Origin of the sequence: Variovorax xiamenensis, assembly GCF_050916385.1 — a bacterium.
GTDB lineage: Bacteria > Pseudomonadota > Gammaproteobacteria > Burkholderiales > Burkholderiaceae_C > Variovorax.
Map to the genome: position 1 here is coordinate 4560911 of NZ_CP139038.1, position 57671 is coordinate 4618581.

The window sequence follows — 57671 nt, forward strand, 5'->3', positions numbered from 1 at the left end:
TGCCCTGTGTGGCCGTGACCGCGATGCTGGTCGCACTGGTCTGGCTGGTCGACAGGTCGACGCTCGCGCCTTGCAGCGTGGCATTGCCCGCCGCGAGGTTGGTGCCGTTGGCGACCAGGGCGCCGGTGGAGGTCACACGCAAGTCGCCCACACTGCCGAGCTTGCCGTCGCCCTGGACGCCAGCCCCGAGCACACCGGACATACCGCTCTGCACGCTGCCGGCTGTGATTGTGGTGTTGCGGCCCGCCGTGACACTGCCGTCGTTGGTCAGTGTCCCACCAACCATGATGTTGGCATCGTTACCACCGCGCATGCTTGCGCTATTGGAAAGCGATCCAGCCTGCACGCTCAGGTCCGTGGTCGCATTGATGCTGCCTCCGCCGCCGTTGGCCAGAGCGTTGGTCACGCTAAGCTGCACGCCAGCCTGCGCGGACTGGATGCTGCCGCTGGTGTTTTCCAGCGAGTTGGCCTTCAACGTCAGTGCCTGGTTGGAGACGAGCGCGCCACTATTGTTGATGGTGGCACCAGCCACGTTTGCAGTCAGTGCACCCGTGGCCGAGATTGTGCCGCGAGTGTTTTCGACCTTCCCACCAACCGTGAGGTTGGCATCGGAGGTGCTTGTCAGCGTGCCGTCGGTGTTGATCAGGTCACCACTGGTGGCGATGTTCAGACTGCCCGCGTTGAGCTTGCCGCCCGTGTTGTCGAAGGAGCCGACGTTCGCGCCGAAGCTCTGGCTGACATTGAGCGTACCGCCCGCATTGCTGAAACTCGGACCTGCGACGGCCATCGTCGCGACATTGAGCGAGCCACCTGCATTGTTGATCTGCGACGTGTTGAGCGTGATGGGACCACCCGCGTAGATATTGCCGCCGTCGTTGAATACGGTACCACCGGCGGTGATGACGCCTGGCGCTGGTGGCGTGTACGTTGTCGGAGTAGACGTGCCGCCGGTGCTTGTGCTGGTGCCACCAGCGTCCGTTGTCGATGGCGTGGCCGAGCCTCCACCGCCGCTTGGTGTCGGGGTCCCAGGAGTTGCCGCGCCGCCGCTGCTTGCACCGGCACTCACAGGCTCAGCACCGATCACCCCACCGTTGGTATTGCTCAAGACCGGCGAGGCAATCGTCAGACCGGTCGTGCTGGTCTGACGGATCGTGCCTCCACGGTTCGAGATATCGCCAGGCGTGGTCAGTTCGACGCGCTGCCCTTCCAGCGTGCCGATGTTCTCGAGGCGGCCTGCCGCCGTAACGACAAGCCCCCCAGCACCGGCGCCGATGCTGCCCGCGTTACGCACGCCCAGGCCCGCTTCGCTCCCGACCAAAACGATCTTGTTTGCGTACATGCCACCCAATGCAGCGACATCGAGCGCAAAGGTCGGAGCAGCGCCCGTACCCGTCGTGGGCGTGATCTGGCCATGGTCAGCACTGATCTGATTCGCACCAGTCACCACCTTGAGCTCGCTGGCCCAGATGCTCGCATTGGCCTGCACGGCGCGCGCGAGGATGGCGGCGTAGTCGGTCTTGCTGGCATCGAGGCCCGCGCCGTCGATGGTGACGGTGCCGCCACGAACAAGGAAACTGTCGAGGCCGCCGACGGCGTTGAACTGCGGCGTCCCGGTGGTGAGCGTGGCACGGCTGGCATTGATGAAGCCACCGCCATCCACGCTGATGCCCGCCGGGTTCGCAATGATTACTTCAGCGCGCTGGCCACCCACTTCGATGTAGCCACGAAGCTGGCTGGGCGTTCCGCCGTTGACCTCATTGAGGATGATGCGTGCCGGACCCGATGCCAGGAACGGGTTGCCCTGAACGAACCCACCAAGCTGGGTCTGCACGTTCACCCGGCTGTTGTTCAGGATGGCGCCGTTCGCACCGACGTTGAACTGGTTGTAGACGTTGCGCGAGACACCTGCTGCGGAAGGCGTCTGGATGTTGACCAGCGGCACGCCATTGGGCGCCATCAGCACAGTCGGGCGGAGATTGCCGGGGACGTTGGGAGCGCCGACGATTTGCGCCTGCGCCGACATTGCCATCAACGCGCCTGCGATGGCGACGGAGACACCAGCGCTGGTCGCCTTGCTGGCGCCCTTGCCAGTGCTGGCGGCCGTTTCCTGGACCACCATGCGCATCCCTCTGGCCGCGTTGAAGACCACGCGGTGCAAGTGCCGGTTCATTGTTCTGACGCTCCCTGGTAATTGTCATTTCGCAGCCACATCTGTGACGAAATGAAAGCTGCAGGGGCGCGATTATGAAAGAGCGGCGCTTGCTTTCAAGGAATTAATACATGCTTTTCAACGACAGAAACCAATCAATTCTGGCGAGTTAATTCTTATTGTTTAATTTCTTGTTGACCGGGTTTTCCACGTCAACAATTGTCAAAAATTTGCGCAAAACCGGGCGGGCTTCGCCCTTGAGAAAAAGGACGAAGCCACCGCGCTTCCTGCCACTGATCAATGCGCCGGAACCAGAAAATCCTGGCTGATCCGCACCCCCAGCTCATTCACGCGATCAAGGAATTGCGTGAGATACGCATGCAGCCCCGTCGCCAGAATTTCGTCGACACGCGCATATTGCAGATCAGCCAGCAGCTTTCCGGCGCGGCGCTGGGTTTCGGCGCTCTGCTCGTTCTGCACCTTCGCGAGGTTGTTGACCACCTCGACCAGACTGGCGTGCAGCGAGCGCGGCATGTCGGCGCGAAGAATGAGCAGCTCCGCCACGCGCTCGGGCTTGATCACATCGCGGTAAACCTTGCGATAGACCTCGAAGGCCGAGACGCTGCGCAGGATGGCGCTCCAGTGATAGAAGTCGTATTCCTGATCTTCCTCGGTAGCGGCGCCGAAGAACTCGCTGTTGAGGGCGTGGAACTTCACGTCCACCAGTCGCGCGGTGTTGTCGGCGCGCTCCAGGAAGGTGCCGAGGCGCGAGAAGTAGAAGGCCTCGTCCTGCAGCATGGTGCCCAGCGTGACGCCGCGCGACAGGTGCGAGCGGAACTTGACCCACTCGAAGAACTGGCCGGGGTCGCGCTCGAAGTCGCCCGAGCGCAGCATGCGGTTGACCTCGAGCCAGGTGGTGTTCTGCGTTTCCCAGGCTTCGGTGGTGAGCGCGCCGCGCACGGCGCGCGCGTTCTCGCGGGCGGCCTTGAGGCAGGAGACGATCGACGAGGCGTTGCTCTCGTCCTTGACCATGAACTCCATCACCTCCTTGGGCGCGATCTGGTCGTACTTCTGGTTGTACCAGGGCAGCAGCTCGCTGATCGAGAGCACGCCCTGCCAGCCGTACTTGGCCACTTCGGCGGACTGCGGCAGCAGCGAGGTCTGGTAGTTGACGTCCAGCATGCGCGCCGTGTTCTCGGCACGCTCGGTGTAGCGGGACATCCAGTAGAGATGGTCGGCGGTACGTGACAGCATCTTCGTTGTCCTCCTACGATTGGCTTTGCGACTGCGCAGGCGCCGCCTTGGGCTTGGGGCTGCGGTCGGCTTCGAGAATCCAGGTGTCCTTGGTGCCGCCGCCCTGCGACGAATTGACCACCAGCGAGCCTTCCTTCAGCGCCACGCGCGTGAGGCCGCCGGGCACCATCTGCACCTCGCTACCCGAGAGCACGAAGGGGCGCAGGTCGATGTGGCGCGGCGCGATGCCGGCGTCGACGAAGGTGGGCGAGGTCGACAGGCTCAGCGTGGGCTGGGCGATGTAGCCGTCGGGCTTGGCGATCACGGCCTTCTTGAAGTCCTCGATCTCGGCCTGCGTGGCGGCCGGGCCGATCAGCATGCCGTAGCCGCCGGCGCCGTGCACTTCCTTGACGACCAGATCCTTCATGTTGTCGAGCGTGTATTGCAGCTCGTCCTTGTTGCGGCACATGTAGGTGGGCACGTTCTTCAGGATCGGCTTCTCGCCGAGGTAGAACTCCACCATCTTCGGCACGTAGGGGTAGATCGACTTGTCGTCTGCCACGCCGGTGCCCACCGCATTGCAGATGACGACGTTGCCGTCGCGGTAGGCACGCATGAGGCCCGAGCAGCCCAGCGTCGACGTCGGCCGGAACACCTCGGGGTCGAGGAAGTCGTCGTCCACGCGGCGGTAGATGACGTCCACGCGCTTCGGCCCGCGCGTGGTGCGCATGTAGACGAAGTTGTCCTTGACGAACAGGTCCTGCCCTTCGACCAGCTCCACACCCATCTGCTGGGCGAGGAAGGCGTGCTCGAAGTAGGCGCTGTTGTACATGCCGGGCGTGAGCACCACCACCGTGGGCTCGGCCGTGGCAGGCGGCGCGCTGGCGCGCAGGGTCTCCAGCAGCAGGTCGGGATAGTGCGCGACCGGCGCGACGCGGTTCTGGTTGAAGAGCTCCGGGAAGAGCCGCATCATCATCTTGCGGTTCTCGAGCATGTAGCTCACGCCGCTGGGCACGCGCAGGTTGTCCTCGAGCACGTAGTACTCGCCGTTGCCCTCGGCATCGGGGGCGCGCACGATGTCGATGCCCGAGATGTTCGAGTAGACGTTGTGCGGCACGTTCACGCCCATCATCTCGGGGCGGAACTGGGCGTTGTTCAGGATCTGCTCGGCCGGGATGATGCCGGCCTTGATGATTTCCTGGTCATGGTAGACATCGTGAAGAAAGCGGTTGAGCGCCGTCACACGCTGCACCAGCCCTTTTTCCATGCTGTCCCACTCGTGGGCGGGAATGATGCGAGGCAGCAGGTCGAACGGTATGAGCCGCTCGGTACCGGAACCGTCCTCGTCCTTGGCGCCGTACACCGCGAAGGTGATGCCGACCCGGCGGAAGATCATTTCCGCCTCTTCGCGCCGCGAACGCATCACCTCACCGGGTTGCTTCGCGAGCCATTGGTCGTAGCGCTTGTAATGCTGTCGAATCGCAGCTCCCGAGTAGGGCAGCTGCTCATACATCTCGTCAAATTTGTGCATGGAACGACCAATCTCCTTGAGTTCATAGCTTAGCAAGTTCAGGGCCAGTAGAACCCCTGATGCCAAGGCCGGAGACGGGTCGGATGATCTTTCCGCGCTCAGGTCGCGGGGCCCTCCCCGGTGGTTTCCGGCTTCTTGCGGGGCGAGAGAAATTCCTTGATGCGCTCTCCGCTCTCGTCGCTGTAGAGACTGGCCAGGAAGGAGTCGCGCTCGGCCTCCAGCTGCTCGCGCCGGCTGCGTCCCCGCGCCGCGTACACGAGCTGCTTGATGCGCGCCTGCACCTCGAACGGACCGCGCGCGAGTTGCTGCGCCCAGGCGAGCGCGGCGGCGCCGGCTTCCCCGTGCGGAACCACCTTGTTGACCACGCCCAGCTCATGCAGCCGCTTCGCGGTGCAGGGCGTGCCGTCGAGCAGCATCTCGAGCGCAGCCTGCGGCGGCAGCGAGCGCGCCAGCGAATCGGTGCCGCCACCGTCGGGCGACAGGCCGACGTTGATGTACGACATCGCGAACTTCGCGTCCTCGGCGGCCACGATCAGGTCGCAGGCCAGGCACAGCGAGAAGCCGCCGCCCATCGCCGCGCCCTCGACCGCGGCAATGACGGGCTGGGGCGCTTCCTCGATCGCCATGAGCCACTCGTGCAGCGCGTCAATGTGGCCATGCTGCTCGGTGGCCGGCAGCTTGCGTTGCCGGGCCAGTCGCCGCAGGTCGCCGCCGCCGCTGAAGTGGTCGCCCTCCCCGCGCAGCACGATGGCACGCACCGTGCGAAAGCCCGAGGTAGTGCGTATCGCCTTGGCGGCCGTCCGGTAGACCGAGGGATTGATGGCGTTGCGCGCCTCGGGGTTGCTCAGCGTCAGGACCAGCACCGGGCCGTCTCGGTGCATATCGAGCCGCGCGCCCGACGCAGGCGCGGCGCTCACGCTGGTGATGGCCGGAACCGCCGTGGTCATGAAACGCACCTCGAAATCATGCCCGGCCGCGAGCGCGGATGGTCGTACATATTGCCCCCTTGTCGTCGAGTTGTAGCTAAACGATACAACGCGGAAGCCTCCTGCGCAGATTCAATTCGATGAGTACTTTCAAGCTACTTTTGACAACTAATTCACATTTCAGGAATCCGGCGGCCCGCCCAAGGATGGGCGGTGCTGCCAGTACCGGGCGCGGCGCTCGCGCTCGCAGGCCACGTCGGCCGGACGCAGGCTGCTCCAGTGCGCGGCGCCGCAGCGGGTGTTCTCGATCAGTGCCACGCCGCGCTCGCGGTAGCGCGTCGCCACCTCCTGCGCCGGATGGCCGAAGCGGTTGCGGTATCCCGCCTGCACGAGGGCGATGCGAGGCTGCACCGCATCGAGGAACGCCGCGCCCGACGAAGTCTTGCTCCCATGATGCGGCGCCAGCAGCACATCGGCGCGCAGCAACTGCGGCGTGCGCATGACGAGCGCCGTCTCCTGCAGCCGCTCGATGTCGCCTGCCAGCAGCGCCGCCGCGCGCCCGTTGTCGATGCGCAGCACGCACGACACGGCGTTGGGTTTGCTGAAACTGCGGTAGTCGCTCTCGAAGGGATGCAGCACCTCGAAGCGCACGCCGTCCCAGCTCCACGACTGCCCCGCCTCGCAGCGCCTTGCCGCGCGCATCGCCTGCAGCGGGTGCGCGGCCTCGATGGAGCTCAGCAGCGCAGCTTCGGGCTGCATCGCGAGCACCGCCGGCGCGCCGCCGGTGTGATCGGTGTCGCGATGGCTCACCACCAGCGTGTCCAGCTGCTCGCCGTACGCCCGCAGCAGCGGCACGAGCACGCGGTGGCCCGCATCGCTTTCGAGGCTGTAGCGCGGGCCGGCGTCGTAGAGCAGGCTGTGCGTGGCGGTACGCACGAGCACCGCGTTGCCCTGGCCGATGTCAGCGGCGAGCAGTTCGAACTCGCCGGCCGGAGGCCGGGGCGCCTGCCACAGCAGCACGGGCAGGAGCAGCGGAACGCCGAGACCGCGCATCGGCCAAGGCAGCCGCATGACCAGCAACGCGCCGCCGCCCACGCCGCAGGCGGCGAGCCACCAGGGCGGCGCGGCCATCGACAGCGTGGCATGCGGCAGCCCGGCCAGCCACTGCAGCAACAGCCCCAGCGCCTGCACGGCCATGGCCGCCAGGTCCCACGACGGCGGCACGACCATGCCGAACATGGCCAGCGGCGTGATCACGAGCGTGACCCAGGGTATGGCCACCGCATTGGCCAGCAGGCCGATCAGCGACACCTGCTGGAACAGCAGCAGGCTCAGCGGCGTGATCGCCAGCGTGATGGTCCATTGCTCGCGGAAGAAGCGCAGCAGGCGAAAGGCCGCGCCGCCCTGCTGCTCGCCCGGCGCCGCGGCGTCGCTCGCGAAGAGCACGCCCACCGCCACGAAGCTCAGCCAGAAGCCCGCCTGCATCGGGGCCCACGGATCGAGCGCCACCACCACGGCCGCCGTCAGCAGCCACACGTTCGGCCAGGGCCAGCGCCGTCCGGAGAGGCGCAGCAAAGCGACCGTCGCCAGCATCCAGACCGTGCGCTGCGAAGGCACGCCCCAGCCGCTGAAAAGCGCATAGAGCGTGGCCAGCAGCACGCCGCCGACCAGCGCCGCCTGCTGCGCGGGCAGCCACAGCATCAACCGCGTGCTTCGTCTCCAGAGCAGGCCAACGACATGCGCGGCGAGCCACGCGAACATCGTGACGTGCAGGCCCGAGATCGACATCAGGTGCGCCACGCCCGTGGCACGGAACACGTCCCAGCCTGCCCGGTCGATGGCGTTCTGGTCGCCGGTGACCAGGGCGGCGATCACGCCCGCCTGCGCGCGATCGGGCACGCGCTCGAAGACGGCATCGCGCACCGATTCACGGGCGCGCTCGATGGGGTGCCGCCAGGTGGTGCCGAGCAGCACGGGCGCAGTGTCGCGCGCGCCGGTTCGCACATGGCCGCTGGCCTGCAGGCCCTGTTCCCACATCCAGAGTTCGCTGTCGAAACCGTGGGGGTTGCGGCTGCCATGTGGCGCCTTGAGACGCACCGCAAGGCTCCAACGCTCGCCCGCATGCGGGGACGCGCCGGCAACGACGGCCGGCGGCGTGCGGCTCCAGAGGCTGGAGCCCTCCGCATACCAGCCGAGCGCGATGCGATCGGGTACGGCGGGCCGGCCCGGCAGGTCCGGGTCGGTCCATTGCGCGGATTCGACATCCAGGGTGAAGCGCGTGCCGGCCTCGTTGCGCTGGGGCATCTCCGACACGACGCCCGTGACGCGCAGGTCGAGCCCTTCGAGCGCCGGATCGAGCGCGCCTTTCGCATAGACCACCGCGCGCCATCCCGCGAGCCCCGCGCCGGCCATCGCTGCGCACACCAGGGCGATCAGCAGGAGCGTCCTGCCGGGCATGCGCCGCCACCACATGCCGGCCATGCCGATGCCCAGCAAGCCGGCATAGGCCCACGCCGGCCAGAGCATCGGCTGCTGCAGTTGCAGGGCGGCGCCCAGCAGCGAACCACCCAATGCGGCGAACGCTCCGGCGCCGCCCACGGCCCGCTCGGACGCACGAAACCGCGTCATCGGACAACTCCCGAATCCATGATGCAAACCCTCCCCAAACTCGCGCTCAGTGGCGCGTTAATTGCTAAGCATCTCGGCTAGTATGCGTCTCACCAGAGACATCTTCTCGATGCAATCTGCCAGCACTGCACACAAAAACGCATGTCAATTCACGCCGCGCTCCACCACGTCACCCACTACAAGTACGACCGCCTGGTGCAGCTGGGCCCGCAGGTCGTGCGCCTGCGGCCCGCGCCGCATTGCCGCAGCAACGTCATCTCCTACTCGCTGCGGGTCGAGCCAGCCGAACACTTCGTCAACTGGATGCAGGACCCGTTCGCCAACTACCAGGCGCGGCTCGTGTTTCCCGAGAAGACGCGCGAGTTCAAGGTCACGGTCGACCTCGTGGTCGAGATGGCGGTCTACAACCCCTTCGACTTCTTCCTCGAGCCCCAGGCGGAGAACTTCCCGTTCAAGTACAAGCCCTCGCAGGCCGAGGAGCTCGCCCCCTACCTCGTGGCCGACCCGGTCACGCCGCTGCTGCAGGCCTACCTCGACAAGATCGACCACAAGGAGCAGCGCACCATCGACTTCCTGGTCGGCATCAACCAGCAGGTCCAGAAGGACGTCAACTACCTGATCCGCATGGAGCCCGGCGTGCAGACGCCGGAAGAAACGCTGGCCAACGGCAGCGGCTCCTGCCGCGACTCGGGCTGGCTGCTGGTGCAGTTGCTGCGCCACTGCGGGCTGGCCGCGCGCTTCGTCTCGGGCTACCTGATCCAGCTCACGCCCGACGTGAAAGCGCTCGACGGCCCAAGCGGCACCACGGTCGACTTCACCGACCTGCACGCCTGGTGCGAGGTGTTCCTGCCCGGCGCCGGATGGATCGGCCTCGACGCCACCTCGGGCCTGCTGGCAGGCGAGGGCCACATCCCGCTGGCCTGCACGCCGACGCCTTCGAGCGCCGCGCCCATCGAGGGCGGTGTCGACGAATCCGAGGTCGAGTTCGGCCACGACATGAAGGTCACGCGCATCTACGAGTCGCCGCGCGTGACCAAGCCCTACACCGAAGACCAGTGGGCCGAGGTGCTGGCGCTGGGCGAAGCGGTCGATGCGCGCCTGAAGGCCGGCGACGTGCGCCTGACCATGGGCGGCGAGCCCACCTACGTGGCCACCACCGACCGCGACGCGCCCGAGTGGAACACCGACGCGCTCGGCCCCACCAAGCGCGGCTACGCCACCGAACTCGTGCACAAGCTGCGCGCCGAATACGGCAAGGGCGGCTTTCTGCACTTCGGCCAGGGCAAGTGGTATCCGGGCGAGCAGCTGCCGCGCTGGGCGCTGTCGATCTTCTGGCGCGCCGACGGCCAGCCGCTGTGGCACGACCCCGACCTGTTCGCCGACGAGCGCTTTCCCACGCACTACACGAGCGAGGACGCGCGCCGCTTCACGAACCTGCTCGCGCACAAGCTGGGCCTCACCGAGCGCTACATCCAGCCGGGCTACGAGGACATCTACTACTACCTCTGGCGCGAACGCCGCCTGCCGGTCAACGTCGATCCCTTCGACTCGAAGCTCGACGACGAGCTCGAGCGCGTGCGCCTGCGCCGCGTGTTCACGCAGAAGCTCGACGCGGTGATCGGCTACATGCTGCCCATCGAGCCCGGCAACGCGACCGGAGACGCTCCCGCGCTCTCGGGCCCGGCCTGGAAGACCGGCCCCTGGTTCCTGCGCGACGACCGGCTCTACCTGATCCCGGGCGACTCGCCCATGGGCTACCGCCTGCCGCTCGACTCGCAGCCGTGGGCCAGCAAGGGTGACTACCCCTACATGATCGAGCGCGACCCGAACGCGCCGCGCGGCGCGCTGCCGAGCGGAGCCGACTATCGCGCGCGCTACGCCGTTGGCACGGGCGGCGCGAGCAGCACGGGTGAAGCGGGCGGCGCAGGGGCCGACCTCGGTTCCGTGCCCTATGCCTTCGGCACGCCGCCGGTCGTGCCCTCCTCGCTGCGCATGCAGACGCCGGGCGCCGCGAGCGACGGCGAAGGCGACGGCGCGGACGACAACGACTCCACCGGCTCCACCACCACCCGCCAGCCCCTGCGCGGCGAATCGGCCCACTGGATCACCCGCACCGCGCTGTGCGTCGAAGTGCGCGACCCGCGCCGCGCCAACGGCCCCGCAGCCGAGAAGAAGGGCAACGCCTCGGGCGTGCTCTACGTCTTCATGCCGCCGCTGGCCCGCCTGGAGGACTATCTCGACCTCGTCGCGGCCGTGGAAGCCACCGCGCGCGACCTGGGCGTGCGCATCGTGATGGAAGGCTATCCGCCGCCGCGCGACCCGCGCCTGAAGCTGCTGCAGGTCACGCCCGACCCGGGCGTGATCGAGGTCAACATCCATCCCGCGCACAACTGGAAGGAACTGGTCGACCACACCGAGTTCCTCTACAACGCCGCGTTCGAAACCCGCCTGTCGGCCGAGAAGTTCATGACCGACGGACGCCACACCGGCACCGGCGGCGGCAACCACTTCGTGATGGGCGGCGCCACGCCCGCCGACAGCCCCTTCCTGCGCCGGCCCGAGCTGCTGGCCAGCCTGCTGCTGTACTGGCACAACCATCCGTCGCTGAGCTACCTGTTCTCGGGCATGTTCATCGGCCCCACGAGCCAGGCGCCGCGCGTGGACGAGGCACGCAACGACCAGGTCTACGAACTGGAAATCGCGCTCAAGGAAATCGCGAAGAACCGCGAGATCTACGGCCAGAACATGCCCGCATGGCTGGTCGACCGCACGCTGCGCAACATCCTGATCGACGTCACGGGCAACACGCACCGCAGCGAGTTCTGCATCGACAAGCTCTACTCGCCCGACTCCAGTACCGGCCGCCTCGGCCTGCTGGAGCTGCGCGCCTTCGAGATGCCGCCGCATGCGCGCATGAGCATCGCGCAGCAGTTGCTCATCCGCGCGCTGGTGGCCCGCTTCTGGGACGAGCCCTACAAGGCGCCCGTCACCCGCTGGGGCACCGAGCTGCACGACCGCTTCCTGCTGCCGACCTTCGTGAAGATGGACTTCGACGACGTCATCAGCGAGATGCGCCAGGCCGGCTTCGCTTTCGACCCCGACTGGTTCGCGCCGCACTTCGAGTTCCGCTTCCCGCTGGTGGGCCAGGTGCAGGCGATGGGCGTGGAGCTCTCGCTGCGCAACGCCCTCGAGCCCTGGCACGTGATGGGCGAGGAAGGCGCGATCGGCGGCACGGTGCGCTATGTCGATTCGTCGCTGGAGCGCATCGAGGTGCGCGTGACCGGCCTGAACGAAAGCCGCCACGTCGTCACCGTCAACGGCAAGGTGCTGCCGCTGCAGCCCACCGGCGTGGCCGGCGAGTTCGTGGCGGGCGTGCGCTACAAGGCCTGGAACCCGCCTTCGTCGCTGCACCCGAGCATCAAGGCCCACGCGCCGCTGACCTTCGACCTCGTCGACACCTGGATGAAGCGTTCGCTGGGCGGCTGCCAGTACTTCGTGGCCCACCCGGGCGGGCGCAACTACGACACCTTCCCGGTCAACGCCTACGAGGCCGAGAGCCGCCGCCATTCGCGCTTCACCCGCACCGGCCACACGCCCGGGCTGCTGCGCACGCCTCCCGCGACCATCGAGCTGCCGGGCAGCCGCGAATTCCCGTTCACGCTCGATCTGCGGCGCTGACGGGACATTCAGCACACTGCCCGAACGGACCACCCGTGACGGCAGTGTGACAATCCACCCCCTGTGGAACCTTTGAACGAATCCCTGTTCGACGCCCAGGCACTGGAGTTTCCGGCGGCCCTGGCGTCGGCGCTCGCCCCGCCCGCCCTGCCCGGCCACTACGACGAACTGCGCGGACAGGCCACCCCGGTGGCGCCCGTCCGGCCAGCGCCCGGGCCCACTGCGGCCTCCGCTCCAGTCGCCCCGCAGCTCTACGATGCCGCGGCCGACCGGCCGGTGGCAGCCGGCCAATCGCAGTCCCAGCTCCAGTCCCCGTCCCAGTCGCAATCCCAGGCACAGACGCAGGCCCCAGCCGGCGAGCAGCCTCCCCTCACCCCCGCTTGGAACGCCTTCTTCGAACAGCTCGGCCCGGGCGGCTTCAACGACCTGCCCCGGCGCGCGGCCAGCCTGGAACGGCAGATCCGCGACAACGGCGTCACCTACAACGTGTATGCCGACGCCAACGGCCCGCAGCGGCCGTGGTCGCTCGACCTGTTCCCGCTGATCGTCTCGCCCGAGAGCTGGAGCCAGATCGAGGCCGGCGTGCTGCAGCGCGTGCGCGTGCTCGACCGGGTAATGGCCGACGCCTACGGCCCGCAGCAGCTGCTGGCCGAAGGGCTCATTCCCCCGGCGCTGGTGCGCGGCCACCCCGGCTACCTGCGCGCGCTGCACGGCGTGAAGCCGCCGGGCGACACCTGGCTGCACATTGCCGCCTTCGACCTGGCGCGCGGCCCCGACGGCAACTGGTGGGTGGTCTCGCAGCGCACCCAGGCGCCCTCGGGCCTGGGCTACCTGCTGGAGAACCGCCTCGCCATCACGCGGCAGTTTCCGCAGGCCTTCGAGGCGCTGCACGTGCAGCGCCTGGCCGCCACCTACAGCGCCATGATGGAAGGCCTGCAGCGCATGTGCCCGGCCGGCGTGCCGCCGCACATCGCGCTGCTCACGCCGGGCCCGTACAACGAGACCTACTTCGAGCACGCCTACCTCGCGCGCTACCTGGGCGTCACGCTGGTCGAGGGCAGCGACCTCACGGTGCGCGACCAGCGGCTCTACCTGAAGACGCTGCAGGGCCTGCGACCGGTGCACGGCCTCATCAAGCGGCTGGACGACCAGTTCCTCGACCCGCTGGAGCTGCGCCCCGATTCCACGCTCGGCGTGCCGGGCCTGCTGCAGGCGATCCGCGCGGGCAACGTGCTGGTGGCCAACATGCCGGGCTCGGCGTTTCTCGAATCGCCCGCGCTGCTGGGCTTCCTGCCGGGGCTGGCGCGCCGGCTGATCGACGAGAAGCTGATGCTGCCCGCCCTGCCCACCTGGTGGTGCGGCGAGCGCGCCGCGCTCGAATCGGTGCTGCCGCAGCTGGGCGACTGCGCCATCAAGCCCACCTACCCCGGCTTCGACGGCCGCGCGAGCTTCGATGCGGTGCTCGGCAGCCAGCTCGGCCGGCGCGAGCTCGACGAATGGGCCGGCCGCATCGTGCGCGAGGGCGACGTCCATACCGTGCAGGGCTACATGCCGCTGTCGCAGATGCCCACCTGGGCCAACGACATGGGCCCAGGCCACATCGCGCCGCGCGCAGTGATGCTGCGCGTCTTCGCGGTGAGCGACGGCGCGCAGTCGTGGCGCGTGCTGCCCGGCGGGCTGGCGCGGCTCACCGAGCCCGACGCGCAGTTCGCCTCGATGCAGCGCGGCGGCAGCAGCGCCGACGTGTGGGTGCAGACGCACGGCGAGGTCGACCGCACCACGCTGCTGCAGCCGCACAGCACGCCGGCCTCGCTCGCGCGGCACCGCGCGCCGGTCACCAGCCGCGCGGCGGAGAACATGTTCTGGCTCGGCCGCTACACCGAACGCGCCGAGAACGCGGTGCGCCTCGCGCGGCTCACGCTGAGCCTGCTGGGCAGCGAAGACCAGTCCTCGCGCCCGCTGCTCGAATGGCTGCACCGCATGGCGCTGCGCAATGCGCTGGTGCCCGCCGGCGTGCCGAGCGCGCCGCAGTCGCGCCGCGTGTTCGAGCGCGCGCTCATCGCCGAGCTGGGCGACGTGGCGCGCGGCGGCAGCGTGGGCTTCAGCCTGCGCTGCATCCGTCAGGCCGCGGCCGCGGTGCGCGAGCGCCTCTCGCAGGACAACTGGAACCAGATCGTGCGCACCGAGGCCGACTTCCTGCGCCGCGCCGCCGAGCAGGCCGACGAAGGCAGCTTCGCCGCCAGCGCCGCGCTGCGCGCCCTCGAATCCGCCAGCACCGCGCTCGCCGCCATGACAGGCGCGCAGACCGACCGCATGACGCGTGACGACGCCTGGCGGCTCTTGTCCATCGGCCGCCACATCGAGCGGCTTGGCTTCCTCGCGAACGCGCTGGAGGCCGGCTTCGACAACGGCGCGGTTCACGAGGTGAGCGGCTTCGAGGCCATGGTGGCGCTCTTCGACAGCACCATCACCTTCCACGCCCGCTACCAGCAGCGCCGCGACGTCGCCACCATGGTCGACCTGCTGGTGCTCGACGCCGAGAACCCGCGCTCGCTGGCATGGGTCACGCAGACCCTGCGCGGGCGCATCGCGCGGCTGGCCGGCAGCGCGCCGGGCAAGCTGACCGCGCTGTCGTACGAGTTGCCCGATCCGGCCAGCTGGACGCTCGAACACCTTTGCGCCGCAGGGCCGGACGCCGACTATCCGGAGCTCATGAAGCTGCTCGCCGGCTGCGAGACGGCGGCCTACCATGTGTCCGACGCCATCGGCACGCGCTACTTCACGCTGACTTCCGAGTCGCTGCGCTCGGTCGGCGCCTGAATCCGTTTCCCGTACAACACAACAAGCAGTTCAAGACAGTTCCAAGGAGGCACCCATGTCAGGCATCACCATCAACCGCCGCTTCGCACTCACCGCCGCAAGCCTCTTCGCGGCCCTCGCCATCGCCGGCTGCGGCAAGCAGGAGTCCGCATCCGCGCCCGCTGCCGGCGCGCCGCCGGCACCAGCCGCCGCCCGCGTGCTCGTGGTCGGCACCGACGCCGCCTACACGCCCTTCGAGTCGCAGAACGACAGGGGCGAGATCGTGGGCTTCGACATCGAGGTGGTGAAGGCGGTCGCGCAGAAGGCCGGCTTCGAGGTGAAGTTCGTCAACACGCCGTGGGAAGGCATCTTCAACTCGCTCGACCAGGGCGACCGCGACCTGCTGGTGTCGGCCATCACCATCACCGACGAGCGCCGCCAGACGATGGACTTCTCGCAGTCCTACTTCGACGCGCGCCAGCTCATCGCCGTGCGCAACGACGCGCCCATCACCAAGTTCGAGGACATCAAGACCCTGAAGGTCGGCGTGCAGAACGGCACCACCGGCGACGAGGTCGTGGGCAAGCTGCTGGGCAAGTCGAGCACCGCCATCAAGCGCTTCGAGTCGACGCCACTGGCGCTCAAGGAACTGGAAGCCGGCGGCGTGCAGGCCGTGGTGGCCGACAACGGCGTGGTGGTGCACTACCTCGCCAACAACACCGCCGGCGGCTTCAAGACGGTGAGCGACACCGGCTTTCCGGTCGAGAAGTACGGCATTGCCGTGAAGAAGGGCAACGCCGAACTGCTCGCCAAGATCAACCAGGGGCTGGAGGCGATCCGCGCCGATGGCACCTACGCCAAGATCTACGCCTCGTACTTCGGCTCCGAGTCGAAGTAGGCCGACGACGCAAGCCATCCAACGGGCACCGGCCATGCTGCTCCACGTCACACACGAAACCCGCTACGAGTACTCGCCGCCGGTCGAGACGGCGCAGCACCTCGCGCACCTGAAGCCGCTGGCCACCGGCTCGCAGAAGCTCGTGAGCCACAAGCTCGCCATCGAGCCGGCACCTGCGCAGCGCGGCGAGCAGGCCGACCTGTACGGCAACACCCGCGCGTTCTTCGCGCTCGAAGCCACGCACGACAAGCTGGTGGTCACGGCCGAGAGCGTGGTCGAGACCTCCGTGCCGGTGCTGTCGCCCGCGGTGGCGCGCGACCTGCCGTGGGAGGCCGTGCGCGAGCGCTTCCGCTTCCGCAAGGACGCCACCTTCGACGCGGCATCGGAGTTCGTCTTTCCCTCGCCCTACGTGCCGCGCCACGACGACTTCGTGGCCTACGCGCGCGCCAGCTTCGTCCCCGGGCGTCCGACCTTCGACGTGGCGATGGACCTCACCGAGCGCATGTACGAGGACTTCGCCTACGACGCCGACAGCACCGAGATCAACACCCCCGCCGTCGAGGCCCTCGCGCAGCGCAAGGGCGTGTGCCAGGACTTCGCCCACATCATGATCGCGTGCTTCCGCACCATGGGCCTGCCCGCGCGCTACGTGAGCGGCTACCTGCTCACGCAGCCGCCGCCCGGCCAGCCCCGGCTGGTGGGCGCCGACGCCTCGCACGCCTGGGTGTCGGTGTACCTGCCCGGCGAGGACGACGGCACCGGGGGCAGCCCCGGCGACTGGGTCGACTTCGACCCCACCAACGGCCGCCAGCCCGGCGAGGACTACGTCACGCTGGCCATCGGCCGCGACTACTCCGACGTCTCGCCGATGCGCGGCGTACTGCATGGCGGCGCAAGGCACACGCTGAGCGTCGGCGTGACCGTGCAGCCAGTGGGGGAAGTGATCGAGGGCCTGCCGCAAACACGGACACAATCGCCTTCCCAAGACAAGGAGTCTCCATGAGCGTTTACGACAAACTTTCCAGCCTCGGCATCACCCTTCCGCCCGTCGCCGCCCCCGCCGCCGCGTACGTGCCCTTCGTGCAGACCGGCAACCTCGTGTTTCTCTCGGGCCACATCGCGAAGAAGGACGGCAAGGTCTGGACCGGCCAGCTCGGCGCCAACATCAGCACCGAAGAAGGCAAGCAGGCCGCGCGCGCCATCGCCATCGACCTGCTCGGCACGCTGCATGCGGCCGTGGGCGACCTGAACAAGGTCAAGCGCATCGTCAAGGTGATGAGCCTGGTCAACTCCGTCGGCACCTTCACCGAGCAGCACCTGGTGACCAACGGCGCGAGCGAGTTCTTCGCCGAAGTCTTCGGCCCCGAAAAGGGCGCGCATGCACGCAGCGCCTTCGGCGTGGCACAGATTCCGCTGGGCGCCTGCGTGGAGATCGAGCTGATCGCCGAAGTCGGCTGACCTGCCTTCCGGGCCTTCCGGTATCCGCCTCCCGATGAAAGCCTGACGGCCTCGGCCGTCAGGCTTTTTTCATCCGCCCGGAATGGGAGCGAACACGGTACTCCTTCGGCTTCACACCGCCGCCGCCACGGCCTCCAGCTGCGTCAGCCGGCGAGCCATGCGGCCGACGAAGTTCTGCGTCACATGCGGCAGCACGCGCTGCGAGGGCACCACGATGCCGACCTGGAGCTGGTCGAGCGCGGGCAGCTCGAAGGGCCGCCAGATCAGTTCGCCGCGCTTCAGGTCCTCGATGAAGGCGATCTTCGAGAAGCACGAGATGCCCTTGCCGGCCTTGATGAGCCGCTTGAGCATGGGCGTCGAGTTGCAGGTGGCGGCCGGTTCCATGTCGTCCCAGAAGGAGGCGAACTCGGGCGACAGCGCGGCGCTGATCACCGGATGCGAGCTGGAGCGCAGGAACGGATAGCGCGCGCACTCCTTCAGCGACACGCTCGCGTGGTTGGCCAGCGGATGGCCCGGCGGCATCACCAGGCCGATGGGCAGCCTGGCCAGCGCCACCGCCGCCACGCCGCCGGGCAGCCGGCTCACGAAGGTCATGCCCACGTCGACCTGGCCCGACATCACCATCTGCGGCACGTCCATCGGCTGCACCGCGGTGATGGTGTACGTGACGGCGGGGAACACCTGCAGGAAGTCCTCCACCGCCGAGGGCAGCAGCTCCTCGAAGAAGGAATCCATCGCCGCCACCTTCACGTGGCCGGTGCGCTCGCCCTTGAGCGCATCGAGCTCGGTGCGCATCACCTGGTACTGGTGCAGCGTCTCCTGCGCATGCTTGAGCAGGCGCTCGCCGGCCGCGTTAAGGCGCAGGCCGTTGGGCATGCGGTCGAACAGCTCCACGCCCAGTTCGTCCTCCAGCTTGTGGATCTGCCGGTTGACCGCGCTCGCCGCCACGAAGAGCCGCTCCGAGGCCTTGCGCACCGAGCCGCAGCTCGCCACCTCGATGAAGTATTTGAGAATGCTGGCGTGCATCAGCCGGCCCTCCCGCGAGCCGCCCGCTCACCGGGGCAGCGCTGCAACGGCCGGGTGGTCGCAGGCCACGCGCCTGGCATCGGCGCCGCCGGGCGAGCCCAGCCCGCTGACGTCCGCCGCGAAGAACTCGCGGTTGATGGCCGTGAAATGTGCCATTTCGGGCGGCAGCCGAAGGTCTTCGTAGATGGCCTGCGTGGGGCAGGCGGACACGCAAACGCCGCAGTCGATGCATTCATCCGGGTGAATGTACAGAGTGCGCTCGCCTTCGTAGATGCAATCGACCGGACAGCACTTGACGCAGGCGCCGTCCTTGATGTCGATGCAGGCGCCGGTGATGACGTGAGGCATGGCACGTACCTTCGCTTGCGCGGCCGGCCTAGCGGCCCAGCCACTGCGGCTTGCGCTTCTGCTGGAAGGCCAGCACGCCCTCGTCGGCGTCCTGCGACTGCAGCGCGGCCACGAGCGCCGGCAGCCGCATGCGGTGCGCCTCGGCCGGCGCGAGCGTGCCGGTGCGGCGCACCACCTGCTTGATGGCCTTGAGCGACAGCGGCGCGCAGGCCAGCATCTGCTGCACCCAGCGGCCGACGGCCGTGTCGAGTTCGGCGCGCGGCACCACCTCGTTGACCAGTCCCATCTCCAGCGCGCGCTGCGCCTTCACGCGCTGGCCGGTGAGCATCATGCCCATGGCCTGGCGATACGGAATCTGGCGTTGCAGCAGCAGCATGCCGCCGTCCAGCGGCAGCCGGCCGACCAATGGCTCGGGCAGGCCGAAGCTGGCTTCCTCGCAGGCCACGACGATGTCGCAGCCCAGCACCATCTCGAAGCCGCCGCCCAGCGCCAGGCCGTTGACACGCGCGATCACCGGCACGTCGAGCGTCTCGCGCAACGCGATGCCGCCGAAGCCGCCGGGTCGCGCGGCGGCCCAGTACTCCACGCCCTTGAGGTTGGAGGTGTTCTTCAGGTCGGCGCCGGCACAGAAGGCGCGCTCGCCCGCGCCGGTGAGCACCACCGCGCGGATGTCGTCGCGTGCCTCGATCTCGGTCCAGATGCGCTGCAGCTCGGCCTCCGTCGGCAGGTCGACCGCGTTGAGCACTTCGGGCCGGTCGATGGTGACCGTGGCGACGTGGTCGGCGACTTCGAAGAGCACGCTCATTGAATGACCTCCACGCTGCGCGTTCCGGTGCGAGCTTGCTTGGGGCGGCCCGGCGCGGCGCTCATGCGTCGGCCTCCTCGATCAGCGCGCGGGCTTCGGCCAGCACTTCGGCCGTGTGCTGCCCCAGCCTGGGCGGCTCGCGTCGCAGGGCAGCCTTGGCGGCCGACATCTGTATGGGGCTGGCGATGAACTTCAGCGGGCGGCCCGAGGGCGTGCCGCCTTCCAGGATCATCCCGTTGTGCAGCGTCTGCGGATCGACCAGCGCCTCGCGCATGTCGCGCACCGGAGCGGAGAGCAGGTCCTGCTCCTCCAGCTTCGCAAGCCAGTGCTCGCGCGTGTTGCTCGCAAAGCGCTCGTGGAAGATCGCGTGCAGCGCAGCCTTGTTGGCGAACTGCGCCTTCAGCGTGGCATAGCGCGCGTCGAGCGACAGGTCATCGATGCCCAGCGCGGCGCAGATGTCGCGCAGCGGATTGGCCTTGAACGCGCCCACCAGCACCAGCGGTCCGGTCTGCGTGTCGAACACGCCCGACAGCGGCATGGCGGCCCAGTTCACCTCGGAGTCTTCCATCATCACCATGGCCGCCTCCTGCATCTGCATGGCCAGCATGGAGTTGTAGAGCGACACCGCGATCTTCTGTCCCTCGCCCGTGCGCTCGCGCTGCAGCAGCGCCAGCAGGATGCCCTGCACCATGTGCATGCCGGCGGTGTAGTCGGCCAGCGCCGTGGGGTAGATCGACACCGGCACCGACGCATCGGCACGGCGCGCCATCACGCCGGTGAGCGCTTGGGCAAGCACGTCCTGGCCGCCCTTGTGGGCGTACGGGCCGGTCTCCCCGAAGCCTGTGCCCACGGCGTAGATGATGCGCGGATTGAGCCGTTTGCAATCTTCATAGCCCAGCCCCAGCCGCTCCATCACACCGGCGCGGAAGTTGTTGGTGACCACGTCGGCGCCGGCGATCAGCGCCTTCACCAGTTCCATCTGCGCCTCGTCGCGCAGGTCGATCTCCACGCTGCGCTTGTTGCGGTTGAGACTGCAGAAGATCGGGTTGTCTTCGCCCGCCACCGGCGCGAAAGTCGAGCGGCTCAGGTCGCCCGCGCCCTTGCGCTCGATCTTGATCACGTCGGCGCCGTGGTCGGCCAGCATCTGCGTGCAGACCGGGCCCATCATGACCTGCGTGAAGTCGATCACGCGGATGCCGTCGAGCGGCAATGCACTGGTGCCGGCGGTCATGCGGCCTCCTTCTCGAACGAACGGGCGATGGCCGGCACGTCGGCGTTCGGCCCCTTCTGGTCGCCGGGGTCGGCGCCCTGGGCACGCAGCGTCTTCTGCAGCTTCGCGATGTCGACCTCGCGCACCGAGATGCCCGCGTTCAACGCCAGCGCCGCGGCCGTACCCGTGGCCTCGCCCATCGCCATGCAGGGCGGGATCTCGCGCGAGATCTTCTGCGCGGCCGAGGTGGCCGAGTAGTGGCGCCCGGCCACCAGCAGGTTCTCGACGCTGCGCGGCAGCAGCGTGCGATACGGGTAGTAGTAATCGCGGCCGCGCGCCACGCTGTCCTCGAAGCGGGTGCGCTGGGCCACGTCTTCCTTGGTCATCACGTAGGCGCCCTCGAGCAGGCGGGTCTGGCGGATGCCGGTCTGCGGCGCCATGTCGATCAGCGTGCACTTCGCAAAGCCCGGCAGCCTGGCTCGCACGAAGTCGATCACCCTGTGGATGGTGGCGCGACCCTGCACTTCGGCGCGCGTCAGGTCGCTCACCTTCAGGCCGTCCAGCCCCGGCATGTGCGGGCAGTTGCACCACACCACGCCCGGCAGCGGCGTCTTGAGCCACCACGCTTCCCACGCACCGCCGAGCATGTGCTTGATCTCGCGGTCCAGTGCCTGCCAGGCATCGGGCTCCTCGCGCTCGAAGCGCTCGGCTTCTTCCGTGTCCACACCTCCCAGGCGGAACACGGTCGTCACGATGTAGCTGCCGCTGATGTGCGGCGCCCCGGCCGAGGCGGCGACGTCGAGGTCGCCGGTGGTGTCGATCACCACCTTGCCCAGGATGGCCTCGCGCCCGCCCTTGGTCTCGCAGACCACGCCCCTGACCTTGCCGTCTTCCACCAGCGTGCGGGAGAACCACGAGTGCAGCCGCAGCTCGATGCCGGCCTGCAGCACCATCTCGAGCGACGTGCGCTTCCATGCGTCGGGGTCGAAGGCGGCGGCGAAGCAGATGGGATGCGGCTTCTCCTTGCTGTGGAAGTCGTAGGTGCCCCAGCGCTTCCAGCGCCGCACCGATTCGGGCAGCGTGCCCCATTCGTGCTGGCGCGGGTACTCGGCCAGGCCCAGCGCCGACATGCGCTCGATCATCTCCAGGCAGATGCCGCGCACCGAAATTTCCTGCTGGTGGCTGTCCCACATGTCGTCCAGCACCAGCACCATGCCACCCGAGGCGAGGCCGCCCAGGTGGTTGTAGCGCTCCAGCAGCGTCACGCTCGCGCCGTTGCGCGCGGCGGCCAGCGCCGCGGCCTGCCCGGCGGGGCCACCGCCGACCACCACCACGTCCGATTCGGCCGCCACGCGCACGTCGTGCGCGGACTCCTGCATCCAGTCGCCAATACGGCTCATAGAACTCTCCTGTTGAAATGTTTGGATGTGTCTGAAATTGCCGGTTGAATCCGTCGTTCAGCCGGTCATTGCGTGCTTTCGGGCTGCCAGCGGATCACCAGCTTTTCCGCCAGCGCGACCAGCAGGAAGAACAGCCCCGAGAGCGTCGCGCTCATCATGATCGCGGCGTAGAGCAGCGGCGAGTCGAAGTTGAAGGTGGCCTGCAGGATCATTGCGCCGATGCCCACCGTCGCGCCCACCCACTCGCCCACCACCGCGCCGATCACGCACATCGACGCCGCGATGCGCAGGGCCGAGAACAGGTAGGGCAAGGCGTTCAGCAAACGCAGGCGGAAGAAGATCTCCGTCTTGCTGGCCGACAGCACCCGCATCAGCTCCATCGCCTGCGGGTTCACCGACTCCAGCCCGCGCACCATGTTCACCAGCGTGGGAAAGAAGCACACCAGCGCGGCAATCGTGATCTTGGGCTCCACGCCGTTGCCCATGATGAGCACCAGCACGGGCGCCTTCGCCACCAGCGGCACTGCGTTGAACATCAGCACCACCGGAAAGAAGATGTCCTGCAGCGTCTTGTTGTGCACGAAGATCGTCGCGACGACGATGGCCGCGAGGTTGCCCAGCACGAAGCCGCCGGCCGCCTCGAAGGCCGTGGGCAGCAGGTTGTCGAGCAGCACGTCGCGCTTGGCGTAGAGCGTCTCCAGCACGGCTGCCGGCGTGGGCGCGATGAAAGGCTTGACGCCGAACGCGACGATCACCAGCCACCACAGGGCAATGAGCCCGACGATGCCCAGCGCCGGCAGGATGCGGCGGCGCCAGATGCGCTTCTGCCGCGCGGCGGCCCAGGCGAGGTATTCGGGGTCGGCCGAGGACGGCGCGCCGATTGCGCCCGGTGCGCCCGGCACTGCCGCGTCGATGGAACGGGTATTCATGGCTTCGGCCTCAGCAGGTTTCCAGCACGCGCCGCAGGTGGCTCGTGAGTCGGATGAACTCGGGTGTCTCGCGCATCTCGAGCGTGCGCTCGGGCGGCAGCTCCACCGGAACGATCTCGCGCACGCGCCCCGGGTTGGCGGCCAGCATCAGCACGCGCTGGCCGAGGAAGGCCGCCTCGTGGATGCTGTGGGTGACGAAAAGAATGGTCACGCCGGTCTCGCGCCACACGCGCAGGATTTCCTCGTTGAGCCGGTCGCGCGTGATCTCGTCGAGCGCGCCGAAGGGCTCGTCCATCAGCAGGATCCTGGGATCGCTCGCCAGCGCGCGCGCAATCGACACGCGCTGGCGCTGGCCGCCCGACATCTCGTGCGGAAAGGCGTTGATGCGGTCCTTCAGCCCCACGAGCTCGAGCAGCTCGCGCGGCGAACGGCGGCCCTTGCGCCCTGCCCCGCCGCCCACCTGCAGCGGCAGCTCCACGTTCTGCAGCGCGGTGCGCCAGGGCAGCAGCGCCGCGTCCTGGAACACGAAGCCGATGTCGCGGTTCTTGCGCGCGGCCTGGGGCGTGGACGACAGCACCTCGATGCTGCCGCGGCTGGGCGGCAGCAGGTCGGCCACCACGCGCAGGAAGGTCGACTTGCCGCAGCCCGAGGGCCCCAGCAGCGTGAGGAACTCGCCCTGCGCCACCTCGAGGTCGAGGCTCTTGATGGCGGTGACGTCGCGGCGCTCGGTGAAGAAGCGCACGCCGATGTCGCGGCAGGCGATGGCCGGGGGAGCGGACAGAACGGCGGCCATCGCGCGTCAGCCCTTCATGGCGCGCGCGGCGGCGGTGGCCTTCAGCGCGTCGAGCGAGATCACGTCCTCCACCTTCGGCGTGCGGGCGGTGAACTGGCCCAACTCGGCGTAGGTGGCGATCTGCTCCTGCCACACGGTCGGGTCCATCGCGCCCCAGCCCTGGGTCTGCGCCGCTCCGCCGAAGGCGTACTCGAGCATCGCATCGACCGCCACGCGCTCGTCCTCGCGCTTGAGATTCGGGTACTCCTTGACCAGCATGTCGACCGCCTGGTCGCGGTTGGCGCGCACGTGGTGCCAGCCCTTGGCGGTGGCACGCAGGAAGGCCTCGATGACCTTGGGCTGCGTCTCCAGCGTCTTCGTCGATGCGTAGTACGGCAACGCGTAGAGGCGCACGCCCGCGTCCCACTGCGTGAGCGTGGCGATGTCGGGGCCCAGCACCTTGATGGCGGTGGTGTTGGTGAGCCAGCCTGTCACCACGTCGACCTGCCCGGTGAGCAGCGGCGTCATGTCGGCGCCGATGGAGACCACCTTCACGTCCTTCTCGGCGATCTTGTTCTTCGCGAGCAACGCGCGAAGCAGGATGGCCGCGGTCGACGGAATGCCCACGCGCTTGCCGACGAGGTCGGCCGGCTTGCGCACCGGATTCTTCGCGAGCGAGAAGTAGGTGTAGGGATGCTTCTGCGCGCCGACGGCGAAGCACTTGATCGGCAGGCCCTGCGACACCGCCAGCATGATCGACGGGCTGGACGACACCTGCCCCACTTCGTAGCGGCCCGAGGCGATGATGGCCACGCCGTCGATGTTCGGTCCGCCCGGCTGGATCGCGAAGTCGATGCCCTCCTGTTCGTAGAAGCCCATGCGCTTGGCGACCACCTCGCCGATCTGGTTGCCGCCGACGATCCAGCCCAGCTGCATGTTGATGCGTGCCTTGCCCTGCGCGAAGGCATCGACCGAGAGCAGGCCACCGGCGGAGAGTCCGCCGGCGATGAGGGATGTCTTGAGCAGGTGTCGGCGACCGGGATCGCGGAGATGGGCCATGGCGGATTCCTTTTCTTCGATGCGATGAGGTGAAGGCATTCGGCTGTGCTTGTGTGCCGGCCCGCGATGCGCCAAGGCATCCGAAGGGCTGGCGAGGCGAATGCTAGGAGCGGGGTGCGAGCGCACCAAGCACCGTTTTTCGCAACGGGCGAACTAAAAAATAGTTCTCCTCGCGCGCTCCCAATGACATCGCGGTGCATGCGCCGTTGCGGCGCGCACCATCTTCGGGAAAACGATAGGAAAGGAGAGGAAGCCTCAGGCGTCCTGTCGGTTGCCAGCGGCGTGCGCGGCGGCGCGCCTGCGCTGCACCATGATGGCCGGCCTCGCTCGCCGCACGCCCGGCGCCCTCGGATGCCGCGCCGCGACAACGGGCCTGGTCTTCTGCGCCGCCTGCTGGCGATGCGCCTCGAAGCGCGCTTCCTTCTGCTTCAGGTAGTGCATGAGCACGTGCGAGACCATGTTCAGCCCGAAGGTGCCGAACGCGGCCGGAAAGATGTACAGCGCTATCGACAGCTCCGAGGAGAAGACGATGTCATCGGCCAGCGAAGGCGTGGCCTGCGCTTCGAGCGACAGCGCGCGCAGCACGAAGATGTCCACGCCCGCCAGCACGATCAGCAGCAGGCCGAAGGCGAGCACGGTCTTCTTCGAGAACTCGCGCCGCACGAACAGCGTGATGAAGATCGCCGCCGGAAAGATCAGCGAGCACAGCACCAGCAGCCAGAAACGCACCTGCGTGAAGACCGTGACATCCGACGGAATATGCATGGGACGGATTGAGCCACGAAGCCCGTCCGGCAATTTGTCCGGCAAGTGAAGCGCCGGTAAAAGCGCCTCTCAAAAGGTGAAGGCGGCACCCCGAGGGCTGTTGAAGCCCGTCCGCACGAATGCCGCAGCGACTTGGACACGGATGATGCAACGCTCGGCCTTGACGAACGCTGTGGGCGTGCTAAGCCCCTCCGACGTTCGACGGCGCGGCCACGCGAACAGCGCTCGCGGCAATTCGTCGAAGCAGGTCGAACGGGGCGACGGGCTTGTAGCAGATCGCAGCCCCTCGCAAGGACGCGACCGCATACGAATTCAGCGGCTCCCCGGTCAGGATGAGCGTGGGCACGTCGCTCCAGTGCGCACGCATCAGTTCGATCGCATCGAGCGCGGTTTTTCCGTCGGGCAGGCGATAGTCGCTCAGCAGGACGTCGGGCGACCGCTCGGTGAAGGGCAACTGTTGCCGCATCTCTTCGATCGACCCCCACGCTTCGTACAAGACCCCGTGCATATCGAAGACCGCCGCGAGCGACGCCCTGACCAGTTCATCGTCCTCGAGCAGCACGACGTACTTTCCGCGGGCCGCTTCGACGCTGCCGGCCTTGAAGTCGTCGAGTGGAATGGCATCGAAGACCGGTGCGATCGCGGACGCCGGAATCTCCAGCGTGAAGGTGCTTCCCACACCGACCTCGGACTGGATGGAAAGCTGGTGGCGCTCGAGCAGGCCCAGCATGGCCGAGACGATCGACAGCCCCAGCCCCACGCCCCTGTCGGTCTCCGAATGCCGGTTGTTCAACTGGAAGAAGGGCTTGAAGATGATGTCGCTGCGCAGCGCTTCTTCGGATATTCCAAGGCCGTTGTCCTGGATGGCCAGGCACACGAGCTGGCCATGCACCGTGAGCAGAAGGCGCACGTGGCTGCGGCGTCCACTTTCCGCGGACCGGTACTTGATGCCGTTGCCGATCAGATTCAGAAGCATACGCTGGAGGAAGTGGCGGTCGCTTCTCACGAACACCGGCTTCCCGACGGGCGGGTCGAACTCGACGGAGGTGCCGCTCGTGTGGGCGATGTCCCTGGTCTGCTCGACCGTCTCCCTGATAAGCGACACCAGGTCGAAGTCGGACAGTTGCGCCCTCGCAAGGCCCGACTCCAGCCGCGAGAGATCCAGGATGGCAGTCAGCTGGGAGCGCATGTTGTCGGCTGCGCGGGTCGCCATCCGGACCAGGCTCTGGGCGTTGGCCGGGCGACCCGCCTGAATGGCTTCACCAATGGGATCGAGTGCGTTCCCGATCACTTGCAGCGGCTGACGCAAGTCGTGGACGGCATCGGCCAGGAATCGGGACTTTTTCTGGTTCCGGCGCTCGGCATCGGTAAGCAGTCGGTCCGTGGCTTTCAGCTGGAACTCGGTTCGCTCCTGCGCCACGCGCATGGAGGTCGCCAGTGTTGCGTTGGTCCGCGCGAGATCGGTCGCGATGGCGCGTTGGCGGCGCTCTTCGAGCAGCCTATGGGCCAACGCCAGCGAGAACAGGAGAACAGAAAAGGCCGAGCCCACCTGGGGCGCTACCTCGAAGTTGATGGAAGTCTCGAAGTACGCCGTGACTCCCAGTACGTCCAGCACATGCAGGGCTGCGCCGATCAGGACGCCGGAGAAGGTCACGAGAAAGACGCGGGCATGGGCATGGCCGACCCGGGCCGGGCCGATGGCCAGGCCGAAGCAGACCAGGGTGCTCACGAACTGGACCAGAAGCGCCACGCGCACGGCCTGGGGAAACGGCAGCCAGCTCGCTCCCACCGCAAAGACCGCCGCCAGCAGCACGGGCGCCGCGTGCCATCGCTGCGGCACCGCGGTTGCTGGATTGCTTGTGAACTGGATGCTGAAGGACGTGAGCAGCCCGGCCGCGAGAAGGAGAAACACGACCCGGGACCAGTCGTTCCATACCGTCGCCTGGGGCCAGAGGTACTGGAACGCGATGCCGTTGTAGCTCAGGATGAATCCCGAGGTCATCAGGATCCAGCCGATGTAGTAGAGATAGATGCGCTCGCGAACGATCAGGAAGATGATGAGGTGATAGAAGAAGACTCCTCCCATCAGCCCGATGTAGATGCCGTTGACCAGCAGCGACAGGCGTTCCGCGTTCTCGAATTGCTGCGGTTGCCACACTCTCAAGGGAAAGCGCATCGCGCCTTCGGTCTGCACCCTCGCGAGAATCTCGACCTTGTCGCCGGGCTGCGCGGCAACAGGCACGACAAAGCTCGATGCGTTGTGGGGGCGTTGCCCGAAGGCTTGCCTGTCCCCGAGGCTCCATCGGGCCCAGGAGCCAGCGCCATTGACCCTGACATACAGATCGAGGCGATCGAGCAAGGGGTAGCCCACCTCGATCAGCAAGGTTCCCGATCCGTCGGAGCCCTGGGTGAAGGGATCGCTCCTGAACCAGTGGGGAGCCGTTGCAAAGCCGTAGCTGGCGGATGACCATGGCGTGCGCTTCCAGACACTTGCGGGAAGCGCCGTGACGTCGGACAACGACATCGGCGCACCGTCTTCGACCAGATAGTCCCCTTGCAGCATCCCGTGCCCGTCGACGGCCGCCCCCCGCGACAGCTCCGGGGTCGCCCGATCGCCCTGCGCCGATGCGGCACCGCAGGCAAGCACCAGCGCGGAGCAGAACAGAGACCGAAGGAAGCCCGCAATCGCCGCGATCACGGTCTCTCCGAACCCGGTGCGGCAATCCGTATCCGGCGGCGAGACACTTCGATCAGCAGTTCCGTGCGCCGGGCCACGCCGAAGAAACGCAGCAGCTCCGACACATAGCTTTTCCGAACGGTGCCCTCGCCGATGCCCATGCGGTTGGCGATGGCCTTGTTGGGCAGGCCCTGACACAGGTAGTAGAGAACCTCGCACTGCCTCGGCGCCAGCCCCAGGGAGGCGGCGGTGCAGTCATGGGCGCCTGCAACGGTGTCGTTCCTGGAAACGCGCTCGAGGATCGACTCGGGGAGATAGACCCCGTTGTTGAGGACCGTCTCGATGGCGGCAGAGAAGACGCCGCCATCTCCCGTGGCTTTGGTGATGTAGCCCGACGCACCTTGCGAAATGCAGGCGAGGACCATCGCACGATCATCGTCCCCCGACAGCATGATGGCGTGGCAGCGCATTTCGCGTTCTCGCACGAAACGCAGGACGTCCAGACCGGAAGCCTCTGATCCGAGATGAATGTCGATGAAAACGAACTGGAACGACGTGGCCGCCAGCCGCGCCATCGCTCCCTGACAGGAGGATTCCTCGTGCACCCGGTAATGCGGCGCCGCCTTCTGCAGGAGGGAGCGCATGCCGGCACTCACGAGCGCCTGATCTTCGACGATCAGCACGTCGGCCGTTGCCTCCCCGTCGAAGTTCCCGTTTTCCATCGTCCTCGACACCATCGCAGTTGCCACCTGAGCCACCGATTCAATGCCTGCCCGACCACGTACGGCATGCCTGTCGCGACGAACGCGCGAACCGCGGGACTCTAGCAGGGCTTCCGCAGGGGTAGATGACAGTTGCCGGGGCATCCGAAGGTGAATCCCTCACCGGGTATGACATATGTCAGGTGCACTGCGGAGTTGCACCGCCGATAGATGAAAGGCGATGGACACGGGCGCGTCACCACGCAGAGCGCCGACCCCGCTTCAAAACCTGGAATCAACCGTCATGACGTCTCTCGGAAATCTCAGAATCTCCACCAAGCTGGCGCTCGCGTTTCTCAGCATCGTGCTGCTGATGATCGCGATGGCCGTCTTCTCGATTCATCGCCTCAACCACCTGAACGGTCAGACCAACTTCATGGTGACCGCGCGCATGGCAAGCGTTCGCGACGCAGGCCAGATGAGCGAGGCCGCCAATCGGGTGCGCCTGCTCGAGTACCGCCTGGCCACGACTCCGGCAAGCGAAGTCGCGGATGTCCAGCGGGCCATCGCGGAGGCTCTCAGGACGTACGACGCCGTCGACAAGGCCTATCCCGCTTCGATCGGCGACCCGACCGAGCAATCCATCTACGACCGGGCGAAGGCGCGGCATCCGGCATGGGCTGCAGCACATGCCAAGGTCGAAAAGCTGGTTCAGGAAGACCGTCGCACCGACGCCGTGAACCTGTTGAACGGCGAAGCGCGTGAGGCCTTCGTGGCATTGAAGGAGCCGCTGGCCCAACTGGTCAAACACAACGAGGACCGCGCCCAGGTGGAGGCCGAGGAAAGCAACGCGACGTTCTCCACCGGATCGATGCTGATCGCCTCGGGCACCGGCCTTGCCTTCCTGCTGGCCGTGCTGCTGTCCTGGGGCGTCTCCCGGGGAATCGTGGCTCCGCTGAAGGACGCCGTTCGCCTGGCAGAGGCCGTCGCGGCCGGAGACCTCACCCAGCGCCTGAACTCCGACAGCAAGGACGAGGTGGGCGACTTGCTCAGGGCGCTCGCGGCGATGCGCGACAACCTCGTCCAGACATTGACCGGCATGCGGGAGAGCAGCGATTCCGTTGCCACGGCGAGCGCCCAGATCGCCTCGGGCAATTCCGATCTTTCCAGCCGCACGGAACAGACGGCCGGCAGCCTGCAGCGGACCGCGGCATCGATGGAGGAACTCACTTCCACCGTCAAGACGGCATCCGAAGCCGCCTCGCAGGCGAATCAACTGGCGTTGAGCGCATCGAAGATCGCGGTACATGGCGGCGAGGTCATCTCGGAAGTGGTCGAGACCATGCGCGACATCCACGGGAGTTCGCAGAAGATCGCAGCCATCATCGGCACCATCGACGGCATCGCGTTTCAAACCAACATCCTGGCACTGAACGCCGCCGTGGAGGCCGCCAGGGCGGGTGAGCAGGGTCGCGGGTTTGCCGTGGTGGCGAGCGAGGTTCGCAATCTCGCGCAACGCAGCGCGGTCGCGGCGAAGGAAATCAAGACTCTCATCGAAGCATCGGTCGACAAGGTGGGCTCGGGCTCCCAGCTGGTCAACGATGCAGGCGCCACCATGGGCAAGATCGTCGAGAGCGTTCAACGCGTCTCCAGCACCGTCGGCGAAATCAGCGCCGGAGCGATCGAACAGGCGGCCGGCATCGAGCAGATCAATTCGGTGGTGGCACAGCTGGAGCGGATGACCCAGGAGAATTCCGCGCTCGTCGAAGAATCGGCGGCCGCCGCGGAAAGCCTCAAGGGCCAGGCAGACCGGCTCTCGTCGCTCGTCGAGTTCTTTCAGCTGGGGACCGCATCCTTGCAGCCGAGGCACGCCAGCGCCCAGCCCTCTTTCACTGACGAACCGGACTCACCGACGCCCGTTCGGGCGCCGCGCATATCCACCAGCGTATCGGCCATGCGGGCCATGCCCGCGATCACCACCCGGAAGGAGAGCCGACGCGCACTCGGCGGGGACTGGACCACCTTCTGAACGGCTGACTTCCCTCCCGGAAGCCGCCTGCGCGACGTGACGCCGCACGTGGCGAGCAGGCTCTCCTGCCAGGGCGGCAGCGCCATTTCGGCCGCCCGCCATGACATCTGTCAGGTGTCATTCGTCCAGCGCCCTGCCGAAAAGGTGATGGGAGACGTCAAGGGACCAGGTTGCCTTCAAGAAGCACACCTCTGACGTTGCCTCGATTCTTGATCACCAACTTCGGAGAGGGAAATGAAAAAATCAATTCGCAACATTCGACGCGACACGCCGCTGGCCACAGCAATGACGGCCCTGGGAATTGCCTCCATGTTCATGCCGAGTGCACAGGCGCAATACACGAACGGAGCAGGAACGGCTGCAGGAAACAGCATCGCGATCGGCGCAAGCTCCGACCCTTCGCGCCAGGCATCCGCTGCTGGCGAGGGCTCGATCGCAATCGGCAGCGGTGCCCGCACGGTCGGTGATGGGTCCGTTGCAATCGGGCTGACCGCGTCAGCCAACGGTGGACCACCGGATGTCAATTCCATTGCCATCGGCACGAGATCCGAGAGCTTTGGCCAGAGTCTTGCCATCGGCACGAATGCGGTTGCAGATCAGAGAGGCTACGCCGCCGCGGACGGCGCCATCGCCATCGGTACGAATGCCCGGACGGGCGCCGGCACGACTAGCGGCCTCGCTGTCGGCAACGGCGCGAGGATCATGAGCAATGCGGTAGCCGGCACGGCCATCGGAGTCGGCGCAACAGTTTCGTCAGACCGTGCATTGGCAATGGGAACGGGCGCGCAGGCGTCAGCCGCCGACGCGATCTCTCTCGGCGCGGGCAGCAGCGTCACGCAGGCAGGCGGCGTGGCGTTGGGCTCGGGGTCCGTCGCCTCCAGGGCGACGGGGGTTGCAGGCTACGTTCCTCCTGGGGCCAGCCAGTCGCAGCGCGTTGCCATCGGCGCCAGCACCGGCACACTGGCGGCGATTTCCGTGGGTGACCCGGCCAACGGCCAGTTCCGCCAGATCACGGGCCTGGCGGCCGGCTCGGCCGACAGCGACGCGGTCAATGTGTCGCAGCTTCGCGGCGTGCAAGGTTTGATGGTGAAGTACGACACCAACGCCGACGGCAGCGCCAACTACAACAGCGTGACGCTGGGCGGTGGCAATGCATCGGGAACGGTTGCGGTGCACAACGTGGCCCCCGGTGTGGCGGGCACCGACGCAGTGAACGTGAACCAGCTGAACCTTGGCATTGCCGGCGCCAACGCCTACACCGATGCAAGGCTCAACGGGTTGCAGCACTCCATCGATGGCGTGGCCAGGAAAGCCTACGCCGGCGTGGCGGCAGCCCTGGCGCTGGAAAGCGCTCCCCATATTCCTGGCAAGACGACCTATGCCGCCGGCACCGGCTACTACCGGAGTCAAGGCGCCGTCGGCGTCGCCTTGCGACGTACATCCGACAGCGGCCGCTGGAGTGTGACGGGTGGCGTCGCGGCAAGTGCTGGCGGGATCGCAGCACGCGTGGGCATTTCCGGGGTGTGGGATTGAGCGCCCTGTGACCTGACCATGGGCCGTGGCGTGCAGCGAGTTTCAATAGCCTCTAGGCGGCCTTCCCGCGCGTGCTCGTGAGCGTCGGCATCTCCGTCGCGCTCGAATTCACGTTCACGCTGCGGTCGAAGCGCAGGTACGGCCCAGAGAAACGGCACACCGCGGTGTCGCGGAAGGCCGACTCCACGAAGGTCCAGGTCATGACGAAGGTGCGCGCGTCGAGCCATTCGCCGCTGGCCACCACGCGCATCACCTCGGGCTGGTACTCGTGATGCAGCTTGTTGCCGGTGATGGTGGTGTCGCCCTCCACCGGCTTGCGCAGGCCGACCTGCACCTTGTGCGTGCCGCGCTCGTCCTCCATGGTGAAGGTGCAGGTCTCGCCGGAAGCAGCGAAGTCGAGCTGCATCGACTTGATCTTCTCGGGGTTGTCCGCGAAGTCGTAGCGCCGGCCGGAGACGTTCGCGGCAACCGGCGAGCTCGTCGGCTTCACCGGCGGCAGCAGATGCAGCGTGCGCGTGCGGGCCCTGAGCGCGGCGTTGTCCTTCTCGCTGGCGGGCAGGCCCGAGGCCGGGCCGAAGGCCGCCGGGAAGTGCTTGTAGAGCATGCCCGCGTTGAAGCCCGCCCTGGGCGGCAGCGCCGAGTTGAGCGCGAGCACCGCGTTGTGCTCGGGGAACACCACCGAGTACTGGCCGAAGAGGCCGTCCGCGTTGTAGGCGCCGTTCGGGCCCAGCCACCACTGGTAGCCGTAGCGGTCCTTGGTGTGCGGCGCGTGCACCGAGTCGACCCACTCCTTCGTGAGGATCTGCTTGCCGTTCCACATGCCGTTCTGCGCGTGCAGGATGCCGAGCTTGAGCGAATCGACCGTCTTCCAGCTCAGGCCGTTGGCGCCGGGCGAGATGCCCTCGGGGCCCACGTCCCACTCGTAGCCGGTGATGCCCAGCGGCTCGAAGAAGCGCGGCTTGAGGTAGTCCGCCACCGGCTGCCCGGTGGTCCTGGTGACGATGGCCGAGAGCATGTAGGTCGCGGCGCTGGTGTAGACGAACTTGCTGCCCGGCGCGTGCACCACCGGGATCTTGAAGAACTCGGCGATCCAGCTCGTGCGGATCGGCCGCCACACCGAGCCCGACACCATCGACTCATGGCCGGTGCGCATGGTCAGCAGGTCGCGCACCGTCATGGCCGCGAGGTTGGCGCTGACCGTCGCCGGCAGGTGCTCGGGAAAGAAGGACACGACCTTGTCGTCGGGCTTGAAGCGCCCCTCGGCAATGGCCATGCCGACCGCGCAGACGGTGACGCTCTTCGTCAGCGAGTGCGTCATGTGCCTGCGCTCGGGCTTGTACGGGTCCCACCAGCCCTCGGCCACCACATGGCCGTTGCGCCACAGCATGAAGCCGTGCAGCTCGAACGCGCTGCGCTCGGCGTCGTCGAGAAAGGCCAGGATCGATGCGGGCGAGATGCCCTGCGCCTCGGGGCGGCTGCGCGCCAGGCCATCGGCGAAGGCGGGGCTTGCAGCGCCGGTCGCGGCCCAGCCGAGGCCGGGAATGGATGCCATGGCGGTGCCGCCGAGCGACAGGCGCAGCATGCCGCGCCGGGAGATGGAAGGAACTGCGTTGGATGTGAACTGCTGCATGGAACAGAGTTTCGCGCGCCCAACTGTCATCGGCCTTTCGGGAATGGCAGGGGAAACCCGCGTACCGTCCATTGGGGGTTATAAAGCCGCACGCCCGGCAGAGACCGGGACCCGGGACAACACAAAGGACGACACATCATGGAGTTCGACTACGTGATCGTGGGTGGCGGCTCCGGCGGCGCCACGCTGGCCGGAAGGCTCAGCGAAGACCCCGCCGTGCAGGTCTGCCTGGTGGAAGCGGGCGGCGACGGACGGGGCATCCTGGTGCGGGCGCCGGCCGGCGCGGCGGCCATGATCTCGGGGCGCCCGCGCATCAACAACTACGCCTACCAGACCGTGCCGCAGCCCGGCCTCAACGGGCGCCGCGGCTACCAGCCGCGCGGGCGCTGCCTGGGCGGTTCCAGCGCCATCAACGCCATGCTCTACGTGCGCGGCCATCCCGACGACTACGACGACTGGGAGCGCGCCGGCTGCGTCGGCTGGTCCTTCGACGACGTGCTGCCCTTCTTCAGGCGCGCCGAAGGCAACCAGCGCGGCGAAAGCGCGATGCATGGCGCGAGCGGCCCGCTGCAGGTGGCCGACCAGCAATCGCCTCGCGAGATCAGCGACGCCTTCGTGCGCGCCGCGATGGAATGCGGCATTCCTCGCAACGACGACTTCAATGACGGCGTGCGGCAGGAAGGCGCCGGGCTCTACCAGGTCACGCAGTTCCACGGTGGCGCGAAGAACGGCGAGCGCTGCTCGGCGGCGGCCGCCTATCTGCACCCCGTGATGAACGCGCGCCCCAACCTCGCGGTGATGACCGGCGTGCAGGCGCAGCGCGTGCTGCTCGACGAGCGCCGCGCCACCGGCGTCGAGATACGCCGCGACGGCGAGACCGACACCCTCTTCGCGCGCCGCGAAGTGGTGCTGTGCGGCGGCGCCTTCAACTCGCCGCAGCTGCTGATGCTCTCGGGCATCGGCGATCCGGAAGAGCTGGCGCGCCACGGCATCGCCGTGCGCCATGCGCTGCCAGGCGTGGGCCGCAACCTGCAGGACCACGTCGACTTCATCCTTTCGTTCCGCACGAAGGAGAAAGGCCTGCCCGGCCTGGGCCCCGCGGGCCTGCTGAACTTCGCGAAGGCGATTCCCGAATGGCGGCGCAGCGGCAAGGGGCTGGTCGCCACGCCCTATGCCGAGGCCGGCGCCTTCTTCAAGACATCTCCCGAGTTGAACAAGCCCGACCTGCAGCTGCACTTCGTGATCGCGCTGGTCGAAGACCACGCACGCAAGCTGCACGGCGGCTTCGGCTTCTCATGCCACGCCTGCGTGCTGCGCCCCAAGGGCCGTGGCGACGTGCGGCTGAGCGACGCAAACCCGGCGTCGGCGCCGCGCATCGATCCGAAGTTCCTCTCGGACGAGGACGACGTGGCGCGGCTGCTCGCCGGTGTGAAGAAGATGCGCGAGATCCTGCGCGCGCCTGCACTGCAGAAGTACCGGCAGGCCGAGCTCTACACGGCCGGCGTGAACACCGACGAAGAGCTGCTCTCGCACATCCGCTCGCGCGCCGACACCATCTACCACCCCGTGGGCACCTGCAAGATGGGCACCGACGCCATGGCGGTGGTCGACGCGAAGCTGCGCGTGCACGGCATCGCGAACCTGCGCGTGGTCGATGCCTCGGTAATGCCCACGCTGATCGGCGGCAACACCAACGCGCCGACGATCATGATCGCCGAGCGTGCCGCCGAGTGGATGCGCGGTCCGCTCACCTTCGATCGCACCGAGATCGACGCTAGACGACCCGCGACGATCCCCGCACCACCAGTTCTCCAGGCAGCAGGAGCTGGCGCGGCGCAGCATCCAGCCCCCGCAACCGTTCGATCAGGCATGTAGCGGCCGCGCGGCCGATGGCGTCGGTGGGCTGGGCCACCGTGCTCAGGCCGGGGCCGATGAGAGAGGCCCATTCGGGATCGTCGAAGCCCACGAAGCCGAGATCGGCGCCGAACTGCCAGCCCAGCCGCGCCATCGCCTGCGCGATGCGCAGCGTGACCACGGCATTGCCCGCGACCACCGCCGCGCGGCGGCCGCGCTTGGCACGCTGGCGCAGGGCGCGCAGGGCTTCGTCGAGCGCATCGGTCTCCCCTTCGACGGACTCGAACACCTCGCCCGCCACGCGCGGCTCGTGCGCGGCCACGCAGGCGCCGAACGCCGCCGTACGTTCGCGCCGCGAGCTCACACCCTTCTGCGGCTCCGTGACGTAGAGCAACTCGCGGTATCCGCCCTCGACCAGGTGGCCGCAGGTGGCCGTCATCGCGGAATGGTTGTCGAGCGAGACGAAGTCGGTGTGCATGCCCGTGTGGCGCCGGTCCACCAGCACAGCCGGCTTGCCGTGCAGCGTGACCGCGTCGACCACGTTGCTGCCGCGCCCCAGCGTGTTGAGGATGAAGCCGTCGACCTGGTAGCCCGCGAGCGCATCGATGGCCTCGCGCTCGCGTTCGCTCTCGTTGCCGAGGTTGAACAGCATCACGAGGTAGCCGGCGTCCTGGCAGGCCTTCTCTGCGCCGCGCAGCACCGCGACGGAATACGGGTTGGTGATGTCGGCCACGATCAGGCCGACGAGCCGCGAGCGGCCATGGCTCAGCGCCTGCGCCATCGGGCTGGGCGAATAGCCCAGCTTGGCGATGGCGACCTCGACGCGCGCGGCGATGTCGGGGCTCAGCAGCCGCTCGCGGTGATTGAGGAAGCGCGAGACGGTGGCCTTGGAGACGCCGGCGGCTTCGGCGACGTCGGCGATGGTGGCGCGGCCCGTGGGCTTCATCTCACGCGGCAGAGGTGTCGTAAGGTGCGGTCGGCTTCTCGCCGGCCAGCACCTGCAGCAGGTTCGTAGTCGCAAGCTCGGCCATCGCGTAGCGCGTCTCGTGAGTGGCCGAGCCGATGTGCGGCAGCGGCGTCACGCGCGGGTGCGTGCGCAGCGGCGAATCGGCCGGCAGTGGCTCCTTCGCGAACACGTCCAAGCCAGCGGCACGCAGCGTGCCGTGGTCGAGCGCGTTCAACAGCGCTTCTTCGTTCACCGTGGCACCGCGGCCGCCATTGATGAAAGCCGCGCCGGGCTTCATGCGCGCGAAGAAAGCGGCGTCGATCATGCCGCGCGTGGCGTCGGTCAGCGGCAGCATCGCGAGCACGATGTCGGCGCGCGCGAGCAGGTCGTCCAGCGGCGTGTGCGTGGCGCGGCCCTGCAGTTCGGGCGCCTGCGCGGCCAGGTCGACCGGGCGGCGCGAGTGGTACAGCACCGGCATGCCGAAGCCCAGCGCGGCACGGCGCGCCACGGCCTGCCCGATGCGGCCGAAGCCGAGGATGCCCAGCGTCTTGCCGTGCACGTCGGTGCCGAAGAGTTCCTCGCCGATGTTCTTCGTCCAGCGACCTTCGCGCACCATGGTCGAGAGCTCGACCACGCGGCGCTGCGTGGCCATGAGGATCGCGAAGACCGTGTCGGCCACCGTCTCGGTGAGCACGTCGGGTGTGTGGCACAGCACGATGCCACGCTTGTGAAGTTCGGCGAGCGGGTAGTTGTCGACACCGACGGACACGCTGGAAATCACCTGCAGCTGCGGCGCCGCGTCGAGCAGCGCGGCATCGACCGGGTGGCTGGAGCCGATCAGCCCGTTCGCGGTGCGCAGCGCGGCGGCGAAGGCCTCGGGCTCCTTGCGCGGATCGGCCACCACCACATGGTGCACGGCCTGCAGGCGCGCGAGCTGGTCTGCGGGCAGCGGGCGGAAGACAAGGATGTTCTTCTGTTGCGTCATGGCGTTCAGAGCCCCGCTTCCTCGAGCTGCGCCTGCGTCGGCAGGCCTTCGGTATCGCCCAGCACCTGCACGGCGCGCGCGCCGATCCAGGCGCCGCGGCGCACGGCGTCGGGCACGCTGCGACCTTCGAGCAACGCGCTCACCACGCCGGCTGCGAAGCCGTCGCCGGCGCCCACGGTGTCGATCACTTCCTTCACCGGGAAGCCATCGACACGGCCGGTTCCGGCCACGTCGCTGTCGTAGTAGGCACCCTCTGCGCCGAGCTTCACGACCACCAGCTTGGCGCCGCGCTCGCGGTAGAACTTCGCCACGTCTTCCGGCTTGGTGTGGCCGGTGAGCAGCAGGCCCTCTTCGATGCCGGGCAGCACCCAGTCGGCGCGAGAGGCGAGTTCGTTGACCCAGTGGCGCATGGTCTCGGTGGACGACCACAGCGTGGGACGCAGGTTGGTGTCGAAGGAGATGGTGCGGCCGGCGGCGCGCATCACGTCCATGCTCTTCAGCGCGGCCTGCAGGCTGGTGTCGGAGATGGCGGCGAACACGCCGGTGGCGTGCAGGTGGCGCGCCGAGCGCAGCCAGGCTTCGTCGACATCGGCCGGGCCCATGTGGCTCGCGGCCGAGCCCTTGCGGTGGTATTCGATCGGCGGGTCGCTGCCGTCGGTGACGCGGCCCTTGAACTGGAAGCCGGTGCGCTGCGTCGCGTCGGTGATCACGTGCGAGCAGTCGATGCCCTCGGCTCGCATCGCGGCCAGCAGCGCGCGGCCCATCGAGTCGGTGCCGAGCCGGCTGGCCCAGCCCACCTTGAGGCCCAGTCGCGAAAGGCCGATGGCCACGTTGGTCTCTGCGCCGGCGGTGCGCTTGTGGAAGGACTGTGCGTCCTCCAGCGGGCCGGGCCGGTCGGCCACGAGCAGCAGCATGGCCTCGCCGAAAAGCGCGACGTCGAAGGCAGCGGGTTCCGTCATGTGTTTTCTTGTGTGCTTATGCGCGCGCGGCGCGGATGAAGTCGATCTGTGCGCGGGTAACGGCCAGCAGGTCGTCGCCCACCAGAGGGTATTCGATGGCGTGCGGCACGTCGGCGGGCAGCGCGCGCAGCACCGAGCGCCACGGCGCGACCGAGTCGCCCAGCGGCACCGCCACCCACTTGTGCGGCAGCCGCTGCGCGCCCTTGCAATGCACGTAGCGCACACGGTGGCCGAGCGCCTGCGCAGCCTGCAGCGGGCATTCGCCGAGCCAGTGCCAGTTGCCCATGTCGAAGGTCATGCCCAGCGACAGGCCCGCGCGGTCAGCCGCGTCGAAGAAGGCCTGCAGCGCGGGCAGCGTGCCGGCGCGCACGGTCTGGTCGTTCTCGATCAAGAGCTCGACGCGGGTTTCGGCCAGCTCCACCTTCAGGCCCCAGAGCGAGCCGTGCGACGAAGGCTGGAAGTCGCCGATGGACATCTTCAGCCGCTTCGCGCCCACGCGCGTGGCGGCGGCGATGCCGCGCTTGAGCGCTGCGCTGTCGAGCCAGCCGCCCTCAGCCCAGAGGCCTTCGGGGCTGGAGTAGACCGAAGCAAGGCCGTTCAGTGCGGGCAGCTCCGCATCGGCGTCGCGCAGCATCTCGCCGCGCACTTCCACCGAATCGGCACCGGCTGCCAATGAAAGCTGCGAGCACCAGAGCTGGCCGTGCTGCCCCACCTCGGCCGCGCCGAAGGACGACAGGGAAACAAGAACCTCGAAAGACATCAGTGGGCTTGGTGCGAGCTGAGGATCTGGCCGAGGAACTGGCGCGTGCGTTCGTCCTTCGGGTTGCCGAAGAACTCCTGCGGCGGCGCCTGCTCGACGATCTTTCCTTCGGCCATGAAGATCACGCGGTCGGCCACGCTGCGGGCGAAGCCCATCTCGTGCGTCACGCACAGCATGGTCATGCCGTCTTCCGCCAGGGCGATCATGGTGTCGAGCACTTCCTTGACCATCTCGGGGTCGAGCGCGGAGGTGGGCTCGTCGAACAGCATGATCTTGGGCGCCATGCACAGCGCCCGCGCGATCGCCACGCGCTGCTGCTGGCCGCCCGAGAGCTGGCTGGGGTACTTGTTGGCCTGCTCGGGAATGCGCACGCGCGTGAGGTACTTCATGGCCACCTCCTCCGCCTGCGCCTTCGTCATGCCGCGCGAGCGCATCGGCGCGAGCGTGCAGTTCTCGAGGATGGTGAGGTGCGGGAACAGGTTGAACTGCTGGAACACCATGCCGACCTCGGCACGCACCGCATCCACGTTCTTGCCGCCGGCCGTGAGGTCGATGCCGTCGACCACGATGCGGCCCTTCTGCACCGTCTCGAGACGGTTGATGCAGCGGATCAGCGTGGACTTGCCCGAGCCCGAGGGCCCGCAGATCACGATGCGCTCGCCCTGGCGCACCGACAGGTCGATGCCGGTCAACACCTGGAATTCACCGTACCACTTGTTGACCGCTTCCATGCGGATGATCGATTCCGTCGTCATGCCGGGATTCCTTCAGCCTCGGGAGTCGTTCACTGCATCTTGGGCAGGTCGGCCTGCAGCCACTTTTGATAGAGCTTGTTCAGCTCGCCATTGGCGGTGTTCTTCTGCACGAACTCGTTCACCGCCTTGTGCAGCTCTTCCTGGCCGGGGCGCATCGCGATGCCCATCGACTGCTGCACCAGCGTGAACTTGTTCTCGAAGGTATTGGCGGGCACGCGCTTGGCGATCTGCGCAGCCACGGTCACCGAGCAGCCGATGGCGTCGACCTGGCCCGAGATCAGCGCTTGCATGGCAGAGGCGTCGTCGTCGAAGCGGCGGATTTCGGTGCCTTCGGGCGCAGCCTTGGTCACGGCCACGTCCTGCGTCGATGCGCGGGCCACGCCCACGCGCAGGCCCTTCAGGTCGCCGGCAGCCTTGATGGGGGTCTTGGTCGCGCCGTAAAGCACGATGGTGGCAGCCGCGTAGGGCTGCGAGAACTGCACCTGCTTGGCGCGCTCGGGCGTCACGGCCAGCGAGGCCACCAGCAGGTCGACCTTGTTGGTCAGCAGGAAAGGAATGCGGTTCGGGCCGGTGACCGGCACGATGTTGGCCTTCACGCCCCAGTCCTTGGCCAGCAGCTTGGCCACGTCGGCGTCGTAGCCGTCGGGCTGGTTCTTCGCGTCGGTGGTGCCGTAGGGCGGGAAGTCGACCAGCATGCCGATGGTGATCTCGCCCTTCTTCTTGATGTCGGCCACGCTCTGCGCCGAGGCGAAGGGAGCGAACACGGTGAGGGCTGCGCCGAGGCCGAGGGCTGCGAGCGCGACGCGGCGGGAGGTGGTACGGGTCATGGGGTATGTCTCCTGGAGATGAAAGGAAGGACGGGAAAGAAAAAAACGAAACCGGAAATAGAGAGTGGAAGGCTCAGCGCGCGAGCGCACGGGCGCGCTTGCGCTCCATGCTTGCGGCCAGCAGCGACAGCGGCCAGCAGATGACGAAGTAGATCGCCGCCACCACCGAGAACACGATGAGCGGCTGGAAGGTGGCGTTGTTGACGATTTGCCCCGCGCGAGTGACCTCGACGAAGCCGATGATGGCCGCCAGCGATGTGCCCTTGATGATCTGCACCACATAGCCCACCGTGGGCGCGAGCGCGATCTTCAGCGCCTGTGGCAGCACCACGTCGCGCATGCGGTCGACGTACTTGAGGTTGAGCGCCTGCGCAGCCTCCCACTGGCCACGCGGAATGGCCTCGATGCAGCCGCGCCAGATCTCGCCGAGGAAGGCCGCGCTGTTGAGGATGAGCGCCACGCCCGCCGCGATCCACGGGTTGATGTCCAGCCCCAGCACCGGCGCGCCGAAGAACACCAGGAACAGCTGCAGCAGCAGCGGCGTGCCCTGGAAGATCTGGATGAAGGTGGTCGAGATGCCGCGCGCCCACGTCGATTCCGACGTGCGCATCAGCGCGATGGCGAGCCCCAGGATCGCGCCGCCCACGAAGGCGATGGCCGACAGCGCGAGCGTCCACTTGGCCGCTTCGAGGATGAAAAGGAATTCGGGAAAACCGAAGGTACGCATGGTGTTGTGCTCCGTCCGTCGTCTGTGTTCACCGGCGGTCCGGGTAGTCGAGCGTGCGCTTGTAGATCAGCTTGAACATGGCCGAGAAGGCCAGTGCCAGCGCGAGGTAGATGGCGGCCACGACGATGTAGATCTCGAAGCTGCGGAAGGTCTGCGACTGCAGGTTGGCGGCCACCGAGGTCAGGTCGTCGGCAGAGATCACCGACACCACCGCCGAGCTCAGCATCAGCAGGATGAACTGGCTCGTGAGCGCCGGGTAGATGGCCTTCAGCGCCGGCTTGATGATGACGAAGCGGAAGATTTCCCAGGACTTCAGGTTGAGCGCCCTGCCCGCCTCGATCTGCCCCTTGGGAATCGACTCGATGCCCGCGCGGATGATTTCCGTGGCGTAGGCGCCCAGGTTCACCACCATGGCCACCAGCGCGGCCGTCTGCGGCGACCACCGCAGCCCGATGGCCGGCAGCGCGAAGAAGAAAAAGAACAGCTGCACGAGGAATGGCGTGTTGCGGATCACCTCGATGTAGGCATTGACGATGAAGCGCAGCCAGCCCGGCCCCGAGGTCTTGCCCCAGGCGCAGAAGATGGCCACCACCAGCCCCAGCACCGTGGCGATGAGCGAGAGCTGGATCGTGATCCACGTGCCCTTGAGCAGCAGCGGCCAGGCGGCGAAGACGGCGTCGAATTGAAACTTGTAGTTCATGGAGGGCGGACCCGGAATCTGCGCGGCGCGGACGCACGCATACCCTGAAAGCAATGCTTGCAGCTTATATGAAACCGGTTTCAGGATTTCATAGGGATTCCCCTAGGTGGTCGTTTTGTCCCACCTTCTGCCTACTTCAATGTCATGCTGAATCCACCCGCGGCCAACATGCCCACAGAGGCAAATGCGTCTTCCACGAGCGCACCCACCGTGCAGCACTTCAGGCAGGCGCTGCTCTGGCCCCTGCGGCTGATGCCCGCGCCGCACGCCGGACACCACCACGCTCCCTGGCACGTGCTGCGCGAGATGGGCGACGCGTCGCCCTGGCGCGAAGAGGTCGACGAATACACCGGCGACAGCAGCCGCTTCCACGAACGGCACTACAACGAGTTCGTGAGCTTCCTGCCGTACGTGCAGCGCTTCCTCTACGGCGAAGGCCGCTCGCGCGGCAACGGCAACGGCACCGGCGGCGACGGCGACTCACCGATGCGCATCTTCCGCCGCCATGACATCTCGGCCGTGCGCCTCGTGTCGCGCCCGGGCGATGCGCCGGTCACGCTCGACGTGATCCATTGCGACCTGTACTTCTTCTTCGACATCGACGTGGTGATGCTCAACCTCGAAGTCGGCGCGAGCAACCTGAGCCTCGCGCAGGCGCAGGACATCCTCTACCGCTTCGGCCGCGCCTACCCCTCGGGCTGGGAGGCCGACGGCTCGGCGCTGCACTGCATGGCCAGCGTCGAATGGCTGGGCGCCGACGGCCGCGTGCTCGCGAGCTCCGACGCGCAGCAGCGCGAGGCCTTTCTCTCGCACGTGGCGCAGCACCGCGCGCCGCGCATCGCCGCGCACTGGGCCTACCTGATGCAGCCGCTGGTGAGCGACCATTCCGAAGACGCGGGCGTGCTGCGCTACCGGCAGATCGAGTACTACCGCATGCCGGTAATGGCGTACCTGTCGCTGGACGATCCGCGCCGCCTCACGCGCGACGACTTCGTGCGGCTGGCGCTGGTCACCGGCGCGGGCTCCGGCACGAGCGAAGCCCACCTGCCCTACGCCGACCACCATCTCGCCGACTTCGAGCACAAGTACTGCTACGACCGCTTCTGGGTGAACGCGGGCGCGGCGCCCAACACGCGCTACCTGTGCAACGGCCACGCGCTCATCGTGGTGGGCGACGCGCGCTCCGAGTTCTTCTGCTGCCGCGACCGCGGCGTGCTCGCGCAGTTCAGGCACCAGCACTTCCTGCTGTTCCTCATCGCGCACTTCCAGAAGGCCTCGCTGCTGATGTTTTCCGACCAGCTGGTGGAGGCGCTCAAGCGGCTGGACATACGCAGCACGCCGAGCGTGAAGCAGTTCAAGCGCGCCATCCGCGCGAGCTTCGAGCGCTTCCTGCGCTTCACGCACCGCTACTGGTTCCACGAGATTTCGGAGCAGGCGCAGGTGCGCGCCCTCTCCCACATGTGCGCCACGCACCTCGGGCTCGATCCGCTCTACGACGAGGTCAAGGCGCGCATCGCCGACATGAACACGTACCTCGACGCCGACAGCCTGCGCCGCCAGGCCGCCACCGTGGTGCGGCTCACGGTGGTCACGCTGTTCGGGCTGATCGGCACCATCACCACCGGCTTCCTCGGCATGAACCTGCTGGCGGAGGCCGAGGCGCCGCTGTGGCGCAAGGCCGTGTGGTTCGGCGTGGTGTTCGTCGCGACGACCTGGCTCACGATCTACACGATGGTGAAGTCGCAGCGCCTGTCGGACTTCATCGATGCGCTGTCGAACGACAGGCTGGGGTTCAGGGGCAAGCTGGCTGCGCTGGCGAAGGTGTGGAGGCCGGGGGCCGATTGACCGGCGCTTGTCCCGAGCCGGTCGTCAATGAGGTTCGCGGACCTGCTTGCCCAGAGCATCGCGCAAGGAGCCGATGGTGCTGTCCGCGGCGTCGATTCGCCGCTGCATTTCCTCATTGACCACGCGGAACAGTGCACCGAGTTCGGATCGGGTCGGATAGATCTCCTCGCGCTCATCCACCTGCATCGGCACGACGAGCTTTTCGAGGCATACGTAGGCGCTGTGCACTTGGCGAATGCTCTCGATGTCGTCGCCTGCTTGCAGGGCAACCGACTCGGCATCTGAATGGGGATGAGCCGACTTCGGCGTTGAAGCGGTATCGGTTTTCGGCGCGTGTTTGAGCACGCGAGCAGACTTGGTCACGGACGACCTCCAGAGGTTGCGATTTGCAAAAACTGCTGCTCTCGCTGTCAAACAAGGGCGGCAGCTCGGACGGGTTGACAGACCGGGCAACCTCTTGCGAGAAACCGGCAGGGCGCGAGCCCTCCCATCCGAGCCGCCAAAACTGGAGGCGCGAACGAAAAAGCCGCAGATCCTGCGGGAAAACTGCGGCTCACGTCGCAGAGATTGCTTCAGGCTGTCAAACCCGATCACGCCTTGGTCGACGTGACGGGCGCAGTATAGCCACGCAGGTGGGTCGTGGCCGGTGGTCCGGCGTGGTGTTCGTGACGGTGAATTGGCTCGCGATTCCCCCAGAATCGGCGCATGCGCATCGCCATCGTCTCCGACATTCACGGAAACCTCCCCGCCCTCGAAGCCGTCGTCGAGGACATCGGCCGCCGCGGCGCGGACACCGTCGTCAACCTGGGCGACAGCCTCTCCGGGCCGCTAATGCCGCTGGAAACGGCGCTCTTCCTGATGGCGCAGGACTGGGTCCATCTTGCGGGCAACCACGAGCGCCAGGTGCTCACGCTGCCGGCCGGCAAGCGCGGTGCATCCGACGAGTTCACCCACGCCCGGCTCGGCCCACAGGAATTCGCCTGGATGGCCTCGCTCGAACACAGGCTCCAGTTGAGCCTCGAAGTGCTGCTGTGCCACGGCACGCCCGACAGCGACCTGCACTACTTCCTGGAGACGGTCGAGCCGTCTCTGCTAAGGCCGGCCACGATGGCGGAGATCGATGCGCGGCTCGGTCAGGTCGATGCGCGGGTGCGACTCGTCGCCTGCGGGCATACGCACGTGCCTCGCGTGGTTCGTGCTTCGGGCGGGCAGTTGATCGTCAATCCGGGCAGCGTCGGGCTGCAGGCCTACGACGATGTTCATCCGCATCCGCACGTCGTCGAGACGGGTTCGCCCGATGCGCGCTACGCCATCGTCGAACGGCTGGCTACAGGCTGGGTTTCGACGCTGGTCTCGGTGCCCTACGACCACGCGAGCATGGCGGCACTCGCGATGTCGAATGGCAGGCCTGACTGGGCCAGCGCCCTCGCCACCGGCCGGATGCCCTGAACCTGGATCAGTCGCCGAACGCGACTTCCGCGCTGGCCACCGAACGGATCGGCACGCCGAAGCTCGTGATGTCCGCGAGCGTGGCGTTGTGATGCTCGCGGATCTGCGCGCCCGTGGCGTGCGGCTTGTCGTGCGAGGTGTGGGCGTCGGCCGCGAGCACGACGTGATAGCCCAGTGCCGCAGCGCGGCGCACGGTGGTGTCCACGCAGAACTCCGACGAGTAGCCGCAGACCACCACGCGCTTCACGCCGTGCTCCGAGAGCCAGGCTTCCAGCGGCGTGCGCAGGAACGAATCAGGAGTGGTCTTGCGGATGCGCGCGTCGCGCGAATCGGTGCTCAGCGCGCTCGCGAGCTGCCAGCGCTCGGAATCGAACTCGAGGTCGACGGCGTTCTCATGCTGGATGAAGGCCACCGGCACGCCGGCCGCGCGGGCACGCCCGGTGAGCGCGTTGATGCGCTGCATCACCTCGCCGGCTTCATGGGGGCGCGGCGGATCGTCGCAAAGGCCACGCTGGACGTCGATGACGAGAACGGCAGTTTTCATGAAATGCATCAACCAGAAGGCGACCGGAAGGAGATCAGAAGGAGGCGAGGTTCTTGACCGACCAGAGTATGGCGCCCGCCACCAGCGTCGAGATCAGCGCGACGACCGCACTGGCACCGAAGGAAGTGCCGATGCCGATCTGGAAGCCCAGCGTGTAAGCCACGAACAGCCCCACGAGCACGGCCACCGCCGGCCAGCCCTCGACATGATGGATGCCCGTGCCGCTGGAGAAACTCACGAAGGCCAGCAGGGCCAGCGCCACGAGAAGCGACGCATAGAAGACGGACTTGAACGACTCGCCCAGCGTCGGCGAACTGCCCGACACGACCTGCGCCGACACCTTGACCACCACGGTGACGACCAGCAGCAGCGCACAGACGGCCACCGTGAGCTTCAGCGGCGTCATGAACGCGAAGAACAGGATCGCGCCGATGAACAGGAGGTAATGCATGGGGCGGGATTGTGGCCGATCAGGCACCGATCGAACCTGACTTCCAGCCTGCCCGCAGGTGCACTCAGATGAATCGAACTCTCTGGAATTTCACTCCCACGCGCTCACTTCCAGCCGCACCTTGCCGCTGATGCCCGGCGCGGCAGGCGCGGCGCCCAGGCTCGACAACGGCACCACGAACTGCAGCTTGCCGCTCGCCAGCTGCTTAGGGCTCATGGGCAGCGAGGCGCGGCCGGCGGTGTCGGTCTGCCAGCCGTACTTGACGTTCCAGTTCTCGGCCGGGTCGCCGGGCTGGGGCGGCGCGATCTCGATGATCAGCGTGTCGCGAAAGAGCGAACTGCCTTCGTAGTGGCCGTCGAGCCAGAACTTGTTGTTGACCTGGTAGTCGGGCACGCGCACGCCCAGCGTCATGGCGTAGGCCAGCGTCGGGCGGTCCTGCTTCACGCGCGCCCTGTTGGCGAGGAACACGGTCGACAGATAGATCGAGCGGCGGGCGGCCGTGGCCGGGTCGGTCAGCTCCTTGTGCGTGCGACAGGCGGGCGAGTCCTCCTCGGCGATGCGGCGGCTCAGGTACCAGCGCTTGCCGCGCGGCGCGGCAAGCAGCTCGACCTGGTAGAGCGCATCGACATCCGCATCCTTGGGCAGGTCGGGCGGCAAGGTGACGCCGTCGACGTCGAACCACAGGTCCACGCGCACGTCGCCGAACAGGAAGCGCGTGAGGTTCTGGTAGGCCTCCTCCGAGTTGACGATGCCGAAGTAGCCCGAGTGCGAGCGGTAGGTGTAGGCGGTGGCCACCGGCTGCGTCTTGCCAGCATCGTCGACGGCCCAGAGCGAAGCGTTCTCGATGCGCACGAGGCCGTCGCTGCCGTGGCCCGCGAACATGCGCGAAAGGCCCTTGGCGGTTTCGTAGTCACCGCGGTTGGTGCCGACCATGCAGAAGAAGCGCTCCGGCGGAAAGGCGGCGGCCGGCAGGTAGTCCATGCGGCCGTTGACGGCCGGCGTCGCCAGGAACTCGGACATCTTGTCGCGGTTGAAGGTGTTCATCTCGTTCACCGTGAGCCAGGCAGGCACGTTGATGCCGCCCATGTCGATGCCGTTGTGCGGCGTGGCGTAGGTGAACACCTTGTCGACGCAGGCGCGGGCCTTCGCGTCGCCGAGCGCGGGATTCTGCAGGAAGGCGCGCACCACCAGCCCGCCCATGGAATGCGCGACGAGGTAGCAGCGGAAGTCGTCGGCCGTGAAGCCCGAGGGCCCTTCGCGCTGCACCACGAGGTCGCGCACGCGAAGGATCAGCTGGCTCAGGCCCTGCGCGTACACCTTGACGTCCTTGGCCTTGCCGTCGCCCAGCAGCTCGGAGCCGGAGTCGTAGTAGCGGTAGATGATGACCGAGGCCGAGGGAATGCCGTCGACGTCGTTGCCGTTCGCGTCGGGCGAGGGTTTCCAGTCGGGGTCGAGGATGTCCAGGCCGTTCTGGTAGACGCTCTGGTACTGGAAGTCGGCCAGCAGCCGCACCATCGGCGATTCGAAGACGAACTTCTGCGCCGGGGCTTCCTTCTTCACGGTGGCGCGGTACACCGTGGAGCCGATGTTGAAGCCGCAGAACGGATCGGCCGCAGTCTCGTCGCGCTCCGACTCGGTCATGGCGTAGCCGCGCACGTAGATGATGGGATAGCGGTTGGTGCTCATGGATCTTGTGCCTACTCAGAACGGGTGAAACCGATGAAGTCCGGCAGTGTGCCGGGCCTCGGCCGCGCCCGCCATACGGCGCATGGCATAGCACCGGAATGCCCCTCCTGCCCGAATGTTTCTATCGCTGAAACCATTGAAACACGCGCCTTCGATAGTCTCCGGCCATCCGACAAACACAATCCAGAAGGCTTTCCGATGGCTGCTGACGATTCGGGCCTGCAAGGCTCCTACCTGCCCCAACTCCTGCGCCGGGGCACCGCGCTCGCCGCGGCAGGCTGCGCCTTCGTCGCCGGCTGCAGCGCCGCCGGCGGTGGCGAGACGCGCTACGAGAACTCGCCCCAGTTCAAGGACGGCGGCTTCCACAACATGGCCAACCCCGACCTGCCCGCGCAGGCCAGCGCATGGCGCATCTGGTCGCGCTTCATCGTGGGCAGCAAGGTCGACACCGTGCCGGTCGACCCCATTCCCGTGAAGCCGCTGGACAAACCCACCCTCGATGCGCTCGACACGAAGACCAACCACGTGGTGCGCCTGGGCCATTCGTCGCACCTGCTGAAGCTGCGCGACAAGTACTGGCTGATCGACCCGGTGTTCAGCGACCGCGCGTCGCCCGTGCAGTGGGCGGGGCCGAAGCGCTTTCACAAGACGCCGATCGCGCTCGAGGATCTGCCGTCGATCGAGGGCGTGATCCTCTCGCACGACCACTACGACCACCTCGACGTGGCGACCATCGAATACCTCTCGAAGGACGTGAAGCGCTACTTCGTGCCGCTGGGCGTGCGCTCCCGGCTGGTGGCGATGGGCGTGCCGGCCGAGCGCGTGACCGAGCTCGACTGGTGGCAGTCCGCCGAACACGACGGAGTGAAGCTCACCGCCACGCCCGCGCAGCACTTCTCGGGCCGCACGCTGGGCGACCGCGACCGCACGCTGTGGGCCTCATGGGTGGTGCAAAGCGGCGACCAGCGCATCTTCTACAGCGGCGACTCGGGCTACTTTCCGGGCTTCAAGCAGATCGGAGATCGCTTCGGCGGCTTCGACATTGCGCTGATGGAGAACGGTGCCTACGACAGCATGTGGCCCGCCGTGCACATGACGCCCGAGCAGAGCGTGCAGGCCTTCGAGGACCTGCGCGGCAAGGTGTTCTTCTCGGTGCACAACAGCACCTTCGATCTCGCCTTCCACGCCTGGCGCGATCCGCTGGACCGCATCGCGGCCCTCACTGAGGCCAAAAAGATCGAACTGGCCACGCCGGTGATCGGCGAGGTGGTGACGGTGGGAGCCGCGCGCACCAACACGCGTTGGTGGACCGATCTGCGCTGATCGGCCCTTCCCTTCCTGAGCCGGCGGAGGACTACCCGCCGCGCTCCTTGCGCTCGCGGGCGCGCCGCACCTGGCGCGTTTCGTTCGCCTGCGCGGCGATGCGGTCCTTGTCGCGCTTCTTCGCCGCCCGTTTCTCGCGCATGCGCCGGCCCAGCACATAGCTGCCGATGCCGGTAACCACGGCGATGAAGATGCCGATGACGCTGATGTCGATGCCGCCCATGGCTATTGCACCCGCACGATGCTCGCCGGCTTGAAGCCGAGGTCGGCCGCCTTGCCCTTGCGCGCGCGGCTGCCGCGCGCGTTGTTCAGCGTGCGGATCTCCAGCGTTTCCTCGCGCTCCTTGCCGCCGCGGCCGATGCCTTCGATCTTCACGCTGCGCGTGTAGGCGGCCGCGCCGGCCAGGGTGTCCTTGGCTTCCAGGTCGATCAGCGTGAGGCCGCGGCCACCCTTGGGCAGGCTCTTGAGCTCAGCGATGTCGAAGGTCAGGATGCGCCCGCCCGTCGAGGCGCAGGCCACGTGCGTAGCCGCGGGCATCGGCTCGGCGCCGCTCGCGCCGCCCACGAGCGACGGACGGCAAAGCTGCTCGCCTTCGCCCACGTCGATGAAGGCCTTGCCGCCGCGCTGGCGCGACATCATGTTCTCGACCGTGGCGATGAAGCCGTAGCCGCCGGTGTTGGCCAGCAGCAGGCTGGCACCCACCGGCCCTGCGAAGAAGTGCGTGACGTGCGTGCCGGCATCCAGGTCGATGAGCGTGGTGACGGGCTGGCCGTCGCCGCGACCGCCCGGCAGCGAGGCCACGGGCACGGTGTAGACGCGCACGCTCTTGTCCTTGGCGCTGCCGAAGACCAGCAGCGTGTCGACGCTGCGGCATTCGAAGGCCTCGTAGAGCGCGTCGCCCGACTTGAAGCTGTATTCGGGCGCCGCGCCGTTTCCGTTGCCGGCCGCCTTCTCGCTGGCCCAGCCCTTCTGCGCGCGGACCCAGCCCTTCTGCGACACGATGACGGTAACGGGCTCGTCGACCACCTTCACCTCGGCCACGGCGCGCTTCTCGGCCTGGATCAGCGTGCGGCGCGCGTCTTCGAAGGTCTTGGCGTCGGCTTCGATTTCCTTCACCAGCAGGCGGCGCAGCGCGGCAGGGCTGGCGAGGATGTCTTCGAGCTTCTTCTGCTCCTCGCGCAGCTCCTTGAGCTGCTGCTCGATCTTGATGGCTTCGAGCCGCGCAAGCTGGCGCAACCTGATTTCGAGGATGTCCTCGGCTTGCACCTCGCTGAGGTTGAAGCGCGCAATCAGCGCCGCCTTCGGATCTTCCGCAGCGCGGATGATCGCGATCACCTCGTCGATGTTCAGCAACACCAGCTGCCGGCCTTCGAGGATGTGGATGCGATCCTGCACCTTGCCAAGGCGGAAGCGCGAGCGCTTCTCCACGGTGATCTCGCGGAAGGCGATCCACTCGTTGAGCATCTGGCGCAGCGACTTCTGCGTGGGCTTGCCGTCGATGCCGACCATCGTGAGGTTGATCGGCGACGAAGTCTCGAGCGAGGTCTGCGCGAGCAGCGTGGTGATGAACTCTTCCTGGCTGATGCGCGAGGTCTTGGGCTCGAACACGAGGCGCACGGCGGCGTCCTTGCTGGACTCGTCGCGCACCACGTCGAGCACCGACAGCATCGCGGCCTTGAGCTGCGTCTGCTCCGCGCTCAGCGCCTTCTTGCCGGCCTTGACCTTGGGATTGGTGATTTCCTCGATTTCTTCCAGCACGCGCTGCGAGCTCACGCCCGGCGGCAGTTCGTTGACCACGAGCTGCCACTGGCCGCGCGCCAGCTCTTCGATCTTCCAGCGCGCACGCACCTTGAGCGAGCCGCGGCCGGTGCGGTAGGCGTCGGCGATGTCGGTCGGGCTGCTGATGATCTGCGCGCCGCCCGGATAGTCGGGGCCGGGCACGATGGCGAAGAGTTCTTCCTCGCTGAGCTTGCCGTTCGACTTGATCAGCGCCACGCAGGCGTCGGCAATTTCGCGCAGGTTGTGGCTCGGGATCTCGGTGGCGAGGCCGACCGCGATGCCGCTCGCACCGTTGAGCAGCGTGAAGGGCAGCCGCGCGGGCAGGAGGCGCGGCTCTTCGGTGCTGCCGTCGTAGTTGGGAATGAAGTCGACCGTGCCTTCGTCGATCTCGTCGAGCAGCAGGCTGGTGATGCGCGCCAGGCGCGCTTCGGTGTATCGCATGGCGGCTGCGCCGTCGCCGTCGCGGCTGCCGAAGTTGCCCTGGCCGTCGACCAGCGGGTAGCGCTGCGAAAAATCTTGCGCCATGCGCACCAGCGCGTCGTAGGCGGCCTGATCGCTGTGCGGGTGGAAGCGGCCGAGCACGTCGCCGACCACGCGCGCGCTCTTCACGGGCTTGGCGCCCACGGTGCCGTTGGTGCCGCCGAAGCCCAGGCCCATGCGCGACATCGAGTACAGGATGCGGCGCTGCACCGGCTTCTGGCCGTCGGACACATCGGGCAGCGCGCGGCCCTTGACCACGCTGAGCGCGTATTCGAGGTAGGCGGTCTGGGCGTAGTCGGCGAGGGTCAGGGTGGTGTCGCCGTCGGTGGGCCCCTGGAGATCGAGCGGAGGTTGGGAATCCATGAAAGAGCTGGTGAGAAAAACTGTTGTTGTTGCTGCGGGCTGCGCGCTCAGCCCAGTGTGAAGGCTTCGTGGACGGCGGACTGCACGGCACCGCCGAGCACCGCGCCACCGCCCGCGACGTAGATCCAGTCGCCGATGACAGCCGCGCCCACGGCGTGGCGCGGCGTGGTCATCGGGGCGTGTCGCTGCCAGGTGTCGTCCACGGGGTTGTAGCTTTCCATCTGGCCGAACACCTTCGCCTGGCGCGGCACACCGTTGACGAGGATGCCGCCCTCCCCGCCCATGGCGAAGAAGCGTCCGCGATACACGACGAGCCCGTGGCCCGAGCGCGCGGTGGGCAGCGGCGAGCGCAGCTCCCAGGTGTCGCGCGCGGGCAGGTAGACGTGGTGCAGGTCGGTGTTGTATTCGAAGGTGTTGAAGCGCCCGCCGATCACGTGGATCTGGCCGCCGTGCGACACGCAGCCGACGTGGTCGCGCGCACCGGGCAGCGGCTTGCGTGCCGACCAGCGGTCGGCCTTGGGATCGTAGACCTCGTGCCAGCCGACGCTCGCGCGTTCCGCCGCGGGCTCCGAAGCGCCGCCGATCAGGTGCAGCGCGCCGTCGAGCATCACCGCGGCGGCGGCGCCACGCGGGCGCGGCAGCGGCGCGATCGCGCTCCAGCGGTTGGCGGCGATGTCGTAGACGTAGGCGTTGGTGTCCGAGCGGCGGTTCTGCTCGACGAAGCCGCCCAGCGCATAGACGCGGCCGCCATCGGCCGTTACCGCGACATGGTTGGCGCCTCGCGGCAGCGGCGCGCCGTCGAGCCAGCGGTCGGCCTTCGGGTCGTAGATGTGGTGGTAGTCGCGGTTGACATTGCCTTCGCCGTAACCGCCGACCACGTGCATGCGGCCCATCGCGGCGGCGGCCCAGGCCATCTCGCTGCGCGGGATCGGAAGTGCCGCGCGCGGCTCCCAGCGGCCCTGCGGACCGGGCGGCGCGGAACTCTCGGTGAAGCGTTGGGCTTCCTGCTCGGGCGTCATGTGGTGCGGCACGCCGCCCTGCAGGCGCGCATAGGGCTCGGCCGACGAGGGCACGGCCGGCAGCGTGTCGTGCGTGGCCGGGTGCTGCGCACGCGCTGCGCCCGCGACCATGCCGGCAGCGGTAGCGAGAACGAAACTTCGACGATCCATGGCCTCCCCTCCTCCAGTCGATCAGGACAACGGCGTGCCCGGCGCATCGGCCGCGCCCGTCGGCACGGCTGAAGAAGAAGGCTCGGGAATGTCGGGCATGGTCGGCATGTTGCGCGGCGCGTCGGAAGGCATGTTGCCGCGGCCGAGGGCGCCACCCTGCGGCACCGTCAGCTCCATGCGGATGCGCCCCGGCGTCTTGCCTCCGCGCGCAACGGCACTGCCGCCGGTGGCGACCGAGGGCTTCAGGTACGCATACAGCTGCAGCACGGTCTGCACGTAGTTCTGCGTTTCCTTGTAGTTCGGGATCTTGTTGCCCGCGCGCTGCACCGCGCCCTCGCCCGCGTTGTAGGCGGCCAGCGCGAGCTCGATCTGCCCCGGGAACATCGCGATCAGGTCGCGCAGGTAGCGCGAGCCGGCGGCGATGTTGATGCGCGGGTCGAACAGCTTCTTCTCGATGGTCGCGCGCTTGTCCGCCGACACGCCGTACCGCTGCGCGGTGGCCGGCATCAGCTGCATCAGGCCCATCGCGCCCTTGGGCGAGACGGCCTGCGCGTCGAAGCCCGACTCGGTCGCGACCAGCGCCTGCAGCAGCTCGTAGTCGATGGCGTGCTTGTTCGACGCATCACGAAGCGCCGACTTGGCGATCTTGTAGCTGGGCGAGGCCTCGAACATGGCGAGCAGGCTCTGCGAGGCGGCCGGCACCTTGCCGTCGAGCTTGCCGATGCCACGGCCCAGCGGCGAGATGCCGTTGGCGGTGTCGAAGCTCTGGCCGCCGCGGAAGAAGATCTGGTAGCGCTCGTCGATCTTCTCGGAGGCGAAGTGCGCGTTGCCCTTGCTGTCGATGTAGCCGTAGATGTCGGCGGCGTGCGCGCCCTGCAGCGACAGCACGAGGGCTGCGGACAGCATGAATGGGCGGAACCAGCGTTTCATGGCGATGCGGGGCCTGTGCTCAGAACCACCAGCCGTAGCGCTTGCGGCGCTCGGCGTGGACTGCGGCGTCGTCACCCATGCTTTGAACCTGGCCGCCACCCTTCAGCCCGACCCAGAGCGACATGCCGCCCAATGCAAGAACGATGAGGAAGACGGGCATGTGCTCGAGTACGACGCCATTGAGGATCATCGACACGGCCATCCCCAGGAAGACCAGCGCGGCACTCCAGCAAAGAACGCGGCGCATCCAGAGCCATGTGGTGGCGACAACGCGCTCGATCCTGCCGGGCTCGGCGTTGTCGTTCACCGCGTCATCCCACCAACCCATCCAGACGAACACGAATGCCAGCAGGATGCAGACACCGGCGAAGAACATGTTCGCGGCCTGCCCGACCGGGTCGCGCTGAGCCAGCAGCAGTCCTGCCGCTCCAGCAACGCAAGCCCCTGCCAGCGAACCGCAAATGATCTTGTGCCCGTTCATGCCCTGTCGTGAGAAATGTTCCGGCCGGAATCAGACGTCGATATCGACATCGTCGGCGCGCAACTCCATGAGCTCGCGCCGCGCCGCCGCTTCGCCCTTGCCCATCAGCTTGGTGATTTCGCCCTGGGTGGACGTGAAATCGAACCGGCCCAATTGGACCTGCATCAGGCGCCGGGTGTCCGGATTGAGCGTGGTTTCCCACAATTGTTCCGCGCTCATTTCGCCCAGGCCCTTGAAGCGGCTGATGCTCCAGGCGCCTTCGCGCACGCCGTCTTTACGCAACTTGTCGAGCGTGGCGGTCAGTTCGCCTTCGTCCAGAGCATAGACCTTGGAGGCCGGTTTCTTGCCGCGTGCGGGGGCGTCGACCCGGAACAATGGCGGCTTCGCGACATACACGTGGCCGGCTTCGATGAGTTTCGGAAAGTGCCGGAAGAAAAGAGTGAGCAGCAGCACCTGGATGTGGGAGCCGTCCACGTCGGCATCGCTCAGGATGCAGATCTTGCCGTAGCGCAGGCCGCTCATGTCGGGCGTGTCGTTGGGGCCGTGCGGATCGACGCCCACGGCCACCGAGATGTCGTGGATTTCGGTGTTGGCGAAGAGCCGGTCACGCTCCACTTCCCAGGTGTTGAGCACCTTGCCGCGCAGCGGCAGGATGGCCTGGCTTTCCTTGTCGCGGCCCATCTTGGCGCTGCCGCCGGCGGAATCGCCCTCGACCAGGAAGACTTCGTTGTGGCTGGTGTCCTTGCTCTCGCAGTCGGTCAGCTTGCCGGGCAGCACCGCCACGCCGGAGCCTTTTCGCTTCTCGACCTTCTGGCCGGCGCGCTGGCGGGTCTGGGCGGCCTTGATGGCCAGTTCGGCCAGCTTGCGGCCGTAGTCGACGTGCTGGTTGAGCCACAGCTCAAGCGCGGGACGCACGAAGCTCGACACGAGGCGCACCGCGTCGCGCGAATTCAGGCGCTCCTTGATCTGGCCCTGGAACTGCGGATCGAGCACCTTGGCGCTCAGCACGTACGAGGCGCGCGCGAACACGTCCTCGGGCAGCAGCTTCACGCCCTTGGGCAGCAGCGAGTGCAACTCGATGAAGCTCTTCACCGCATTGAACAGGCCGTCGCGCAGCCCGCTTTCGTGCGTGCCGCCGGCACTGGTGGGAATCAGGTTGACGTAGCTCTCGCGCACCGGCTGGCCTTCTTCGGTGAAGGCCACGGCCCAGTCGGCGCCCTCGCCTTCGGCGAAGTTGTCGGCGTTCTTGTCGGCATGGCCGCTGCCCTCGAAGAGCGGAATGACCGGGTCGCCGTTGAGCGTCTGCATCAGGTAGTCGCTCAGGCCGCCCTTGTAGAGCCACTGCTGCGTTTCCTTGGTCTTCTCGTTGACCAGCGTGACGCTCACGCCGGGCATCAGCACCGCCTTGCTGCGCAGCAGGTGCGTGAGTTCGCCCATGGGCAGTGCGGCGGTCTCGAAATACTTGGCGTCGGGCCAGGCGCGCACGGTGGTGCCCTGCTTGCGCTCGCCGGCTTCGAGCTTGCGCACCTCGAGTTGCTCGATCACGTCGCCGCCGCTGAAGGCCAGCCTTGCTATCGAACCCTCGCGGTGGGTCGCCACCTCGAGGCGCTTCGACAGCGCATTGGTCACCGACACGCCCACGCCGTGCAGGCCGCCCGAGAAGCTGTAGGCGCCGCCCGAGCCCTTGTCGAACTTGCCGCCGGCGTGCAGCCGGGTGTAGACCAGCTCGACCACGGGCGCCTTTTCTTCGGGGTGCAGGCCGAAGGGAATGCCGCGGCCGTCGTCCTCGACGCTGACAGAGCCGTCGGCGTGCAGCGTGACCTTGATCTTCTTGCCATGGCCCGCGAGCGCCTCGTCGGCGGCGTTGTCGAGCACTTCCTGGATGATGTGCAGCGGGTTGTCGGTGCGGGTGTACATGCCCGGGCGCTGCTTGACGGGCTCGAGGCCCTTGAGCACGCGGATGGAGCCTTCCGAGTAGCCGGAGGATGCGGACGATGAGCTGGGGGGAGTCTTGGGGGGAGTCGCCATGGGGGCGGATTGTAGTCAGTCGCCGCCAAACAACTGGATACCCATACAGGAACCGCTCACGACGCGAACATGCGGGCACCCAGGAAGTCGATGAAGGCGCGCACCTTCGGCGACGGATTGCGTCCCGAAGGCCACAGGACGCCGAAGTCGATGGCGTGGGGGCGCACGTGTTCGGCCAGCACGCTGCGCAGCCCGCCCGCGGCCAGCGCCTCGCGCACGCAGAAATCCGGCAGCAAGGCGATGCCGCGCCCACGCAGCGCGAAGCACAGGCGGGTTTCCATGTTGTTGCAGATCATGGAGACCGGCGGCTTCACCTCTGCACCGTCGGGCCCCGGCACAAGGGGCCAGACCTCCACCTTGCCAGTGGCCGGGTAGCGGTAATGCAGGCATGCGTGCTGCGCCAGGTCCGCAGGCACGAGGGGCACGCCGTGGCGCGCCAGGTAGTC

Annotated in this window: 47 protein-coding genes (2 of these 47 running past the window's edge); 11 read left to right on the plus strand and 36 right to left on the minus strand. The window is 67.5% G+C overall.

Going from position 1 to position 57671, the window contains the following annotated elements; all coding sequences use genetic code 11:
• The 5 genes from SFB74_RS20780 to SFB74_RS20800 form a co-directional block, all read right to left on the minus strand.
• Positions 1 to 2170 carry the beginning of a filamentous hemagglutinin N-terminal domain-containing protein gene (locus SFB74_RS20780; protein WP_432726181.1) on the minus strand. Its footprint begins 7238 nt before the window's first position, so 2170 of the gene's 9408 nt are visible here — the first part of the coding sequence; its start codon is at positions 2168 to 2170; the stop codon falls past the left edge of the window.
• Between the two features lie 276 nt (positions 2171 to 2446).
• On the minus strand, positions 2447 to 3403 hold the full coding sequence (locus SFB74_RS20785) for an alpha-E domain-containing protein (RefSeq protein WP_019656032.1): 957 nt from the start codon (positions 3401 to 3403) through the stop codon (positions 2447 to 2449).
• A 13-nt stretch (positions 3404 to 3416) separates the two neighbouring features.
• Complete coding sequence (locus tag SFB74_RS20790; RefSeq protein ID WP_432726182.1) at positions 3417 to 4913, minus strand: circularly permuted type 2 ATP-grasp protein; 1497 nt, start codon at positions 4911 to 4913, stop codon at positions 3417 to 3419.
• Positions 4914 to 5011: 98 nt separating this feature from the next.
• Positions 5012 to 5860 (minus strand): oxepin-CoA hydrolase, alternative type, encoded by an 849-nt coding sequence (locus tag SFB74_RS20795; protein ID WP_432726183.1) that lies wholly within the window; start codon positions 5858 to 5860, stop codon positions 5012 to 5014.
• 159 nt (positions 5861 to 6019) lie between these two features.
• Entirely contained in the window at positions 6020 to 8467 is a 2448-nt protein-coding gene (locus tag SFB74_RS20800) for a DNA internalization-related competence protein ComEC/Rec2 (RefSeq protein WP_432726184.1), read from the minus strand.
• A 141-nt stretch (positions 8468 to 8608) separates the two neighbouring features.
• Here SFB74_RS20800 and SFB74_RS20805 point away from each other — a divergent pair, with 141 nt between their 5' ends.
• The 5 genes from SFB74_RS20805 (at position 8609) to SFB74_RS20825 (ending at position 17300) form a co-directional block, all read left to right on the plus strand.
• On the plus strand, positions 8609 to 12145 hold the full coding sequence (locus SFB74_RS20805; protein ID WP_432726185.1) for a DUF2126 domain-containing protein: 3537 nt from the start codon (positions 8609 to 8611) through the stop codon (positions 12143 to 12145).
• Positions 12146 to 12208: 63 nt separating this feature from the next.
• Positions 12209 to 14965: a circularly permuted type 2 ATP-grasp protein gene (locus SFB74_RS20810; RefSeq protein WP_432726186.1), complete on the plus strand. Its 2757-nt coding sequence runs from the start codon at positions 12209 to 12211 to the stop codon at positions 14963 to 14965.
• 55 nt (positions 14966 to 15020) lie between these two features.
• The gene (locus SFB74_RS20815) at positions 15021 to 15842 is read left to right on the plus strand and encodes a basic amino acid ABC transporter substrate-binding protein (protein ID WP_432726187.1); all 822 of its coding nucleotides are present in this window, start codon (positions 15021 to 15023) and stop codon (positions 15840 to 15842) included.
• Positions 15843 to 15876: 34 nt separating this feature from the next.
• Positions 15877 to 16845, plus strand: a complete 969-nt coding sequence (locus tag SFB74_RS20820; protein WP_432726188.1) for a transglutaminase family protein — start codon at positions 15877 to 15879, stop codon at positions 16843 to 16845.
• Entirely contained in the window at positions 16842 to 17300 is a 459-nt protein-coding gene (locus SFB74_RS20825) for a RidA family protein (protein WP_432726189.1), read from the plus strand. The genes SFB74_RS20820 and SFB74_RS20825 overlap by 4 nt, the downstream gene beginning before the upstream one ends.
• A gap of 111 nt (positions 17301 to 17411) precedes the next feature.
• Here the strand turns inward: SFB74_RS20825 and SFB74_RS20830 are convergent, their stop codons facing one another.
• The 11 genes from SFB74_RS20830 to SFB74_RS20880 form a co-directional block, all read right to left on the minus strand.
• The gene (locus tag SFB74_RS20830; RefSeq protein ID WP_432726190.1) at positions 17412 to 18326 is read right to left on the minus strand and encodes a LysR family transcriptional regulator; all 915 of its coding nucleotides are present in this window, start codon (positions 18324 to 18326) and stop codon (positions 17412 to 17414) included.
• A gap of 27 nt (positions 18327 to 18353) precedes the next feature.
• The gene (fdxA, locus tag SFB74_RS20835) at positions 18354 to 18674 is read right to left on the minus strand and encodes a ferredoxin (RefSeq protein ID WP_432726191.1); all 321 of its coding nucleotides are present in this window, start codon (positions 18672 to 18674) and stop codon (positions 18354 to 18356) included.
• Between the two features lie 28 nt (positions 18675 to 18702).
• Entirely contained in the window at positions 18703 to 19479 is a 777-nt protein-coding gene (locus SFB74_RS20840) for an enoyl-CoA hydratase-related protein (protein WP_432726192.1), read from the minus strand.
• 61 nt (positions 19480 to 19540) lie between these two features.
• Entirely contained in the window at positions 19541 to 20710 is a 1170-nt protein-coding gene (locus tag SFB74_RS20845) for a CaiB/BaiF CoA transferase family protein (protein ID WP_432726193.1), read from the minus strand.
• Positions 20707 to 22089 (minus strand): FAD-dependent oxidoreductase, encoded by a 1383-nt coding sequence (locus SFB74_RS20850; protein ID WP_432726194.1) that lies wholly within the window; start codon positions 22087 to 22089, stop codon positions 20707 to 20709. The genes SFB74_RS20845 and SFB74_RS20850 overlap by 4 nt, the downstream gene beginning before the upstream one ends.
• A 65-nt stretch (positions 22090 to 22154) precedes the next feature.
• Positions 22155 to 23018 (minus strand): ABC transporter permease, encoded by an 864-nt coding sequence (locus SFB74_RS20855; protein ID WP_432726195.1) that lies wholly within the window; start codon positions 23016 to 23018, stop codon positions 22155 to 22157.
• Positions 23019 to 23028: 10 nt separating this feature from the next.
• Complete coding sequence (locus tag SFB74_RS20860; RefSeq protein WP_432726196.1) at positions 23029 to 23811, minus strand: ABC transporter ATP-binding protein; 783 nt, start codon at positions 23809 to 23811, stop codon at positions 23029 to 23031.
• Between the two features lie 6 nt (positions 23812 to 23817).
• The gene (locus SFB74_RS20865) at positions 23818 to 24849 is read right to left on the minus strand and encodes an ABC transporter substrate-binding protein (protein WP_432726197.1); all 1032 of its coding nucleotides are present in this window, start codon (positions 24847 to 24849) and stop codon (positions 23818 to 23820) included.
• A 255-nt stretch (positions 24850 to 25104) separates the two neighbouring features.
• Positions 25105 to 25614: a hypothetical protein gene (locus SFB74_RS20870; RefSeq protein WP_432726198.1), complete on the minus strand. Its 510-nt coding sequence runs from the start codon at positions 25612 to 25614 to the stop codon at positions 25105 to 25107.
• Between the two features lie 181 nt (positions 25615 to 25795).
• Positions 25796 to 28312, minus strand: a complete 2517-nt coding sequence (locus tag SFB74_RS20875; RefSeq protein WP_432726200.1) for a 7TM diverse intracellular signaling domain-containing protein — start codon at positions 28310 to 28312, stop codon at positions 25796 to 25798.
• A complete protein-coding gene (locus SFB74_RS20880) occupies positions 28309 to 29013 on the minus strand; it encodes a response regulator (protein WP_432726201.1) in 705 nt (234 codons plus the stop codon). Before SFB74_RS20880 ends, SFB74_RS20875 begins: the two co-directional genes overlap by 4 nt.
• Positions 29014 to 29296: 283 nt before the next feature.
• Here SFB74_RS20880 and SFB74_RS20885 point away from each other — a divergent pair, with 283 nt between their 5' ends.
• Together SFB74_RS20885 and SFB74_RS20890 are read left to right on the plus strand one after the other, a co-directional pair.
• On the plus strand, positions 29297 to 31021 hold the full coding sequence (locus tag SFB74_RS20885; RefSeq protein WP_432726202.1) for a methyl-accepting chemotaxis protein: 1725 nt from the start codon (positions 29297 to 29299) through the stop codon (positions 31019 to 31021).
• A gap of 234 nt (positions 31022 to 31255) precedes the next feature.
• Positions 31256 to 32554: a YadA family autotransporter adhesin gene (locus SFB74_RS20890; RefSeq protein ID WP_432726203.1), complete on the plus strand. Its 1299-nt coding sequence runs from the start codon at positions 31256 to 31258 to the stop codon at positions 32552 to 32554.
• A 52-nt stretch (positions 32555 to 32606) separates the two neighbouring features.
• Here the strand turns inward: SFB74_RS20890 and SFB74_RS20895 are convergent, their stop codons facing one another.
• On the minus strand, positions 32607 to 34184 hold the full coding sequence (locus SFB74_RS20895) for a serine hydrolase domain-containing protein (protein WP_432726204.1): 1578 nt from the start codon (positions 34182 to 34184) through the stop codon (positions 32607 to 32609).
• A 138-nt stretch (positions 34185 to 34322) separates the two neighbouring features.
• Between SFB74_RS20895 and SFB74_RS20900 the strand changes: the two genes are divergently transcribed.
• Positions 34323 to 36059, plus strand: a complete 1737-nt coding sequence (locus SFB74_RS20900; RefSeq protein WP_432726205.1) for a GMC family oxidoreductase — start codon at positions 34323 to 34325, stop codon at positions 36057 to 36059.
• Here the strand turns inward: SFB74_RS20900 and SFB74_RS20905 are convergent.
• The 8 genes from SFB74_RS20905 to SFB74_RS20940 all read right to left on the minus strand — a co-directional run bounded on the left by SFB74_RS20905 (position 35959) and on the right by SFB74_RS20940 (position 42697).
• Positions 35959 to 36984 carry a LacI family DNA-binding transcriptional regulator gene (locus SFB74_RS20905; protein WP_432726206.1) on the minus strand — a complete coding sequence of 342 codons (1026 nt, stop codon included), beginning with the start codon at positions 36982 to 36984 and terminating at the stop codon, positions 35959 to 35961. The two genes, SFB74_RS20900 and SFB74_RS20905, sit on opposite strands and share 101 nt — an antisense overlap.
• A 1-nt stretch (position 36985) precedes the next feature.
• Entirely contained in the window at positions 36986 to 37969 is a 984-nt protein-coding gene (locus SFB74_RS20910; protein ID WP_432726207.1) for a 2-hydroxyacid dehydrogenase, read from the minus strand.
• Between the two features lie 5 nt (positions 37970 to 37974).
• Positions 37975 to 38928, minus strand: coding sequence for a sugar kinase (locus tag SFB74_RS20915; protein ID WP_432726208.1), 954 nt, complete (start codon positions 38926 to 38928; stop codon positions 37975 to 37977).
• Between the two features lie 16 nt (positions 38929 to 38944).
• Positions 38945 to 39688: a sugar phosphate isomerase/epimerase family protein gene (locus tag SFB74_RS20920; protein ID WP_432726209.1), complete on the minus strand. Its 744-nt coding sequence runs from the start codon at positions 39686 to 39688 to the stop codon at positions 38945 to 38947.
• Positions 39688 to 40443, minus strand: coding sequence for an amino acid ABC transporter ATP-binding protein (locus SFB74_RS20925; protein ID WP_093304005.1), 756 nt, complete (start codon positions 40441 to 40443; stop codon positions 39688 to 39690). The genes SFB74_RS20920 and SFB74_RS20925 overlap by 1 nt, the downstream gene beginning before the upstream one ends.
• A 29-nt stretch (positions 40444 to 40472) precedes the next feature.
• Positions 40473 to 41270, minus strand: a complete 798-nt coding sequence (locus SFB74_RS20930) for a transporter substrate-binding domain-containing protein (RefSeq protein ID WP_432726210.1) — start codon at positions 41268 to 41270, stop codon at positions 40473 to 40475.
• Positions 41271 to 41343: 73 nt separating this feature from the next.
• A complete protein-coding gene (locus SFB74_RS20935; RefSeq protein ID WP_432726211.1) occupies positions 41344 to 41997 on the minus strand; it encodes an amino acid ABC transporter permease in 654 nt (217 codons plus the stop codon).
• A gap of 28 nt (positions 41998 to 42025) precedes the next feature.
• A complete protein-coding gene (locus tag SFB74_RS20940) occupies positions 42026 to 42697 on the minus strand; it encodes an amino acid ABC transporter permease (RefSeq protein WP_432726212.1) in 672 nt (223 codons plus the stop codon).
• 168 nt (positions 42698 to 42865) lie between these two features.
• On the opposite strand from SFB74_RS20940, the gene SFB74_RS20945 reads away from it, so the two are divergent.
• The gene (locus SFB74_RS20945; protein ID WP_432726213.1) at positions 42866 to 44542 is read left to right on the plus strand and encodes a hypothetical protein; all 1677 of its coding nucleotides are present in this window, start codon (positions 42866 to 42868) and stop codon (positions 44540 to 44542) included.
• Between the two features lie 24 nt (positions 44543 to 44566).
• On the opposite strand, the gene SFB74_RS20950 is transcribed toward SFB74_RS20945, so the two are convergent.
• Positions 44567 to 44905, minus strand: a complete 339-nt coding sequence (locus tag SFB74_RS20950) for a hypothetical protein (RefSeq protein ID WP_432726214.1) — start codon at positions 44903 to 44905, stop codon at positions 44567 to 44569.
• 342 nt (positions 44906 to 45247) lie between these two features.
• Here SFB74_RS20950 and SFB74_RS20955 point away from each other — a divergent pair, with 342 nt between their 5' ends.
• Complete coding sequence (locus tag SFB74_RS20955; protein ID WP_432726215.1) at positions 45248 to 45991, plus strand: metallophosphoesterase family protein; 744 nt, start codon at positions 45248 to 45250, stop codon at positions 45989 to 45991.
• A 7-nt stretch (positions 45992 to 45998) separates the two neighbouring features.
• On the opposite strand, the gene SFB74_RS20960 is transcribed toward SFB74_RS20955, so the two are convergent.
• From SFB74_RS20960 to SFB74_RS20970, 3 genes are all read right to left on the minus strand, one after another.
• Positions 45999 to 46535, minus strand: coding sequence for a cysteine hydrolase family protein (locus SFB74_RS20960; RefSeq protein WP_432726217.1), 537 nt, complete (start codon positions 46533 to 46535; stop codon positions 45999 to 46001).
• 34 nt (positions 46536 to 46569) lie between these two features.
• Positions 46570 to 46986 (minus strand): hypothetical protein, encoded by a 417-nt coding sequence (locus SFB74_RS20965; RefSeq protein ID WP_432726219.1) that lies wholly within the window; start codon positions 46984 to 46986, stop codon positions 46570 to 46572.
• 90 nt (positions 46987 to 47076) lie between these two features.
• Positions 47077 to 48672, minus strand: a complete 1596-nt coding sequence (locus SFB74_RS20970; RefSeq protein ID WP_093203132.1) for an esterase/lipase family protein — start codon at positions 48670 to 48672, stop codon at positions 47077 to 47079.
• 198 nt (positions 48673 to 48870) lie between these two features.
• Here SFB74_RS20970 and SFB74_RS20975 point away from each other — a divergent pair, with 198 nt between their 5' ends.
• On the plus strand, positions 48871 to 49995 hold the full coding sequence (locus SFB74_RS20975; protein WP_432726220.1) for an MBL fold metallo-hydrolase: 1125 nt from the start codon (positions 48871 to 48873) through the stop codon (positions 49993 to 49995).
• 31 nt (positions 49996 to 50026) lie between these two features.
• On the opposite strand, the gene SFB74_RS20980 is transcribed toward SFB74_RS20975, so the two are convergent.
• The 7 genes in view from SFB74_RS20980 to SFB74_RS21010 are tightly spaced (at most 56 nt apart) and all read right to left on the minus strand, a layout consistent with a single transcriptional unit that may run on beyond the window.
• Positions 50027 to 50218 carry a hypothetical protein gene (locus SFB74_RS20980; RefSeq protein WP_432726221.1) on the minus strand — a complete coding sequence of 64 codons (192 nt, stop codon included), beginning with the start codon at positions 50216 to 50218 and terminating at the stop codon, positions 50027 to 50029.
• A 2-nt stretch (positions 50219 to 50220) separates the two neighbouring features.
• Positions 50221 to 52617, minus strand: coding sequence for a DNA topoisomerase IV subunit A (gene parC, locus SFB74_RS20985; protein ID WP_432726222.1), 2397 nt, complete (start codon positions 52615 to 52617; stop codon positions 50221 to 50223).
• A gap of 47 nt (positions 52618 to 52664) precedes the next feature.
• A complete protein-coding gene (locus SFB74_RS20990; RefSeq protein ID WP_432726223.1) occupies positions 52665 to 53786 on the minus strand; it encodes a Kelch repeat-containing protein in 1122 nt (373 codons plus the stop codon).
• Between the two features lie 21 nt (positions 53787 to 53807).
• The gene (locus SFB74_RS20995) at positions 53808 to 54716 is read right to left on the minus strand and encodes a lytic transglycosylase domain-containing protein (RefSeq protein WP_432726224.1); all 909 of its coding nucleotides are present in this window, start codon (positions 54714 to 54716) and stop codon (positions 53808 to 53810) included.
• 19 nt (positions 54717 to 54735) lie between these two features.
• Complete coding sequence (locus SFB74_RS21000; RefSeq protein ID WP_093303977.1) at positions 54736 to 55197, minus strand: hypothetical protein; 462 nt, start codon at positions 55195 to 55197, stop codon at positions 54736 to 54738.
• A 30-nt stretch (positions 55198 to 55227) separates the two neighbouring features.
• On the minus strand, positions 55228 to 57225 hold the full coding sequence (locus SFB74_RS21005) for a DNA topoisomerase IV subunit B (RefSeq protein WP_432726225.1): 1998 nt from the start codon (positions 57223 to 57225) through the stop codon (positions 55228 to 55230).
• A 56-nt stretch (positions 57226 to 57281) separates the two neighbouring features.
• Positions 57282 to 57671: the 3' portion of a LysR family transcriptional regulator gene (locus tag SFB74_RS21010; protein WP_432726226.1), read on the minus strand. 501 nt of this gene lie beyond the right edge of the window; only the last 390 of its 891 coding nucleotides appear in the window; the start codon falls outside the window, past its right edge; the stop codon is at positions 57282 to 57284.

Excerpts from the sequence above, each read along its gene's own strand:
- SFB74_RS20815 (WP_432726187.1), top strand. The coding sequence starts at position 15,021 with ATGTCAGGCATCACCATCAACCGCCGCTTCGCACTCACCGCCGCAAGC.
- SFB74_RS20785 (WP_019656032.1), bottom strand. The coding sequence starts at position 3,403 with ATGCTGTCACGTACCGCCGACCATCTCTACTGGATGTCCCGCTACACC.
- SFB74_RS20945 (WP_432726213.1), top strand. The coding sequence starts at position 42,866 with ATGCCCACAGAGGCAAATGCGTCTTCCACGAGCGCACCCACCGTGCAG.
- parC (WP_432726222.1), bottom strand. The coding sequence starts at position 52,617 with ATGGATTCCCAACCTCCGCTCGATCTCCAGGGGCCCACCGACGGCGAC.
- SFB74_RS20830 (WP_432726190.1), bottom strand. The coding sequence starts at position 18,326 with ATGCACGCCAGCATTCTCAAATACTTCATCGAGGTGGCGAGCTGCGGC.
- SFB74_RS20870 (WP_432726198.1), bottom strand. The coding sequence starts at position 25,614 with ATGCATATTCCGTCGGATGTCACGGTCTTCACGCAGGTGCGTTTCTGG.
- SFB74_RS20860 (WP_432726196.1), bottom strand. The coding sequence starts at position 23,811 with ATGGCCGCCGTTCTGTCCGCTCCCCCGGCCATCGCCTGCCGCGACATC.
- SFB74_RS20850 (WP_432726194.1), bottom strand. The coding sequence starts at position 22,089 with ATGAGCCGTATTGGCGACTGGATGCAGGAGTCCGCGCACGACGTGCGC.
- SFB74_RS20820 (WP_432726188.1), top strand. The coding sequence starts at position 15,877 with ATGCTGCTCCACGTCACACACGAAACCCGCTACGAGTACTCGCCGCCG.
- SFB74_RS20960 (WP_432726217.1), bottom strand. The coding sequence starts at position 46,535 with ATGAAAACTGCCGTTCTCGTCATCGACGTCCAGCGTGGCCTTTGCGAC.
- fdxA (WP_432726191.1), bottom strand. The coding sequence starts at position 18,674 with ATGCCTCACGTCATCACCGGCGCCTGCATCGACATCAAGGACGGCGCC.
- SFB74_RS20890 (WP_432726203.1), top strand. The coding sequence starts at position 31,256 with ATGAAAAAATCAATTCGCAACATTCGACGCGACACGCCGCTGGCCACA.
- SFB74_RS21005 (WP_432726225.1), bottom strand. The coding sequence starts at position 57,225 with ATGGCGACTCCCCCCAAGACTCCCCCCAGCTCATCGTCCGCATCCTCC.
- SFB74_RS20880 (WP_432726201.1), bottom strand. The coding sequence starts at position 29,013 with ATGGAAAACGGGAACTTCGACGGGGAGGCAACGGCCGACGTGCTGATC.
- SFB74_RS20805 (WP_432726185.1), top strand. The coding sequence starts at position 8,609 with ATGTCAATTCACGCCGCGCTCCACCACGTCACCCACTACAAGTACGAC.
- SFB74_RS20895 (WP_432726204.1), bottom strand. The coding sequence starts at position 34,184 with ATGCAGCAGTTCACATCCAACGCAGTTCCTTCCATCTCCCGGCGCGGC.
- SFB74_RS20935 (WP_432726211.1), bottom strand. The coding sequence starts at position 41,997 with ATGCGTACCTTCGGTTTTCCCGAATTCCTTTTCATCCTCGAAGCGGCC.
- SFB74_RS20920 (WP_432726209.1), bottom strand. The coding sequence starts at position 39,688 with ATGTCTTTCGAGGTTCTTGTTTCCCTGTCGTCCTTCGGCGCGGCCGAG.
- SFB74_RS20965 (WP_432726219.1), bottom strand. The coding sequence starts at position 46,986 with ATGCATTACCTCCTGTTCATCGGCGCGATCCTGTTCTTCGCGTTCATG.
- SFB74_RS20885 (WP_432726202.1), top strand. The coding sequence starts at position 29,297 with ATGACGTCTCTCGGAAATCTCAGAATCTCCACCAAGCTGGCGCTCGCG.
- SFB74_RS20925 (WP_093304005.1), bottom strand. The coding sequence starts at position 40,443 with ATGACGACGGAATCGATCATCCGCATGGAAGCGGTCAACAAGTGGTAC.
- SFB74_RS20905 (WP_432726206.1), bottom strand. The coding sequence starts at position 36,984 with ATGAAGCCCACGGGCCGCGCCACCATCGCCGACGTCGCCGAAGCCGCC.
- SFB74_RS20840 (WP_432726192.1), bottom strand. The coding sequence starts at position 19,479 with ATGAGCGTGCTCTTCGAAGTCGCCGACCACGTCGCCACGGTCACCATC.
- SFB74_RS20865 (WP_432726197.1), bottom strand. The coding sequence starts at position 24,849 with ATGGCCCATCTCCGCGATCCCGGTCGCCGACACCTGCTCAAGACATCC.
- SFB74_RS20795 (WP_432726183.1), bottom strand. The coding sequence starts at position 5,860 with ATGACCACGGCGGTTCCGGCCATCACCAGCGTGAGCGCCGCGCCTGCG.
- SFB74_RS20955 (WP_432726215.1), top strand. The coding sequence starts at position 45,248 with ATGCGCATCGCCATCGTCTCCGACATTCACGGAAACCTCCCCGCCCTC.
- SFB74_RS20845 (WP_432726193.1), bottom strand. The coding sequence starts at position 20,710 with ATGACCGCCGGCACCAGTGCATTGCCGCTCGACGGCATCCGCGTGATC.
- SFB74_RS20790 (WP_432726182.1), bottom strand. The coding sequence starts at position 4,913 with ATGCACAAATTTGACGAGATGTATGAGCAGCTGCCCTACTCGGGAGCT.
- SFB74_RS20825 (WP_432726189.1), top strand. The coding sequence starts at position 16,842 with ATGAGCGTTTACGACAAACTTTCCAGCCTCGGCATCACCCTTCCGCCC.
- SFB74_RS20910 (WP_432726207.1), bottom strand. The coding sequence starts at position 37,969 with ATGACGCAACAGAAGAACATCCTTGTCTTCCGCCCGCTGCCCGCAGAC.
- SFB74_RS21000 (WP_093303977.1), bottom strand. The coding sequence starts at position 55,197 with ATGAACGGGCACAAGATCATTTGCGGTTCGCTGGCAGGGGCTTGCGTT.
- SFB74_RS20970 (WP_093203132.1), bottom strand. The coding sequence starts at position 48,672 with ATGAGCACCAACCGCTATCCCATCATCTACGTGCGCGGCTACGCCATG.
- SFB74_RS20990 (WP_432726223.1), bottom strand. The coding sequence starts at position 53,786 with ATGGATCGTCGAAGTTTCGTTCTCGCTACCGCTGCCGGCATGGTCGCG.
- SFB74_RS20975 (WP_432726220.1), top strand. The coding sequence starts at position 48,871 with ATGGCTGCTGACGATTCGGGCCTGCAAGGCTCCTACCTGCCCCAACTC.
- SFB74_RS20900 (WP_432726205.1), top strand. The coding sequence starts at position 34,323 with ATGGAGTTCGACTACGTGATCGTGGGTGGCGGCTCCGGCGGCGCCACG.
- SFB74_RS20995 (WP_432726224.1), bottom strand. The coding sequence starts at position 54,716 with ATGAAACGCTGGTTCCGCCCATTCATGCTGTCCGCAGCCCTCGTGCTG.
- SFB74_RS20855 (WP_432726195.1), bottom strand. The coding sequence starts at position 23,018 with ATGAATACCCGTTCCATCGACGCGGCAGTGCCGGGCGCACCGGGCGCA.
- SFB74_RS20940 (WP_432726212.1), bottom strand. The coding sequence starts at position 42,697 with ATGAACTACAAGTTTCAATTCGACGCCGTCTTCGCCGCCTGGCCGCTG.
- SFB74_RS20800 (WP_432726184.1), bottom strand. The coding sequence starts at position 8,467 with ATGACGCGGTTTCGTGCGTCCGAGCGGGCCGTGGGCGGCGCCGGAGCG.
- SFB74_RS20930 (WP_432726210.1), bottom strand. The coding sequence starts at position 41,270 with ATGACCCGTACCACCTCCCGCCGCGTCGCGCTCGCAGCCCTCGGCCTC.
- SFB74_RS20980 (WP_432726221.1), bottom strand. The coding sequence starts at position 50,218 with ATGGGCGGCATCGACATCAGCGTCATCGGCATCTTCATCGCCGTGGTT.
- SFB74_RS20915 (WP_432726208.1), bottom strand. The coding sequence starts at position 38,928 with ATGACGGAACCCGCTGCCTTCGACGTCGCGCTTTTCGGCGAGGCCATG.